This is a genomic window from Pseudoxanthomonas winnipegensis, from assembly GCF_030322905.1.
GTDB classification, from domain to species: Bacteria; Pseudomonadota; Gammaproteobacteria; order Xanthomonadales; family Xanthomonadaceae; genus Pseudoxanthomonas_A; species Pseudoxanthomonas_A winnipegensis.
The window spans coordinates 3,428,694-3,484,429 of sequence record NZ_CP095475.1 but is presented as its reverse complement, the minus strand read 5'-3'; the positions used below and the strand labels follow the sequence as shown (position 1 = coordinate 3,484,429).

Below are 55,736 nucleotides of genomic sequence, written 5' to 3'. Positions count from 1 at the left end.
GACCAGGCCCGCAAGCGTGCGGGTCCCCCATAACCTTTCCAGTTGCAGTGCGACGGCGTCGCCGAATTCGCCGAAGCTGGCGACATCGCCGACATCCAGTGGCAGGGCGCAGGCGCGCCCGCCCTGCGTGGTGATCTGTTCCACCACCGCCTCGGCGGCGGCGGGATTGCGGTTATAGGTCAGGATGACGCCCAGCCCGCGCCGCGCGCATTCCCTGGCCGTGGCGGCGCCGATGCCGCGGCTGCCTCCGGTGATGACGATGACACCCATGTGCTGCTCCGGTCTCGATGAGGAGCATCACGGTAGGGGCCATGCGTCGGGATGACCTGCCCATTCTTGGCGCAAACCTGCCCGATCCTGCTTTCCGCCTTGCGCGCGCGTGGCGGCTCCTGTCTGATCGTCGGCATGACATCGCAGCTCGACGAACTCCGCAGGCTGGCCGCCGGCGCGCAGAACAGGCAGACGCAGACCGGCATCCCACGGGTCGCGATGGTGCAGGGCCGGATCCCCGAGCACGCGCTCAGCGCGGTCTACGAGCCGATGATCAACCTGATCCTGCGCGGCGGGAAGTCGATGACGGTCGGCGGCAGCACCCTGCATTACGACCCGGCGACCTACTTCGTCATGACGGTGGAGCTGCCCGCGGTCGGTCAGGTCCACGCCGCGGCGGACGGAAGCCCCTACCTGGCCGTCGCCTTGAACCTGGATGCGGGCGTCATCGGACGCCTGCTGGACGACATGCAGGGCGCCGACGCCTGCCGCGGCGCCGCATCCCGCCCCGTGGCGGCCTTCTCCGTCGCCACCGTCACGCCCGAGCTGATGGACGCCTGGGTGCGCATGCTGAGTCTGATGGAGCGTCCGCGCGACATCCCGGCCCTGGCGCCGGTCTACGAGCGGGAGATCCTCTATCGCGTGCTCCAGGGCCCGCATGGGCAGCTGCTGCGCGACATCGCCACGCCGGAGACGGCGCTGGGGCGGGTGCGCAAGGCGATCCAGTGGATCCGGCAGCACTACGCGGCGCCCTTGCGGATCGGCACGCTCGCCCAACTGGCGGCGATGAGCGAGTCGGCCTTCCACCGCCACTTCAAGGCGGCCACCGCGCTCAGTCCGCTGCAGTACCAGAAGCAGCTGCGTCTGCTGCAGGCGCGCCAGCTGCTGACGGCACAGGGCGCCAGCGTGACCGCCGCGGCAATGGAAGTCGGCTATGAGAGCGCCACACAGTTCAGCCGTGAGTACGCCAGGGCCTTCGGCCTGCCGCCGTCGCAGGACGCGGCCCGCATCCTGGCGGCGTTTCGCGCCAACGCTTCCTGAAAGGAGGGCGGCGGTCGCGCGAGGGGAGTACGCGCGTTTGCGGCGCAACACGTCGCTGGTCTTCGCTCGAGTGTTTCAGCAAGAAAGCGACTCTGGTGTTGGCGGTGCGCCGGAAACATCGGTGGCCGACCTGCATGAATACATGGCCCCATGCGGGTGAGGCGCGGACCTGTCCATGCATCGCTCACCGTGCATCGTCCCGCTACAAACCCTTTCTTCTGAACGAAGGCGGGGGCGGCTGCTCGGGCGGCGGGCGTCCAGCAGACTCGTGCATGGTCGTCTGGTAGGGAATGAGCCCGGGATGCGGAGCAAGCTGTTCGTGCCGGGGGGGCGCCCGGAGCTGTTCGCCAAGGCGATGGCGGGCCAGGCCGATGCGGTCTCCTTCGATCTGGAGGATGCCGTGCCGGTGGAGGGCAAGGACCGGGCGCGGGAGGGCCTGGTGGCGTATCTGCGCGGGCTGGCGCCGACGCAGGCGGCGGGCAAGTGCATCATCGTGCGGATCAATGCCTACGATTCGCCGTACTTCTCCCAGGACCTGCAGGCGCTGGCGATCGCCGGCGTCGCGATGATCAACGTGCCCAAGCTCGAGCATGCCCAGACCGTCAGCGCCGTCGCCGAGCGCCTGGCCGCGGCCGAACAGGCCAACGGCGTCGCAGCGCCGATCGGCCTGCTGGTCAACATCGAGACGCCGGCCGGGCTGGCCAATGCCGCGGCGCTGGCCGCGGCGCATCCGCGGGTGGCCGGGTTGCAGCTGGGGCTGGGCGATCTGTTCGCGCCGTTCGCCATCGCCAGGACGGCGGCCAATGTCCATGCGGCGATGTTCGTCGTGCGCATGGCCGCGGCGCGGGCCGGCATCGCCGCGTACGACGGGGCCTGGCCCGATGTCGCCGATGAGGCGGGCTTCCTGGCCGAGGCCACGCTGGCCCGCGCGCTGGGCTTCAGCGGCAAGAGCTGCATCCATCCGCGCCAGGTCGCCCTGGCGCACCAGGTCTTCTCGGTGGACCAGGACGCGCTGGCGCATGCGCAGCGCGTGGTCGAGGCCGCGGCCGCGGCGCAGGCGCGCGGGCACGGCGCCTTCCTCGTCGATGGACGCATGGTGGACGCGCCTTACCTGGCCAGGGCACGGGCGCTGGTGGCCGCGGCCCGCAGTGAAGCGGAGGCTTCCGGATGAGCCGTTTTCAATCGCGTATTGGCATGCGCGGCATCCGATCTGTCGCGCTGGTCCTGCTCTGGCTGCTGTGCGTGTCGCTTCCGGCCGCCGCGTCCAATCTGGTCGGCCTGTCCGCCGCGCATCTCCCGCCGCTGCCCGCAGCGAAGGAGACCCGGCTGGAGGCGGTCGGCGATTCGCTGCTGGCGCTCCAGGCCGACCAGGCGTGGCGACTCGAGGCAGGCGCCAATGGGTGGCGCCCGCTGCGCTGGTCCCTGCCGATCGATCCCGCGCGGGTCCAGGCCATCGCCAGCGAGGGGAGCCGGGTGTGGCTGCTCTCGAACGCGGCGAACGGCGACCTGACGCTGACCGCGGCGCGACTGACCAGCGACGCGCTCGTGGAAACCGCACGTCTTCCGCGCCCGCCCGTCGCGCTGCGCAGCGCACGCGTGGCCTTCGACAACGGGCAGCTGACCCTGGCCGGGCTCGACGCCTCCGGCCAGCCACACGTGCTCCAGGAGGACGACGGCGGCTGGCATCGCCTGCCCGCATGGCCCGGCGGCGGACCCGTGCAGGGGCTGATGGCGCGCGGCTCCAGGCTGTATCTGGCCGCGGGCCAGCCGACGGCGCCGACGCTGTTCTCCTGGTCCTCCGACGCCGGCTGGCAGTCGCTGGGCGCCTTGCCCGGCGCCCTCGTGCCGGGCTCGGCGCAGCCGCTGGGTCAGGCGCATCTGATGTTCCTGGTGCAGGGCCAGCCCGATCTGCGCACCTTCCACACCATCACCCATGCCTGGAACCGGATGCCCCTGCCGGGCGCGGACCGCCCGGTCCAGGCCGCCAGGCTGGGCAACGGCCTGGCCTGGGTCGATGCCTCCGGCCGCATCGACGCCGCCGCGATCGAGTCTGGCAAGTACCTGCTCAAGTGGCAGGACTGGGCGGTGATCGTGTTCTACCTGGCCCTGGTCATCGGCATCGGCGGCTACTTCTATCTGCGCGAGCGGCGGCAGTCGACCTCGGATTTCTTCGTCGGCGGCCGCTCGATCCCGTTTTGGGCCGCGGGCATCAGCCTGTACGCGACCAACACCAGTTCGATCAGCTTCATCGCCATCCCGGCCAAGGCGTTCGAGACCAACTGGCAGTACATGACCAACAACCTGATCGCGGTGGTCGGGCTGATGTTCGTGGCGGTGTGGATCGTGCCGCTGCTGCGGCGGCTCAACCTGATGTCGGTGTTCTCCTATCTGGAGACGCGCTTCCACCCGGCGATCCGCATGCTGGCCAGCGCGCTGTGCATCGCCATGCAGGTCGGCGCGCGGATGAGCGTGATCCTGTTCCTGCCGGCGCTGGCCATCGCCACCATCACCGGCATCAGCGTGGCCCTGAGTGTGGTGCTGATGGGGGTGTTCACCATCATCTACACCGCCATGGGCGGCATGAAGGCGGTGATCTGGACCGACGTGGTCCAGGTCATCGTCAAGATGGGCGGGGCGATCTTCGCCATCGGCTTCATCATCTGGCACATCCCGGGCGGGGCGCCGGAGTTCTGGGATGTGGCCACCGCCAACCAGAAGATGAAGACCTTCGATTTCAGCTTCGACCTGACCAAGGCGACGGTGTGGGGCTTCATCTTCCTGGTGCTGTTCGACGTGGTGCTGACCTTCCCGAAGGACCAGGTGCTGATGCAGCGCACGCTGTCCACGCCCTCGGACAAGGAGGCGGGGCGTTCGATCTGGGCCTTCGCCGCGATCATGATCCCCGGCGGGCTGGTGTTCTATTCCATCGGCACCGCGCTGTTCGTCTATTACAAGGCGCATCCGGAGCGGCTCAACCCGACGCTGCCGATCGACGCCACCTTCCCCTTGTTCATCGCCGCCGAACTGCCGACCGGGGTGACCGGGCTGATCGTGGCCGGCATCTTCGCCGCCGCCATGGCCACGCTGTCCTCGATCATGAACTCGGTCGCCACCCTGGTCTCGGTGGACTTCTACGAGCGGCTGGTCAAGGCGCCCGATCAGCGCCGCAGCGTATTGTTCGCCGAGATCACCACGGTGGTGGTGGGCCTGGTGGGCATCGGCTTGGCGCTGCTGATGTCGCGTTACGACATCCACTCCTTGTTCGATGTGTCCATCGAGCTGGCCGGGCTGCTGGGCGGCGGCTTCGCCGGCTCGTACACGCTGGGCATGTTCACGCGCCGGGCCAACTCGCCGGGCGTGGCGATCGGCATCGGCTGCAGCATCGTGCTCACCTTCGTGGCGTGGTGGCTCGACCTGGTCCATCCGTACTTCTACCTGGCCATCTCGATCCTGCTGAGCATCGTGATCGGCTACCTGGCCAGCCTGTGCTTCCCGGCGCCGCAGCGCTCGCTCAAGGGGCTGACGATCTACCGCGATGCAGAATGAGCCTGGCCGCGCCGCTGTGTAATCTCATGCCCCGGGCTGGGGGCTGATGTGGACACGCAATTCCTGAAGACGTTCGTCACGGTCGCCGACCGTGGCTCCATGGCGGCGGCCGCGCGCGATCTGGACATCAGCCCGGCCGCGGTGGCCCAGCAGCTGCGCACGCTGGAACGCGAACTCGGCACCGGCCTGCTGGCGCGGGCCGGGCGCACCGTGACCCTGACCGAGGCCGGCGCGCGCATCCTGGAACGCGCCCGCGACCTGCTGCGCAACGTCTCGGACCTGCGCTCGGTGGCGCACGAGGGCGACATCAGCGGCGAGCTGCGGCTGGGCGCCTGCCCGACCGCGCTGGCGGGCATGCTGCCGGACGTGCTGACGTCCATGGTCTCGGCCTTCCCGCAGATCAACGTCTTCATCAAGCCGGGCTATTCGGCCGACCTGTATCGCGCGGTCGAGTCGGGCGAGCTGGACGCCGCCATGGTGCTGGAGGCGCCGTTCGAGCTGCCCAAGACCTGCGACTGGCTGCTGGTGCGCGAGGAGCCGCTGATCGTGCTGGCGCCGGCGCAGCTGGCCGACCAGGATCCGCATGCGCTGCTGGCCACCCAGCCGCTGATCCGCTACGACCGCCACCAGTGGGGCGGGCGCCAGGCCGACGACTACCTGCGCCGGCACGGCATCGTGCCCAAGGAGCGCTTCGAGCTCAACGCGCTCAACGCGATCGCGGTGATGGTCGATCGCGGCCTGGGCGTGTCGCTGGTGCCGGACTGGGCGCGCCCCTGGCCCGAAGGCCTGCGCCTGGCGCGCATCCCGCTGCCCGATGCCGACGTCTCGCGCCGCATCGGCGTGGTGTGGTCGCGCTCGTCGGTGCGCCTGCGCCTGGTCAACGCCCTCCTGCGCGAGTGCCGGTCCAGGGCGCAGGCGGCGCAGCCCGCCGAATGACAGGCGGCACGGCGGCGTTGCACGCGTAAGCAACAAAAGCTGCGGTTTGAACAAAGTCCGCTGCGCTTCCTTCCCCTCGAGGGCCCTTCTACGCTGATTGCATGGTCCGGCAGGCGCGTCTGGGAGGAACGCGCCACACGGGCAGCCTCGTCGCTGCCCAGCAAGCATCCGTTGCGGCCACCTGCGCGTGCGCCCGCTTTCGCCAAAGTCCATGAGATCGACACATGAAGAAGATGCCCGTGACACTCGGGGTGTTTGTGCTGGCCGCCGCCGTGAGCGCCAGCGTGCGCGCGCAGCAGGCCCAGGCCGCCGCCGCGCAAGGTGCAACCGAACAGAACCCGCAGGATGCGCGCGCGACCAAGGCCAAGGATCTGGACAGGATGATCGTGACCGGCACGCGGGCGCCCAAGGCGGTCGACAAGATCCCGGGTGCGATCTCGGTGATTTCCCCGCAGGAGGTCGCCCAGACGCTGGCGGTGACCGAGGATGCGACCGCGGTCCTGGCGCGGACCGTGCCAGGCTATTCCGAGTCCTCGCAGGCGATGAGCAATACCGGCGAGACGCTGCGCGGGCGCATTCCGCTGCGCCTGTTCGACGGCATCCCGCAGGGCTCGCCGCTGCGCGAGGGCACGCGCAACGGCACCTTCACCGACATGGGGATCGTGGGCCGGATCGAGGTGATCAACGGTCCGTCCGCCTCCGAGGGCATCGGCGCCACCGGGGGCGTGATCAACTACATCTCCAAGGTGCCCGACAAGATCGGCAGCGAGACCACCTTCACCGCGCGCTATCTGACCCAGGGGCATTCGGACAGCGATGGCTACAAGCTGGGGCTGACCTACGGCCTGAAGCAGGACAGCTACGACTTCATCGGCGCGGTGTCGTATCTGGATCGCGGCATCGCCTACGACGGCAAGGGCCGCACCGTGGGCATGAACACCAGCGGATCGCTGGCCGATTCGGAGTCGCGCAATGTTTACCTCAAGGGCGGCTACAACTTCGGCGAGGACGGCGAGCAGCGCCTGCAGGCCACCTACAGCCGCTTCAAGATCGAGGGCAAGGGCGAGTGGATCCAGGTGCTGGGCTGCCGCGGCCCCACCGATTCGCCACCGTGCGCCACGCCGTATCCCAACACCTCGGTGAAGGGGCAGATCTTCGGCTCCAAGGACGCCTTCAACGACTTCGAGCAGTACAGCCTGCAGTACACCCACCAGGACTTCTTTGGCGGCCGGCTGGATCTGGTGGGCTACAAGGCCGACCAGGCCATGCGCTATCTGCCGGAGAACGGCGACGACAAGCAGCTGGTCAAGGTCGGCCCGGGCTTCGACGAGTCCAAGCGCATCTACGACCAGTCCGAGATCGTGTCGAACAAGAAGGGCCTGCGCACCTCGTGGACGCGCTCTGCGCTGTTCGACGTCTCCGGGCTCGAGCTGCACACCGGCGTGGACCTGGTCGAGGACCGGGCCCAGCAGCGCCTGGCGCTGACCAATCGCGTGTGGGTGCCGCCGATGGACTACAAGAGCACCGCGCCCTACGCGCAGCTGTCCTGGGACATCGGCCCGCTGACCCTGAGCGGCGGCTATCGGCGCGAGGACGGCACGCTGAAGATCGACAGCTACACCACCACCGCCTATCGCAACAGCGTGTTCGTGCAGGGCGGCAAGCTGGACTACACCGCCAGCCTGCCCAACTTCGGCGCGATCTGGCGCGTCAACGACCAGTGGTCGATCTTCAGCGCCTACAGCAAGGGCTTCACCCTGCCCAACGTCGGCATCCCGCTGCGCAACGTCAACTACCCGGGCCAGTCGGTCCAGGGCATCCTCGACCTGCAGGCGGTCATCGTCAGCAACGTCGATGTGGGCTTCAACTGGCGCGGGGAGCGCGGGGCGCTCAACGGCACCTGGTACCACTCCAAGTCCGACCTGGGCGTGTCGCTGCAGATCGATCCGAACACCAGCGATTTCATCATGAGTCGCGTGCCCACCGACATCAAGGGCATCGAGCTCAGCGGCGAATGGAACTTCACCGATACCTTCAAGCTGACCGGGCTGTATTCGCGCATCCGCGGCAAGACCGCGTTCTGGGGCTCCGACGCGCTGGGCCGCTACGGCGCCGGTCCGTTGACCAAGCCGATGGGCATCCTCGACCTCAGTCCCGACAAGATCGGCGCCTCGGCCGTGTGGAAGTTCCTGCCCAATGCCGATGCCACCCTGGGCGCGACCAAGCTGCTGGATCGGCACATCAGCGGCGAGGACACCCGGCCCTTCGACGGGCGCAGGTTCACCTACGACGAGCGCACCACCGGCTACACCCTGTGGGACCTGGGCGTGAACTACGACGCCGGCCGGATCGGCAAGTTCACCCTGGGCGTGGAGAACCTGTTCAACAAGTACTACATCCTGAGCTGGTCGCAGCTGGCCGGTTACCAGAACTACTGGGCAGGCCGCGGACGCGTGGTCTCGCTGACCTACAACTACACCTTCTAAGCGGATGCGGGAACGTCGTTTCGTTCAGGGAGCAAGGGCCATGGCCGGCCAGGCCGATGCGGTGCGACGTGCGCGACCCGCCGGTGTGCGGCGGCGGTGCGAACGGGCGCAACGTGCGCAGGATCGGGCTCGATCCTGGGCGCGATCGGTCCTGGCGGCCTGGCTGTGTCTGGTGCCGCTGGTGCTCCAGGCCGAGGATCGCTGGCAGCGGCTGGATGCGTTCCTGACGCAGTCCACGTCCGCTGCCGGCTATCCCGGCGCGGTGGCGGTGGTCGAGGTCGATGGCGAGCCGGTGTTCCAGGGCGCGTACGGCCATCGCGATCTGGCGCGCACCCGGCCGATGCGGGCCGATGCGATCTTCCGCATCTATTCCATGACCAAGCCCGTGGCCACGGTGGCGGTGCTGACCCTGATGGAGCAGGGCAAGCTGGCGCTGGACGATCCCGTGAGCCGCTATCTGCCCGCCTTCGCCCAGACGCAGGTGGTGGTCGGCGGCGACCTCGCTCAGCCGCGCCTGGTGCCGGCGCTCCGCGCGATCACGCTGCGCCATCTGCTGACCCATACCAGCGGCCTTGCGGCCGATGCCACCCGTTATCCGGTGGCCACGGGCCTGCTCGAGCAGGCCGGAGTGGAGCAGGCGCGCGACCTGGCCGATGTCGCGGGCAGGCTGGCCAGGGTCCCGCTGGCGACACAGCCGGGCACCGAGTTCAACTACGAAGGCGCCAACACCGAGCTGCTGGCGCGTGTGGTGGAAGTGGTCAGCGGCGAGACGTTCTCGCACTATCTCCAGGCGCAGGTGCTGGCGCCGCTGGGCATGCGGGACACCGGGTTCGAGGTGCCTGCGGCGCAGCGCGGCCGGGTCGTGGATCTGCCGACGCTGGACGACCATGGCGCGCTGCGCATCGCCGACACGCCGAGCGCGCGCCAGCCCGGTGCGAGGCTGCGCGCCTACGACAGCGCGGCCGGTGGCCTGTATTCGACGGCGGGCGATTACCTGCGATTCGCACGGATGCTGCTCAACGACGGCGCATCCGGCGGCGTGCGCGTGCTCTCGCGCAAGACGGTCGAGCTGATGATGCGCGATCAGCTGGGCGGCTTCGATCCACCGGTGAAGGGCCTGGTCCCCGGTGAAGGCTTCGGGTTGGGCGGCTATGTGGTCACCGACCCGGCCGCGCGCGGGCGGCTGGGCAGCGTCGGCCAGTTCGGCTGGTCCGGCGCGGCCTCGACCTATTTCACGGTGGATCGCAAGGCGCATCTGGTCGCGGTGCTGCTGCTGCAATACCTGCCCGCCGATCGTCCGGGCGATCTGCCCAAGCTGGCGACGCCGTTCTACAACTTCGTCTATCAGGCGTTGCCATGAGACCCGTGGTGCTGGTGGCCGGCTCGGCCAATCTCGACTTCGTGGTGCAGGCCGATCACGTGCCCGCGCCCGGCGAGACCGTGCTCGGCCAGGACCTGCAGACCTTCCCCGGCGGCAAGGGCGCCAACCAGGCCGTCGCCTGCGCGCGCGCCGGTGGCGTGCGGACGCGGATGCTGCTGGCGCTGGGCGAGGACGGCTTCGCCGTGCCGGTGCGGGCCGCGCTGGAGCAGGCCGGCGTCGCCCTGCACGTGGTGCCGGCGCGCGATCGCGCCACCGGTACGGCGCTGGTGTGCCTGGCCGGCGATGGCGAGAACGCGATCATCGTTGCGCCTGGGGCCAATCACGCGTTGACCGGAGACGACTTGCCGCCGCTGGCGGACGTGGCCTTCCTGCTCATGCAGCTGGAAGTACCTTTGGCGGCCGTGTGCGGCTGGGCCGAGGCGGCGCACGCCGCCCGCGTCAGGGTCGTGCTCAATGCCGCGCCGGCGTGCGCCTTGCCCGACGACCTGCTGCGCAGGCTGGACGTGCTGGTGGTCAACGAGGGCGAGCTCGACCTGCTGGCCGGGCACGCAGGCGTTCGCGCCGATGCGCCCACGGCCGACAAGCTCGCGGCGCTGCCGGTGGCCTGCGTGGTGGTGACGCTGGGCGCACGCGGCTGCTATGCCTGGTCCGGCGGACGGGTCGCGTTGCAGCCGGCCTTCGCCGTGCAGGCGGTGGACACGACCGGCGCGGGCGATGCGTTCTGCGGCGCGCTGACCGCCGGCCTGGCCGGCGGCGCGACGCTCACCGCCGCGCTGCGCCGCGCCTGCGCGGTCTCGGCCCTGGCCTGCACGCGCGTGGGCGCCCAGTCCGGCGTCCCCACCTGCGCCGAGGTCGAGGCCTTCCTGCGCGATGCGCCAACGGCCGCCGCCGCCGTCGTCTCCGCGCTGGCCGACTATGCTGGCCTGGCGCACTGTCCTCTTCTCGAACCGACCTGCTGATGTCCGACCAAGACGCCCCCCAGCGCGAGCCCGTGCGCACCGAGTTCAAGTTCTCCCACGTCACCACCGGGCGCTATCTGCCCTCGCCGGGCAAGGCGCCGGGCTGGCCCTTCGCCGATATCGGCCAGTGGAAGATCCAGACCGCGCCGGCCTGGCGTGACTGGCTGACCGAGCTGCGCGACTGGCGGCGCGAGCATCTGGTGCGCATCGGCTTCGACGATGCCAACTACCGCAGGCCGGAGCTGCAATGGGCGCAGCGCAACTTCGTCCATGCGCAGATGATGGTCGAGGATCGCTACTTCTACGATCCGCAGCGCGGGTGCTACACGGTCGATCGCTACCTGGACGATCTGGAGGCGCGTTTCGGCGGCATCGACAGCGTCCTGGTCTGGTACATCTACCCCAACATCGGCATCGACGACCGCAACCAGTTCGACATGGCGGCCGATCTGCCGGGCGGGCTCGACGGGCTGCGCGCGGTGGTGGAGGCCTTCCACCGGCGCGGGGTGCGGGTCTTCCTGCCCACCATGCCCTGGGACCACGGCACCCGCGCGCCGGAGGGGCCGCACTGGGAGGCCCTCGCGCGCATCGTCGATGCGGTCGGCGCCGACGGCATCAACGGCGATACCTACAACGGGGTGCCGCGCGCCTTCTTCGACGCCTGCCTGGCGCGGGGTCGTCCGGTGGTGCTGCAGCCCGAGTCCACCATCAGCGCCGAGGAGCAGCTGGTCTGGAACGTGCAGAGCTGGGGCAAGAAGGCGCCGAACGAGTTCGTGCCGCCGCTGGCCAAGTTCAAGTGGCTCGAGCCGCGCCACATGATCAACTACGAGAACCGCTGGGGCCGCGATCGCCGCCACGACCTGCAGTACATCTTCTTCAACGGCATCGGCTACAACGCCTGGGAGAACGTGTGGGGCGTCTGGAACGGACTGACCGAGCGCGACGCGCAGACGCTGCGCCGCATCGCCGCGATCCAGCGCCAGTTCGCGCCGCTGTTCGTGTCCATGGACTGGGAGCCGTATTGGCCCACGCTGCTGCGCGGCCTGTTCGCCAGCCGCTTCCCTGGCCAGGGGCGCGCGCTGTGGACGCTGGTCAACCGACTGGAGTCGCCGCTGCGCGGTGAGCTGCTGCGCATCGAGCATGCGCCGGGCACGCGCTACTTCGACCTGTGGAATGGCAGTGAGCTGACGCCGCTGCTGCGCGAGGACGACGCCTATCTCACCCTGGAGCTGGAGGCGCTGGGCTTCGGCGCGGTCCTGGCGCTGGATGAGGGGATGGACGAGCCGGCGCTGGAAGACTTCCTCGCCCGGATGCGCCAGCACGCCGCCACGCCGCTGGGTCAGTGCTCGGCGCAGTGGCGCGCCCTGCCGCAGCAGTGCGTGGACGTTCCCGCGACGGCGCCCGCGGCGCAGCCGCCGGCAGGCATGGTGACCATCCCCGCGGGCGAGTTCGTGTTCGCCGTGGGCGGCATCGAGGTCGAAGGCGGAGTATGGGACGGTGTGGACGTGCAGTATCCGTGGGAGGACAGCGCACGCCGCTTCCACCGCGAACGTCTGCGGATGCGCGCCTTCCATATCGATCGCACGCCGGTGACCAATGCGCAGTTCAAGGCGTTCATCGACGCCAGCGGCTATGCGCCGGCCGATGCGCATCGCTTCCTGCATCACTGGCATGAAGGCGCGCCGGTGGCCGGCAGCGAGCAGCAGCCGGTGGTGTGGATCTCGCTCGAGGACGCACGCGCGTACGCGGCCTGGGCGGGCAAGCGCCTGCCGCGCGAGTGGGAATGGCAGTACGCCGCGCAGGGCAACGATGGCCGCGCCTACCCCTGGGGCGAAACCTGGGACGCCTCGGCCGTGCCGGCGCCGCAGTACGGGCCGCAGGCCGGCGCGCCGGCCGACGTGACCGCGCACCCCGCCGGCGCCAGCCCGTTCGGCGTGCTCGACCTGGTCGGCAACGTCTGGCAGTGGACCGACGAATACGTGGATGCGCACACGCGGGCGGCGGTGCTGCGCGGCGGAAGCCGCTACCGGCCGCAGACCTCGCACTGGTACTTCCCGCAGGCGCTGCGCCTGGACGAGCACGGCAAGTATCTGCTGATGGCGCCGTGCCGGGATCGCTCGGCCTATATCGGCTTCCGCTGCGTGGTGGATGCCGCATGAGCGCCATGCTGCGCTTTCCTTCGCCCGGGCGGGTGCGGCTGGGCGGTGTGCTCGGCGAGGCCATCGAGGCCAGCCGCAAGGGGCGGCTGTCGCACTTCATCGTGGATGCGCACAGCCCGGCGATTGCGCTGTTCGATCCGGCCCGCGCCGAGGGCAACCACGAAGGCGACTGGTACGGCGAGCACGCCGGCAAATGGCTGATCGCCGCGGCCCGCGCGGCCGCCCACCAGGGCGACGACGTGCTGCGCGCGCGGGTGCTGGAGGTGGCCGATCATCTCGCCGCCATCCAGCGCGCCGATGGTTATCTGGGCACCTACGCGCCCGAGCGGCGCTTCACCTTGCCGCAGCCGCCGCGCCCCTGGAGCTGGGACGGCGCGCCGGCGCTGCGCACCTGGGACGTGTGGACGCATGCCTATCTGGTGCTGGGCCTGATCGAAGCATGGCGGCTGGGCGGCAAGCCCGCGCATCTGGACGCCGCACGCGCCATCGGCCGGCTCTGCCATGCCGCCTTCGTCGAGCGCGGGCTGGACATCACCACCTGCGGCAATCACTTCGGCATGTCGGCCACGGTGCTGCTGGATGGCGCAGTGGAGCTGTTCCTGGTCACCGACGACCCGCAGTTTCTCGAGCTGGCCCGGCGCATCGTCGAACAGGCCGACCACAACCCACCGCTGGCCCTGGTCCAGCGCCTGCTGGCGGGCGTTGACGCGTCCGAGATCGGCACGGGCAAGGCTTACCAGCTGCTGTGGAACGCCGCGGCGCTGGCCAAGCTGGCGCGCGCCACCGGCGATGCGACGCTGCTGCCTGCGCTGGAGCGGCTGTGGGCCAACGTGCACGACCATCACCTGAGCCTGGGCGGCGGGCCGTGGGGCGGGGCAGGGCTGCGCTCGCGCGAGTGCTTCAACCCGCCGTTCGTGTTCGATCCGCAGGGGTATGTCGAGACCTGTTCCACCCTGGCCTGGCTGCAGTTCACCCGCGAACTGCTGGCCTGGACCGGCCATGCCCGCTACGTCGATGCGATCGAGCGCACCGCGTTCAACGACCTGCTCGGCGCGATGGCGGCCGACGGGCAGGACTGGTGCTACTACAGCTTCGGCAACGGCCGCCGGACGCATACCACCTACTGGCGCTGCTGCAAGTCCAGCGGGGCGATGGCGATGGAAGAGCTGCCGATGCTGGCGTACGCGACCAGTGCGCGGGACGTGCGCGTCAATCTCTTCGTCCCGGGCGAGGTCTTCTTCGACGACGGGCCCGCGCCCGGCCTGCGCATCGTCCAGCAAGGGCAGGGCGAGGTGCCGATGCAGGTCGAGCTGACGCTGCAGCCGGCCCACTCCGCGACCTTCGTGCTCGCCTTGCGGCAGCCCGCGTGGAGTGCACCCATGCAGGTCCGCATCGATGGCGAACTCCAGGACGCGCGCGCCGACGACGATGGCTACGTGCGGGTGCAACGCCAGTGGCAGATCGGCACGCGCATCGAGATCGCTTTCAGCGCACGTCCGCAGCTGCAGCGGCGCAGCAACCGCAACGTGCAGGAATCGCGTGCCCCCGACGGATCGCCCGTGGCGCAGGAAGTGCTGCGCCACGATTACGTGGCCGTGTCGTGGGGACCGTTGGCCTATGCCACGGCCCTGGCCGAAGGCGACAGTCCTGCGCCCGAGCTGCCGCTGTCCGACTGCTTGCTGGAGGCGCATCTGGGTCCGACTGAATCGCCAGGTGCGGAGATCGCGCTGGCGCTGCCTGGCGGCATCAGACGGCTCTCGCCGTTCTGGCGCGTCGGCGATCGCCGCGACGGCAGTTGGCATGCCACCTGGTTCCGCCTGCCGCTGACCGCGGAGGATGGGACGACTTCGCCAACAAATTGTCGGTCCAGAACCTAGGCTGGCGGCCTGTATCGCGTTGCCCTGGCGCCACACACTTCCCCCATGGGATCCATGCAAGCGCATTCATCGATGGCCACGAGCTCGCTGTTCGACCAGATCCATCGCGATGGTCCGCCAGGACCGCTGACGGGCGTCAGGGTGCTCGATCTCAGCGCCTACATCGCCGGCCCCTACGGCTGCACCCTGCTCGCCGACCAGGGCGCGACCGTGCTCAAGGTCGAACCGCCGGCCGGCGACAACCTGCGGCACTATCCCTCGACCCTGTCCAGCGAGAGCCGCGCCTTCCTCGGCGTCAATCGCAGCAAGCGCGGCATCGTGCTGGACCTCAAGGACCAGGCGCAGCACGCGCAACTGCTGCGCCTGGTGCGCGAGGCCGACGTGCTGGTCCACAACTTCCGCCCCAGCGTTCCGGCGCGCCTGGGCATCGATTTCGAACGGCTGTCGGCCTTCAACCCGCGGCTGGTGTACTGCGCGGTCTCCGGCTATGGCGAGCGCGGGCCGATGCGCGAGAAGGCCGGCTACGACCAGGTGCTGCAGGCCATGACCGGCATGTGCGCCCTGCAGGGCAAGCGCAGCGGCCCGCCGGAGATCATCTACGGCTCGGTGGTGGACTACTACGCCGCGGCCCTGGTCGCCTCGGGCGTGACCGCCGCCTTGTACGAACGCGAGCGCAGCGGCGTGGGCCAGTTCGTCGGCGTCTCGCTGCTGCGCGCCGCGCTGACCATGCAGTCGGCCAGGCTGGTCTGGGTCGAGGGCGAGGCGCTGGATATCGGCCGCGACATGCGCTCGGGTGGCGTGACCGGCATCCATCCGGCCAAGGAGGGATACCTCTACCTCTCGGCCAATACCGCGCGCTTCTGGCAGGCCCTGTGCCGACTCACCGGCCTGGACGCCCTGGCCGACGATCCGCGCTACGCCAGCGTCAAGCTGCGCGCCCAGCACGCCGGCGAGATCCTGCCGCGCCTGCACGAAGCCCTGCAGGCCCATACCGCCATGCAGTGGGAGGAGATCTTCGGCGACGCCGTGCCGTGCGCGGCCGCCCGCAAGATCGAGGACATGTTCCAGCACCCGCAGGTGCATGCCGAACAGATGATCGGCGAGGTCGCCCATCCCGTGGTTGGCAAGTACCAGAACGTCACCCGCCCCATCGTCTACGGCCGCACCCCCGGGCCCGAACCCTTCGCCGCGCCGACGCTGGGGCAAGACAATGCGTTGCTCTGATTTGGAGCGGGCGGTGCAAAGCGGGATCGATTGCCTTGCGACCCGCTCGCCTGTCATCTGATGGGCTGTTGCAGCAGCTGTTTCCCAAGCTGAGACAGCAAGCGGCTTCGATCAGAAAGAGCCAAAGAGCCACGTTTCGCGTGCGTCTAGGATCAGCCCTTCAGAAAACCGATAAACGCCCTCAGCGCGGCGGATTGATGGCGGCGACTCGGGAAGTAGATATAGAGTGCCTCCATGGGCGATGACCAGGCGGACAGCACGTGTGTCAGGCGTCCTTCCTCGATGAGGGCGGTCACCATCGCGCTTGGCGCGTTGACAATCCCGAGTCCACGGACGGCGAGGTCGATCTGCGAAGCGAGATCGTGGACGATGGTCGCTTCAGGCAGGGAGATCTGGATCCTGTCGTCGGCCGATACCAGCGTCCAGGGAATGATCGATCCGGTGAGCTGGCTGCGGCAGACGATCGCGCGATGCGTGAGCAGGTCGCTCGGGCTGCCGGGCTGTGGACGGTTCGCCAGATAGGACGGCGCTGCCACCAGAATCGCAGCTGACGGAGGCGCAACCCGGACGGCGACCATGTCCTTTTCGAGATGGTTGCCGAAGCGCAGACCGGCGTCGTAGCCCTGCTTGACGATATCCACCAGGCGCGCTTCGACCGCGATCTCCAGTTCCACCTCGGGAAACGCGTCCTTGAAGGCGACCAGCGTGCTGGCGATGAGCTGATCGAAGGGGGCCCGCGGCATCGTCAGGCGCAAGGGACCGGCCGGGCGACCGCTTCGGCCCGTTGCATCCTCGGCAGCCTGTCTGAGTTGCTCCACCGCCGGTGCGGCCGCTAGCAGGTAGTCGCTGCCGACGTCCGTCAGGCGCACGCTGCGCGTGGAGCGGCGAAACAGCGGCGTGCCGAGGCGCTCCTCAAGGCTTCGGATCGCCTGGCTGACCGCGGAGGGCGACACGCCCAGGCGCCGGGCCGCTTCCGAGAAGCTGCCCGCTTCCGCCACCGCCACGAACATGGCGACGCCATCAAGCGTGTCTCTGTATCGCACCCATCTGCCTTGAAGTTCTGCTTAAAGCCTCATGCCGGGGCGCCCCGCTTATCGCGGGCGCGCTTTCGACCTACTTATAAGGCATGCGCCAGAACGACAAGATGAGCAGTACGCCACCCCACACGCCCGGCATCGACGGTGAGCCTGCCCTCACGCGACGGGCCATCCTCATGGCGCTGGGCGCGGCAGCGACCCTGCCGATGGGCGCCTGGGCCGCAGCCCCCGCCGCGCTTGCCTCGCGCACGTTCGCAACGCCCCGGCATACCACCCATTACCTCGAATGCGGCCCGGCCGATGGGCCGTTGATGATGTTTCTGCATGGTTGGCCGGAACTCGGCCTCATCTGGCGCGCGCAGATGCAGGCCTTCGCGGCGGTGGGCTGGCGTTGCATCGCGCCGGACATGCGGGGCTATGGCGGCTCTTCGGCGCCGGCCGCGATCGACGCCTACACCAACGAGCAGGTCGTCAGGGACATGGCGGACCTGCATGACCATCTCGGCGGACGGCCGGCCATCTGGATCGGCCATGACTGGGGAAGCGTCATTGCCGCCTCGCTGGTCGCCCATGCGCCCGCCCGCGGGCGCGGCCTTGTCCTGATCTCCGTTCCCTATTTTCCGGATGCGAACGCGTTGCCGACGCTCGTTCCCCTGGTCGACCGCAGGATCTACCCGGCCGATGCGTATCCGGATGGGCAGTGGGACTACTACCGCTACTACACGACGCACTTCGAGGCCGCCGTCGCCGACCTGGACGCGGACAAGGCGGCCTCGCTGGCCTCGATCTACCGCTCCGGCGACCCCGCCAGCGTCGGCAAGCCCTCGCCCAATGCGGGTGTCACCCGCAAGGGCGGTCGCTTCGGTGAGGCCCATCGCGCGCCGCCGACCAGGCCGGATCCGGCGCTCTGGCCGGCGGCGGACTTCGCCGCACTGGTCGCGTCCTTCAATGCCCACGGCTTTCGCCCGCCATGCGCGTGGTATCTCAACGACGCGGCCAATATCGCCTATGCCCGCCGCGCGCCGGACGGCGGCCGGATCCCGCTGCCGGTGCTGTTCGTGAACGGCCAGTACGACCAGATCAACACCATCAACGGCAATCGCTACAGCGAGCCGATGCGCGCGGCCTGCGCGGACCTGACGACGGTCGACCTGCTCGGCGCGCACTGGCTGCCGCTCGAGCGCAAGTCCGAACTCGTCGGCGGCATCCAGGCGTGGCTGCAGGCCAAGCATCTGTCCGCCACACGAGCGTAAGGATTCAGGCGTGGATTCGAGGGAGCACCGGATCGGCGGTCTGCGCGCAAGCGCCGGCTGGGCGCAAAGCCGCGTGCTCGTCCTGCTGGCCCTCGCAGCAAGGTCGAACACCTGACCAGAAACGCCGTTCTGCGTCTGCAAAGCGCGAGGTCCGGATTCGCGTCTGCTCGACCGGCATGCCGTAAGCGACTGCGCTGGCAGTGACCTCGCTGGCGGCGCAGAAGTCAGTCTTGCTCCTCAGGTTGCCGCGCCGGGACAGCGTTCTCCGCCTGCCGGACAACCCATGATTGGGAGCTCGTGGGACTTCCGAACGGTGATGCATGGCATCGCGCGCTCACCCGTCTGTGCACTCCCTCTTTCCTGGGCTCAGGGAGTTCTTCAGCCACCGCAGCCGGTAGGCAGGTGTCTCCGGAGCGGTCTTACACACCAGCCCTTCATGCACGAGGCTGAAAGATGCACCACAGTGGGCGGGCAGATGAGTCGGTTTGCCGGCCGCATGATGGCGATGTCCAATGAGGACGTTGGCCACGCCCATCCGCAGGCGCCTGGAAGATGGCGGCCAATGCCGCGCGGGCCCGCGACAGGCTGGGCGCTGCCGAAGGCGAAGCAACGCTGGCCCAGGGCGTGACCTGGCTCGCGCTGGCTCCTCGCTCGATGGCGCACAGGCGCCAAGCCCGGCCCTTGACCGACTCGGCTCGTAATCGGCCCATCGCTCCCTCATGCACCACAGGATCAGGACATGCCAGGCTCTTCTCGCGTTGAACCCCCTCGCAGGACAGCCGCCAGCGGCTTCGTCCAGGTGCGCGGTGCCCGCGAGAACAACCTCAAGGATGTGGATGTGTCCATCCCGCGCAACGCGCTGGTGGTGTTCTCGGGGGTCTCCGGCTCCGGGAAGTCTTCGCTTGCCTTCGGCACCCTTTATGCCGAGGCCCAGCGACGCTACTTCGAGTCCGTGGCGCCCTATGCGCGGCGGCTGATCGATCAGGCGGGCGTGCCGGACGTCGATGCGATCGAAGGCCTGCCGCCCGCGGTGGCGCTGCAGCAGCAGCGAGGCGCCAGCAACGCGCGTTCCTCGGTGGGCAGCGTGACCACCCTGTCCAGTCTGGTGCGGATGATGTACTCGCGCGCAGGCGCCTATCCGGCCGGACAGCCGATGCTGTATGCCGAGGACTTCTCGCCCAACACGCCGCAGGGGGCGTGCCCCACCTGCCACGGCCTGGGCTACGTGTACGAAGTGACCGAGGCGATCATGGTCCCCGATCCTTCGTTGTCCATCCGCGAGCGTGCGATCGCTTCGTGGCCACCGGCCTGGCAGGGCCAGAACCTGCGCGACATCCTGGTCAGCATGGGCTACGACGTCGACCGGCCGTGGAAGGACCTGCCGAAGAAGGACCGCGACTGGATCCTGTTCACAGAGGAAACGCCGACGGTGCCGGTGTATGCGGGCTTCACGCCTGCCGAGACCCGCGCCGCGCTCAAGCGCAAGCTGGAGCCGAGCTACATGGGCACCTTCACCGGTGCCCGGCGGTATGTGCTGCACACCTTCGCCAACACCCAGAGCGCGCTGATGCGAAAGCGCGTGTCCCGTTTCATGGAGGGCAAGCTGTGCCCCGGCTGCCACGGGAAGCGGCTCAAGCCCGAAGCGCTGTCGGTCACCTTTGCCGGCGTGGACATCGGCGCCTTCCTGCAGATGCCGCTGGACCAGCTGGCGGCCCTGCTCGAACCGATTGCCCAAGGCGACTTCGGCGCCCATGCGGCGGGGGCGGGGACGGACAGGGAGGCGACCCCGCGCGACCGTGCCAGGCGCGCGGCGTCCAGCCGTGCGACGCATGCGGTATCGCCCGACGTGCGGCGCACCTCCGCACTGTCGGAAGAAAAGCGCCTTGCCGCACAGCGCCTGGCCGGCAGCGTGGTGGCACGCCTGCGCCAACTGCGCGGGCTGGGCCTGGGATACCTGACGCTTGACCGCGCCACGCCGACGCTCTCGGCCGGCGAGTTGCAGCGATTGCGGCTGGCGACACAGCTGAGTTCGCTGCTGTTCGGCGTCGTGTACGTGCTCGACGAGCCCTCTGCCGGGCTGCACCCCTCCGACAGCCAGGCCTTGTACGACGCGCTCGATCGGCTGCGTGACGCCGGCAACTCGGTGTTCGTGGTGGAGCACGACCTGGACCTGATGCGCCGTGCGCAATGGCTGGTGGATGTCGGGCCGGATGCCGGGGAGCAGGGCGGCCACGTGCTCTACAGCGGACAGCCGGCTGGCCTGCGCAAGATCGCCCAGTCGCGCACCGCGCGCTACCTGTTCGGTGAAATTCCCACGCCGGCAAGCCGGGCACGCGAAGCGACCGGCTGGCTGGAGATGCAGGGCATCCACCGCCATAACCTGCGTGGCGTGGATGCGCGTATTCCGCTGGGCGTGCTGACCGCCGTCACCGGGATCTCCGGCTCCGGCAAGTCCAGCCTCGTCGCGCAGGCCCTGCCGGAGCTGCTACTGCTGCACCTGGGCCACGAGCCGGAAGACGACGCCGACAGCGCCACCAGCGAAGGGCCTGCGGTGATCGAAGCGACCGGCGGCCATCTGGCGGGCGACGTGGACGCCCTACAACGGTTGGTGCAGGTCGACCAGAAGCCGATCGGGCGCACGCCGCGCTCGAATCTGGCCACCTACACCGGCCTGTTCGACCATGTGCGCAAGCTGTTCGCCGCCACGCCCGATGCGCGGCGCCGCCGCTACGACGCCGGCCGGTTCTCGTTCAACGTCGCCAAGGGACGCTGCGAGACCTGCGAGGGCGAAGGCTTCGTCAGCGTGGAACTGCTGTTCATGCCCAGCGTGTACGCGCCGTGCCCGACGTGCCACGGCGCACGCTACAACGAGGCGACGCTGAAGGTGCGATGGAACGGGCGCAACATCGCCGAGGTCCTGCAGATGACCGTGGACGAAGCCGGCGCGTTCTTTGCCGGGGAAGACGCCGTGGCGCGGCCCCTGCAACTGCTGCGCGACATCGGGCTGGGCTATCTGCGCCTGGGGCAGCCGGCGACCGAGCTGTCCGGGGGCGAGGCGCAGCGCATCAAGCTGGCGACCGAGCTTCAGCGCAGCCAGCGCGGACGCAGCCTGTATGTGCTCGACGAGCCGACCACCGGGCTGCATGCGTCGGATGTCGACCGCTTGCTGGTGCAGCTGCAACGCCTGGTCGACGCCGGCAATACCGTGGTGATGATCGAGCACGACATGCGCGCGGTGGCCCAGGCCGACTGGGTGATCGACGTGGGGCCGGGCGCGGGCGCTGCCGGCGGCCGCATCGTGGTCGCAGGCTCCCCCCGCACAGTGGCTGCAACGCCTGGCAGCCTGACCGCTCCGTTTCTTGCGCAGGCGTTGGTCGCCGGATCCGACGGTGAGCGTTGAAAGGGCGCACATGATCGCCTGACCCACATTCTTTCTTGCCGCGCAGAGCGAGCCCTCTGCGCGGTGTAGCTTTTTTTGCGGGCCGGACCGCAATCGTGCATTGCGACGTTGTCAGTTAAAGCCACATCACGGCAAAAATTTGACACGGACATGTGACAAACATGTCGATGGATGGCTCTGGAGTGGGGCCGACAAAAGGACTTGAAGAAGATGCTGTTTGCTTTGTTTGCCAAAGGTGCACGCGACGCCTTGGCTTCTGTGCTCTCTCGGAAATATGCCGCCATCTGCGCTCTTGGCCTGACCGCCGCGATCGTCAATTGCAATGCATCGGCGCAGGACGTGGACGAGTACAACGCAAAGGTCAAGAACTTTAGAGACGTCAAGCCACTTGGCCAGAATGTTTTCGGTGAGCGCGTAGAGCTCTATAAGGGGGGCCTGTCCTTCTTCCAGAAGGATTTGGCCATGCCAGGCAGGGGGCCGGACATATCCATTGGGCGCCTCTACACCCCGTCGGAGTCGCACAATGGCTATGGTGTGCCGGGATTCCAAGATTGGCAGCTCTCAGTTCCCCACCTCATCGCTAAAAGCACCAGCAAGGCTTGGAACGTTCTTGGATCCGCGGGCAGTAATAATCCGCTCGCACGCTGCTCACAGTTTTCATCCGGCGCCCCCTATCACATTGATGTCGATCTCTGGTTTAACGGCTACCAGCTAGTGACTGGAGAGGGGAGTCAGGAGGAGTTGCTGCTGAGGGCCTCGCAGAATGCCAACGCACCTGGTGGTCAGACTACTCAGTATCCCGTTGTCACTTCGTCCGGCTGGCAGTTTGCATGTCTGACGCAAACCGCCAATGGCCAGCCAGGCGAGGCGTTCCTCGCAACCGCTCCCAATGGGGAAAAGTATTGGTTCGACTGGTTGATTCTTTCGAGAACTTACAAGAAGACGTTCGAGCGGACGGCGGCGCCCCAGCCCCTTTCGGATAACATCTACGACGCCATGCTGATGGTGACGAAGGTCGAGGACAGATTCGGCAACTACGTGACGTATCAGTACGATGGCGATCAACTCAAGTCCATCCAAGGGAGCGATGGGCGATTGGTGACCATCAGCTGGACGTCGGATGGCTCGGCGATCACCAATGTGTCCTCGTCGGGGAGGACTTGGACCTACGCTTACGGCAGCGGCACCACCGGTAATGGAAATGCCTACACGTTTCTTCAGAGCGTGACCACGCCCGAGAGCAGGCAATGGATCTTCGCTCTTGACGCGTTCTACAAGTCTCGCATCTCGACAGGCAATGCCGGTTGCAGTATCCCTACCCGGCCTGCCTTGAACTCGATCGTGGGCACTATGACGGCGCCCTCAGGCGTCCAAGGCACTTTCACCATCGCCAACGTGCTGCACGGGCGATCCAACGTTCCCTATGCGTGTCTGAGCGCGGGGGGGAGTTCACAGTTCGCCAAGGCGCCGGCGCACTTCGACGCTCTTGCCATTATCGGCCGGACTTACTCAGGACCCGGCATCAACCGGTCCTGGAGCTATGCCTACGGCCCTATGAATGCGAGCTGGGACACGACATGTGCTTCCGGTTGCGAAAAGACGACAACGGTGGACGAGACCGCGCCAGACGGGGTGGTGACTCGTTACACCTATAGCAATGAATGGGGCGAGCGTGAGGGCAAGCAGATCTCGGTGGATTTAAACCTCAATGCGACCGCTGGCAGGAGGACCACGAGTTACACCTACGCGCCCAGCGCCGGGATGCCGTATCCAACGTCGATCGGCGGGACGTCGACGTACAACAGTGGTTCGCGCAATGACCTGCCTCTGACGACCTACACGCCGACCCAGGTCACGACTGTGGCGCAAGACGGCGACACGTTTACTACCACGGTGAACAGCTTCGATGCGTTCGCCAAGCCGCTGTCGGTAACACGTTCGAATTCGCTGGGCGCGAGCACGACGGATGCGTACGATTACGAGAACAACACCACCAAGTGGGTGCTGGCGCAGGTGCGCAAGGTGACCAACGCCGGCACCGGGCTGGTATCCAGCGAGGTGACCTACAACAGCGATGCACTCCCCGTCGCGCGCTATGCGTTTGGTCGTCTGCTGCACAGCTATGCCTACAATACCGATGGGACGTTGGCTTCCTTCTCCGATGGCGCCGGTCATGCGACCCAGACCTCGGACTGGTATCGTGGCATCCCGCGAACGATGACCTTCGCCGACAATACGACTCAGCATGCCGAGGTCAGTGACTGGGGGTGGATCACCTCCATTACCGACGCCCTAGGTAACAAGACCTGCTATGCCTACGATGCGATGGGCCGTGTCTCGCAGGTGACCTATCCTTCCGAGTCGACCACGGGCGTGTGCGATGCCAGCGCCTGGACGCCGACCACGCTCGTATTCGAGCCCGTGGGCGGCAGCGAGTACGGGCTGCCCGCTGGGCATTGGCGCCAGACCGTCTCGACCGGCGCGGGAAGCCGGATCACCTACTTCGACGCGATGTGGCAACCGTTGTTGGTGCGTGAGTTCGACGGCGGAGATGTGGCGGGAACCCAGCGTTTCACTCGCTTCACCTACGACGCCAACGGCCGGCAGACCTTCGCTTCCTATCCGAGCACCAGCAGTTCGCCAACAACAGGCAACTGGACCAGCTATGACGCGCTGGGGCGGACAACTTCGTCCTCCGTGGATAGCGACTCGGGCACGCTGACAACGCTGACCAGCTATCTGTCCGGGCATCGGACCCAGCTCACCGATCCGCGCAACCTGCAGACAACGACTTCCTATCAGGTCTACGATCAGCCGGCGTACGACAGTCCCACGTTGATCCTGGCGCCGGAGGACTCGCGGACCGTCATCAACCGCGATGTCTTCGGCAAGCCATTGTCGATCACCCGAAGCAATGGCTCCGGCTCGGTCTCGGTGACGCGCAGCTACGTCTACCAGGCCGATCAGCAACTGTGCAAATCGATCGAGCCGGAGGCCGGGGCGACGGTCTACGGCTATGACGCAGCGGGCAACATCGTGAAGTCCGCGACCGGGCTGAACGTCTCTTCGTATGTCAGCACCTCCTCGTGCGATCAAGACCAAGCCTGGGCCAGTGGCCGGATGGTGAGCCGCACGTACGACGCGCGCGATCGCCTGGCGACGTTGTCCTTCCCCGATGGTCGCGGCAACCAGAACTGGAGTTATACCGCTGATGGCCTGCCCAGTCAGGTCACGACCTACAACAGCAACAACGGCGATGTGGTGTCCAACACCTACAGCTACAACCACCGCCGGCTGCTGGTGGGGGAGGATATGGCCCAGCTTGGCACCGACACGGTCTCGATGGACTATGGCTACGACGCCAACGGCAACTTGGCGATGCACGTGTATCCCTCGACGCTGGCCGTGTCCTATGCGCCGAACGCACTTGGGCAGCCGACAAAGGCGGGGAGCTATGCCACCGGCGTGAGTTATTACCCCAACGGTGCGATCAAGCAGTTCACTTATGGCAACGGCATCGTCCACACCATGACCCAGAACGCTCGCCAGCTGCCGGCGCGCAGCACCGACGGTGCGGTGATGGACATGGGCTATAGCTTCGATGCCGACGGCAACGTCGCCTCGACCACCGACTACGTGGATGGCAGGCAGACCCGCTCAATGACCTATGACGGACTGAACCGGTTGGCGACCACCAGCTCGGTGATGTTCGGCGGGAACAACCAGGCGGCGTTCACATACGACGCGTTGGACAACCTGCAGACCTTCAAGGTGGGCGACAAGGTCGACTATCAGTACAACTACGACGGTCAGCAACGCCTGATCCTGGCGTCCAACGCGATTGGCCCGAGCGTGGGGGTCGGTTACGACGCCCAAGGCAATGTGGAGAACCGCAACGGCAGGCACTTCGACTTTGATTACGGCAATCGATTGCGTTGTAACGCAACGGCAGCGGGTTGCGCCGGTTCGGTGATCGAGCGTTATCGCTATGATGCCAATGGTCGCCGCGTGCTGAACGACAGCCCGACACTGGGCAAGATATTCTCGTTGTACGGGCAGGATGGCGTGCTGCGCCGCCAGCAGGACCAACGTACCGGCAAGACCTCCGAGTATGTGTACCTGGGCGGTAGCCTAGTAGCGCGGGTAGTCAACGTGCAGGCGCTGCCGGTGCCGACAACTTCGGTACCGGCCAGCAGCTCCAGCGGCCTGTACACCGTGAGCTGGACCGCTACCGCCAACACCACCAGCTACGAGGTGCAGGAGAAGGCGGGTAGTACGGGCGCCTGGACGGGCGTCTACAGCGGTACCGGTAACAGCCTGGCGTTCAGCGGCAAGGGCAATGGGGCGTACAGCTACCGCGCCCGCTCGTGCCTGTATGCAAACTGCGGGGCTTGGAGCAATGAGGCCACCGTGGCCGTTGAGCTGGTGCCGACCTCGGCGCCGAGCATCACCTCGCCAGCGACAGCGGTGAACGGCAACTTCAGCGTCAGCTGGGGTGCAGTGAGCAACACCACGGCCTACAAACTGGAACAGCAGGTCGGCTCGGGTAGTTGGAGCGAGATCTACAGTGGTCTGGCGCAGAGCAAGGACTTCACTGGTCTGGCTGCTGGAACCTATGGCTACCGTGTGCGCGCCTGCAGCGGTAGCGGCTGTGGTGGCTACTCGACCACCACCCAGACCACGGCCGTATACGCGCCCGGCACTCCGGCAACCCCAAGCGCACCAGGTGGCGTGGCGACCGGCAGCTATACGGTGAGCTGGAGCGCCGTGGGCGGTGCGAGCCAGTACCGGCTTGAGGAAAGCGCGAACGGGGGCGCCTGGTCCGAGGTGCTGGCCAGTGCGGCGACCAGCTACGGTGCCAGTGGCAAGGGCTCCGGCAGCTATGGCTATCGCTTGCGGGCATGCAACGCGGCAGGATGCAGTGGCTACTCGGGCACAGCCTCGGTGACGGTCACGTTGGCGCCGACGGACGCGCCAGGGATGAGCGTTCCGGCGGCAAGCACGACAGGCAGCTACGCCATCAGTTGGAGTGCGGTGGCCGGAGCGTCCAGCTACCAGGTACAGGAGAACGGTGGCCTGATCTACAACGGCAGTGGCACCTCGACCAGCATTGGCGGCAAGGGCAACGGCAGTTACCAGTACAACGCACGTGCCTGCAACGCGGGTGGGTGTGGACCATGGAGTTCCACGGCTACCACGACTGTCAGCATTCCGCCGCCCATCCCTTCCGCGCCAACGGGCTTGACGGTGCGTGGTCAAGCGGTGTCTCCACCCGGTACAAGGCCAGTCCTGTCGGAGTGGGACATCAGCTGGTCTGCCGTTGCGGGGGCGACCAGTTACCAGGTCGGCTACAACACCACGTCGGGACCAAGCGTGTTTTACACCGGAAGTGCCACCAAAACGGACTACACCCACACAGGAAGCTATAAATTCTCTGTAAGGGCCTGCAATGACTCCGGCTGCTCTGCATGGACGGTACAGAACTGATGAATACCAAATCCTGGTTCGTAAGCCTGTTGCTGGCGTGCTTAGCGAGCGCTTCGGCAGGAAATGCCTCTTCGCAGACGGTCGAATATATACATACGGATTCGCTCGGCACTCCTGTCGTTGTCACTGATGCGGCGAAGAGCGTCATCGAGCGTAGCGAGTATTCGCCTTACGGTGATTTGCTCAATCGCAATGACGAGGATTCTATCGGTTATGCGGGGCAGCCCCAAGATGCTGCGACCGGCTTAGCTTACATGCAGCAGCGCTACTACGACCCCAATCTTGGCGTTTTCCTTAGTGTTGATCCAGAAGGGGTGAGTAGGGAAACTGCGCGCAATTCAAATAGATATAATTACACTTCGAACAATCCTTACACTTTTATAGATCCAAACGGACGCCAAGTTGCAGGAAGTCCCAACGACTTAGATCATCCAGTTACTTCCGAACAATCAGAACAGATAATTACTTGGACATCTAACGTCATTCAGGCGATCGATCAGATAGTTCAGGCATATCCGCAGGGGGTCTATGAAGCGCCAGTCGCCGAAGGGCTGATAGGTGGACTGGATGCGATGGCAGCTGAGCTGCGCGCTTCGTCTGGCGCAGGCACCGCGCTAGCGGCTTCAACAGGCGTCAGTGAAGACGCGGTTTTTGCGCAAAGAACTTTCAGTTCGGCATTTGGTTCTGAAGGTCCTCTCGCAGGAAGAACCGTAGAGGGCGTGTCTAGTGCGCTGCAAAGTGGAGAGATGGTAGTTGCGGATGTCCCTGTGAATTATATTGTGCGTAATGGAACGACGATAATTCTTAATACCCGGTCGTCTCAAGCGCTTGAAATGGCTGGGATCCCGAGGAGCCAGTGGCTAGGTATCGATAGGACTGGTCAAGGGCTTTATGAAAAGCTACTCGACGGACAGCTTGCGAAAAATCCCAATGGCCCCTTTTCATCCGTGCGTCCCTCTGGAGGATTCTCCCCTTGATCAAGAAGAACATTTTTTCCCTTCCGTTGGCTTCTAGCGAATTAGTTCAACAGCCGCGCATTCGTATCGAGGGTGGGGACCTACAAATTTATCTCTTCACTACATTGGGAGCTATGGAGGAGGCGCATGGTTATGTTTTGCGTTTTGTCTCCCAACGAGCAGTTAGGAAGCGTTCCGAGATGTTTTGCACTGAATGGCACGTCGAACAAAATTATGACGCTTTGTGCGAAGTCATTGGCTCAGATTGGTTGAGCGAATTGCGGAGCATTTCGAGTCAGTCGGGTCTTTCGTCTGAAGGCTATCGTCACTTCATGACCTACATTGAAGATATCGGATGCGTCGAGGTTATAGCACTCGATGTGGAGCTGCAAAAAATTGAGTAGAATTTTGATCTCGAATTGGGTTGACTTAACCCGTGGGGTGGATCTTTTTTTTCGCCTCGCGCTGGATTAATTGGGATAAATTCATCTGCTCGAAGCTCTGGTGTGCGATTTCGCAATTGCGGCGTTGGTGACGATGCTCAAGCATCCACTGCTACTGGACCCGCTGTCATAGCGGATAGCGGCTGAGGGCGGGAGATGGCGAAACCCCGGCCAATGGCGGTTACGGGCGCTTGCGCACGAAATGCTGCTCCAACACCTCCCGCCCCCATTGGCTTCCCGGCCGCGCCTCCACGCAGGTAAAGCCGTGCGTTTCGTACAGGCGTCGCGCGGCCTGCAGGCCATCGAAGGTCCACAGATGCGTTTCGGCGAAGGCCGGCCGGGCGTCCACGAACGCGAGCGCCTCTGTCAGCAGGCGCCGGCCGATACCGCCGCCGCGCACCCCGTCATCCACGATGAACCAGCGCAGGTGGGCGACGGTTGGCCCGAGATCTTCGCCGTCGATGGCCACCGCACCCACGATCCGTTCGTCTACTTCGGCCGTCCACACGGCGTTGGGCGACGGCGCCTGGGCGCCCAGGCGCCCGCAGAACTCCGCCAGACCGCCCGCCACCATGGATTCGAACCGCTGGCCGAAGCCTGGCTCGCGCGCATAGAAGCGCGCGTGCATTTCGGTGATGCGTGCGATCAGTCCGGGGCGGTAGCCGCAGTGCACGGTCACCTCGGGCCCCGGGCGCGGCGGTTGCGGGGCACCCGGAGGTGCGCCGTGGCCCGCGCGTGCCAGCGCAGCGGCATAGAGGCGCATGCCCTCGAGCACCGCGCGATCCTCGCCCGGCCCGAGGTGCTCCAGAGCGCCGGTCACCTGGGCCCGCGCGAACGCGTGGATGCCCGCCACCCGCCGCCGGCCGCACGCGGTCAGGGCCAGCCGCTTCACGCGCCCGTCTTCCGCGCCGGTCGTTTCGCGCACGTCGCCCGAAGCCACCAGCTTGCGCAGCATGCGGCTCACGCTGGACTTCTCCAAGCGCAGATGCTCGCCCAGGTCGCGCGCCGTCAGCGTTCCGCCGTGCTGCTCGATCTCGATCAGGGCATGCACCGCGGAGGGGGACAGATCGGTCCCGGCGAAGTCGCCGCCCATGAAACCCAGCGTGCGGACCATGGCGCGGGACACGGCCCGCAGTTCTTCGACAAAGGGGTGAGGGGTGGGCATGGGCATCTCCAGTCAGTTGTAGCGTACAACCAAATTGGAGGGGCCGCCTACAGGCGCTTAATGCCGTCCCGGCCTAGTCGAAAGGACGAGGCCCTTTTTGGACAGCGCCTCGGCCATCTCCGGGTCACCGCCCGCGTGCGCTTCGGTCAGCCTGTCTCAGGGATTCGCCGAATGGGGGGGAGAACACGCTGTTCAGCGCCTGCACGCGCAGCGCGGGAGCTATGCAGATTTTCCGGATGGTATAGCCGGCGCTGTTGATGGTCCGCTTGAGCGTGGCATCGTCGAGCGACCCTTCTCGGAGTCCGACCTCGTGCACCAAGTGCGGCTTGCCGCCCAGCGACTGCGCAAGTGCGCTGGACAGCGCAAATCATTCACCCGAAGCGTAGTGCCAAGGTCCGGAGGTGTGGCCGTCGTAGCGGTCATCGATCCGTTTAAACCACCGCTTCAGATCGCGCAGGAAGCGCTTGTAATCGAAATCCTTGAATGTCCGGCCGCTCAACTGCCCGGACAACTGTTCAAGGATCTCGCGGGACACATAGCGCATCTTGTCCTTCATCGAGAGCGGGATGATGACCGACAGATCCAGCATGATGTCGGTGTAGAACTCGGCGTCCTTACGCCGGAAACGCACCCTTCGCTTGAGGTCCGCCGAATCGCCGTTGCACATCAGGAGCAGGGCGACGCCGGTGACTTCGGTGCCGTACGAATGGCGCGCGGACCTGGCGATCGCGTATTCATAGTGGTGCGTGATCCTCTCCAGCCGTGCCCGCCAGTCGGAAACCGACGTGATACTCAGCCTCATGGCGGCTTTCCCTCTGAGCTTGCTTTCTTGCCCCCCGGTTGGTGGCTGGATTTGCTTCGGACAAATGGGATCGCCTCCGCGGCACACATTTGCTCGAGCGCTTGCTCAAGCCGTCCACGCTGCTCCCGCGTCGCCAGCAGGACCTCGATACCCTCCGTGATGCCGAGCCTGCCTCGCGTCTCGGCAGAAAGCGAAAGCGCAAGGACGTCGCCAAGCAGGGACACCTGCTCCAAGCCCCCGTAGCAGGATTCGGATCCTCCGCCAATTTCCAGGTGGACATGATCCATCTGCAGATGCCTGTCCTGTTCGTCGTAGGCCTTTGCGTTCTGCAGGATCAGGTGACGCGAGGGCGCAGCGGCGTCATCGGCCAGCCCAACCACCACGCAGTCGTCGTCTTCCTCGACCGACACGACTTCCGCCGTGAACTTGTAGATCATTCGAACTCCCTCCGCCGGTCCGGCCCATCAACGTCGATCGGTCTGCTTTTCAGGCCCCAGGCGTGAGGGGCGGAAAAGGAGAAGTCACCCACGCCGGGTGGTAGCGCTCCTTGTACTCGTCTTGGACGACGCCTCGATTTACGTAGCGGTCGTGGCGGGCGCCAAGCGCGTCCCTCGCGAACGCCATGGCGCGCTCGATGGAGTCGAATGTCCATTCGTCTCCGAACGGAAGATCCGGGTCGGTCGCCTCGAACTCATAGAGATCGATGAAATCTGGGGTGCCGTTGTCGAACACCTCGCAGAGGCGGACCCTCCAGCAACCCGGGCCAGGGCGTTCGATGGAGATATAGCGAATCACGCATTGATCCCGCTCATGGCGCTCAGGCAGCAACTGCTCGACCTCGCGGCCAGCGGCAAGATTGGTTCTGACGTCCAGGTCGGTGAGATGGCGCATCGATCCTCCAGGAAGGGCTTCCAGTCTCTATTTTTCCACGCTGCCGGAGTGCCACTGGGCTCTGGCCTGATGAAGGCTCAACTCGTTGGCACCGCCGGCGAGGTTGGGATACTCCGACTGAACCGGGTCGTCCTCCCAATTGCACACATCACAAATCTCATATCCGCCCGACTCGCCAATCGTCCGATGTCCACAGCAGGGACACGGAAAGGAATCGTTGATCTCGTCTGTGTTCATGGCCTGCCCTGGTCGTCCTTGCCGCCCGGAATCCTGCGCGCCTGGCTGCGTCGACTGAGGGCATGGTGATCGCGCTCGATAGGGAATGGATCCGAATCCATCATTGGGCTCCGCGCTATACGTCCCTGACGATCATTTTGCTCTCGGTCGCGTTCGCAATGGAGATGCGCCTCCCCTTCACCGTGACACGCGAGACATGGTAGTGGACCTGGAAGGGGTCGGGCATCAATTCCATGAGGATGAACTCGGATGGAGCGCGGCCCTCTTGTTCATCGTTCTCCCTTGCAACGAGCTGGTACTGATCCTTGGTGTACCGGTGGAACAGCCTCAGCCTGCTCTTTTTCACTGCCTGTCCGTGGACGGGGCGTTCATAGGCCAAATGCTGTGAGAAACGCATTTTCAGCGTCTCGGCAAGCGGCGCCGCCAGCGACAGGTTGAAGTGCTTGTCGATGCGATCGAAGCCTTCCAGGTACTTCCCGACGAAGTAACTGTGGGTCTCAGCGGTGGAGTTCTGCCCCTCTTGGGCTAACGGCGATCCTGGCGCCTTCGCAGTCTCGGAGATGTTCACCGCGAACGCACGGTCGCCCACGACCCGCATGTCGATCCGGGAACCCTCCACAAACACGAATCTGTCGAACCGCCCCAGATTCAGCTCACGCTCCTGCAACCAGTCGGAAATGAAAAGAGAAAGGTAGTTGGAGGCCAGCTGGTAGCGGGCCCTGGTCGCCGTGGGGTGGCTATATTGCTCGAGATCGATGTAGACCGCGGTGACATTCACGATGACCTCTGGCGGTAGGAACGCGTGCGGATGCTGGAGGCGTCATGTTCCGGCTTGTTCGCTCGATCCGTAGTCCTCTGCCCGGCGCTTGACCCAGCGTGAGTCTCTGCAGTGCATGTCAGCTTCGGGTCCGCCCGTCGCGCCAGGACACGCGGAGGATCGTCGAGAAAGGGCCTGCGTGATAAGCACTGACGGATTATGTCCTTACGACAGCGTCGGTCTGGGCATTTTGTCGCCTTGTCGGGCATTCCCATAATGACGTTGATGACAGCATCATCGCTTCGAGCTGCGCGGTTACACCCTGGCGTAGAACTCGCTCGTTCTCAGCGATCCTGGCCTCGTGCAGCCATTCGTCAGTGGATGAATGGCGCGGTCCGGCGTAATGCTGGCGCGGCTTCATGCTGGCGCTTTGCGAACCAGCTTCACGGGGTTCCTTTGCCCAGCCGGGAACCAAAGCCATTATCTGGGTGGTCCCGGCACCAGACAGGATTGCCAGTGACTTGAACGTGGTGGGCCCACCAGGATTCGAACCTGGAACCAAAGGATTATGAGTCCTCTGCTCTAACCGTTGAGCTATAGGCCCTGCAAGGGTTTCAGGCGGTTCGGCGGGATCGCCGTTGTAATTTTGGTGTAGTCCGGCGACTGGTCAGCCGGCCCTCCAGCGCATCCATGGCATCCCGCATCGACGCGGCGTGAGTGTACCGTTCCGCCATAGCGCGCGTCCTCCATCCGCCCATCGCCTGGATCGTTGCGGCGTCGAGCCCGGCGTGCGCGGCATTGGTCGCCGCGGTGTGGCGCATGGTGTGCGGCGTGACGTGCTTGGTGATGCCAGCGCGCTGCACGCAGCGCTCGAACACCGAGTTCATCTGATAGGCACGGCCCGACTTCGCGCGCTTCGACGCGAAGATCCACGCGTCAGGATCCAGGCCCTCGGTCAGCTCGCCAAGGTAGTCGGCCAGCACCTGCGGCATCGGCTGTTCGCGCCTGCCGGCCTTGTCGCGGCCGATCCACAGAACCCGCCGCTCGACGTCGACATCCCGCGCGCGCAGGTTCAGCGCCGCTTCGTGCCTGAGGCCGGTGTAGAGCGTGACCATGACGAACGGATGCGCCAGCTGGGACTGGTCGTTGGCCGCGGCCCTGAGCAAGCGCTGCGACTCTGCCGGGGTGAGGTAGATGATCTTGCCGTCCGCTTCCCTCAGCCGCTCAAGGTCGGGCACAGCGGCGAGCAGCTTCCGCTTGCGCATCGTGTTGAGCATGTGCAGCAGGGCGGACCGTTCGCGGTTGATCGTCGAATCGCTCGCGCGCTCGCCCCGGCGCTTGGCGATGTAGGCCATCCAGTCGTCCGAGGTGAAGCGAGCAACCCCGATGCTCCCCAGATGGGGAACGAGGTGCTCTCGGAAGCGCATGCCCTTCGCGGTGATGTCCCTACCGCTGTGCACGCGCAGATAGGCGAGGTAGTCGTCCGCGGCTTGCCTGACGGTCATCGAGGCCGGCCGGCGGCTGCCGGTAACCCCGTGGGCGTCGGCGCGCTTGGCAGCCTTGAGCGTGGCCACCACATCCTCAGCCTGGGTCCGCGTGTAGCCCTCTGATTCGAGGCCCACAACCTGGTGGTGCCGGCGTCGGTTGACCATGACGTTCACGGTCCAGCGGCCGTCGCCGCCGGCCAGGCGCGTATAGGTGATGCCGTGCTCGCTCAGCGACTGGCCAGGCTGCAGGCCGCGCATGCCGCCGCGGGTGAGCTTGGCGAAGGCGGTCATTTGCCCTTCTGGCCGATGCCCAATCGCTTGGCCTGCTCGAGGACCTTTTCGAATTTGGCCCCCTCTTTCTGCAGCTCGGCAAGCTGTTGGTTCAGAGCGTCTCGCTTCGAGTCGAGCACGCTGAAGAGCGCATGCATCTCCTCGTTGTGCTGCCCCATCCGGAACGACATCTCCAGTCGCCAGATGATGTCTGCGGTCATGGAGCGACCATGGGCCGAGGCTGATTGCTCGATCTTCGCCTTGAGCTCAGGGGGAAGGCGGATCTTGAAATGTGGGGACTCTGGAGGCATGCGGAAAATAATGGCCCATACCGGGCCTTGACGGCAATGGCCCGTTGTGGAACATTGTTTGCCGATGGCCCGTTGTGGGTCATTACGGACAACCCAACGAGGAGCGCAATGATCGATATCCACAAGAACCTGGCAGCCGAGCGCCTGAAAGGGCCTGACGCGGCGAAGTACCTGGGCTGCAGTCACAGCACGCTCGAAAAGATGCGCCATGAGGGCCGCGGCCCCCGCTACGTGAAGCTGGGCGGTCGTGTCTTCTACCGCAAGTCCGACCTGGACGCCTACGTCGAGGCGGCGGTCGTCGAGACCACCGAGAGCCGTGCAAAGGCCGGCTGAAACAAGAACGGCCCGTCCTGGGGGCAACCAGAACGAGCCGCGAGTCACCCCGAACCCTGACAGGAACGAACTGACCATGACCAGCATACCGCGCGCCGACGCCGGCGCAACACGTGCACCCGAATCCACCTCGAACAAACAGGTCTTCTCGAAGGAGCAGATCGAGCAGATGGCCCGAGAGGTCGCCGCCGAGGAGGAGGCCAAGGAGCAGAGGTACCAGCGGATCCGTCTGGTGGACCAAGCCGACGAGCTGATTTTCAAGGCCCGGGCCGTGCTGTCGGCTCTCCAGTACGGCCGTCGAGAGATCGATGACGACGGCGAGACGATCGACGGCGTGACCTGGGTGGTCCGCGATCACCTTTCTCGGCTGAAGGAGATCGTCAATCAGATGGTGGACCTGAAGCCGAAGGAATCTCAGGAGGTGACCCCATGAACCTACCCAACGGCCAGCCGCTGCTGCTGCAGATGGCCCCGTCCTGGTCCTACCAGCGGCAGCTGGTGGAGATCGCCGAACGCACCGCGGCGCAGCTGATCGAGCTGCACCGGTGCCCGACGCCGGAGCGCTGCGACATCATGGCCGCGGCGCTGGAGGGCACCAAGCTGCACGTCCTGCAGCTGCGCACAGCCTTGGTCCAGGAAGGCACAGGAAATGGGGCGTGACCGCATCCCAGAGCGGAAGCGCCCCAGGTTCACGGGGAGGGGGAAGGGGCATCCCTTCTCCAGCTTCCCGAACTACATGCTCCAGTCCGAGGAATACGGCGCCCTCTCTGGGAACGCCGCCAAGCTGCTGACCCAGATCGCCAGCACCTACAACGGCAAGAACAACGGCGACCTCTCGATCGGCTGGAAGGACTACAGCACCAGGTTCAAGTGGGTGAGCAAGGCCACGCTGGAGAAGGCGCGCAAGGAGCTCGACGAGGCGGGCTTCATTCTGCTCACCAAGCACGGATTCCAGCGCCGGCCGCACCTCTACGCGCTGACCTGGCACGGCATCGACAGCTGCCCGGGCAAGGACCTGGAGGTGCCCCCGGGACCGCCCCGGAACTGCTGGAGGAAAACAGTTCCTGCGCCCCAGAATCTGAACTCACACGCCCCATTTTCTGGGGCGCAAGATGCAGCTTGACGGCTCTTGCGCCCCAGAATCTGGGGCTTATTCGTGCGTTTTGGTCGCTGCAGCGCCCCAGAATCTGGGGTCCCTTCTATATATCTACCAAGCGGAAGCGCACCGGGCGCTGGTGCGCGCTTCTGATTCACCGCTTCAAGGGCTTCTGCACCACGGCGGCCATTCGACGATCGATCGGCGAGCGCTCAGTGAGTCCTCAGTGAGCGCGCATGCTGCCGGCTCTGCTACTGGCATGAAAAACGCTGCTACTAGCAGGCGCGTGCATCGCGCCAGAGCGGCTTCCCCGGTTTCAAACCGGGAAACCTTACCCGAACCGTTCCCGACCACGCTGGCCGATGGGTTTTTCGGCGCACGCCGAGAAAGGGTCGGGAGCGCTCAATTTTCAGTAGTGCTTAGAGATCAATGGCATGCACGCCGAAACAGGGTTGCATCTGAAATACGACCCTTCAGCGCAACACCCAATTTCCGCAGGCTTCGCGCACGCGCGCGACGGCTACAGTAGAGGGAAGTAGCAATGGCTGACCTGGCACAGCCCCTGGTGTTCAACCTGGCCCGGCGCGCCGACCGCGAGCGCTTCGCCCGGCTCTACCACAACACCGACGCCGGCCTCTCGCAGGTCTACTGGCGCCTGTTCGAGGAGGTGGCCAGCACCTGGAAGCTTGAGGCTGACGTGCTCGATTGGTACCGGCGCCGGCTGCAGGTGGTGGTCGACCGCCTGGACGCGTGCTGTTTGGCGCTAGGAGGGCCGCACAACGCGATGCGCCACATGGGTACCAACCTGCACATGCAAGCGGCGCAGGGAATCGTAGAGAGCGCCAGGAACGCGTATGCCGTCCAGGTTGGGCAAGCCATCATCCGTGGCCGCGCTGCCGGAGGGCGCGCCAAGGAGCGGCCGGAGTGGTGGGACCCCATGGTGAAGCACGCCAAGCTGCTGCTGACCATGGGCCATAGCCCGCGCGATGTCGTCGGAATCTGTGCTCGAGGCGCCCCGCAGTCCGAAACGGCGATCCGGCGCATGCTGCAGCGCGAAGGTGTGCTGAGGAGATCCCAACCGGGCGCCAAGTAAGCAGACGCCCGTTTCGCCGGGTGCAATGCGCACCATGAGCGACGCATCGGACCGGAAGAACGGATCATCTACGGAGGCACGCGACAGCCGCGGCCGCTTCCGGTCGGGCAACCCTGGCCGCGCCAGAGGCACGCGGAACAAGGCGACCATCGCGGCCATGACCTTGCTGGAGAAGGGTTCCCAGCAGCTCATGCAGAAGGCGGTCGAACTGGCGATGGCCGGCGATGGCACCGCCCTGCGGCTCTGCATCGAGCGAATCGCGCCCCCCTCCCGTGAGCGCGCGCTCGCGATCGACCTGCCGGTGCCGGAGACCGCGGCGGACGTGCCGGCCACCCTGCGCGCCATCCTGCAGGCCGCCGCCCAGGGCGAGATCACCTCAGGTGAGGCTGAGCGCCTGTCGCGCACCGTGGAGACGTTCGCCCGCGCCCACGAGCTGGCCGACTTCGATGCGCGCCTGAAGGCGCTGGAGGCCGCCGGTGCGCGCTAACAATCGCCGCCGCCTGGCCGCGCTGGAGAACCGGCCTCTGCCGGCTCCTCTGTCCGCCGAGGACGAAGCATTCCAGGGGTACCTGGCTGCCTTCTACGACGCCCACGCCGGCACTGTGGATCAGGCCATCGTCGACGCTCTGAACGACGAGGCAAACCACACCACCCAGACGCGCTCGGCCGTCGTGTGGGTGGACTTCATCGAAGCCGTGGGCGCGATCAATCCAGACGCAGCGGAAGAGATCTACCGGAAGGTGGACCAACTGCTGGGCGAGTCCGTCCGTCAACGCCGCTGAGCGGCATCAGGAGGAAAGCGAGATGCAAGTCGAAACCCCCACCACCATCCTGCTGAGCGGCTCGCTGGCGCGCCAGTTCGGCCGCCGGCACAGCCTGGTCGTGGGGAGCGCCGCAGAGGCGGTGCGCGCGCTCTGCGCGATGCTGCCGGGGTTCAAGCGCTACATGGTCAATGCCAAGGACTGCGGCCTGGAGTTCGCTGTCTTCGCCGGCAAGCGCAACCTGGGGCTGGAGCAGCTCCACGACCCATGCTCGAAGCAGGTGATCCGGCTGATCCCCGTCCTGCGCGGCGCCAAGAACAGCGGCTGGCTGCAGACGGTGATCGGCGTGGCCATCATCGTGGTGGCTGGCGTCGCGTCCGGCGGCACGGCCTTCAGTGCACTGGGTGCGGGCGCCGCGGGCACCGCTGCGGGATACGCGGCCAGCCTGGGTCTTGCGGTTGCCCTCGGTGGCGTATCCCAGATCATCGCCGGCACGCCTAAGGGCCTGAGCACGCGCGAGGAATCCAGCAACCAGCCCAGCTACTCCTTCAGCGGCGTGGTGAACACGCTGGCCCAAGGCGGCTGCGTGCCGGTCGGCTACGGCGAAATGATCGTAGGCAGCGCCGTGATCTCGGCGGGCATCTACGCGGAGGACCAGCAGTGATGGAAGCAGGGGCGACCGTCCCTGAGCTCGGCGAACAGCTGCCGTCGCGAACGGAGCGCCTGACCTGGCTGCTGGGATGGTTCATCGAGCGGTACGGCGCCGGCGTCGACTGGGACTTGGCGCAGCGCTTCCAGGACATACCGACGATTCTCCCGGTACCCGAGCAGGACGTCATGGCCGCTGCAGCGATCAGCGAATACGTCAATGCCGCCGACCGCGCCACACCCGGAGCGCGCGCCGTCTTCTGGGAGTGCTTCGACACGATCCAGCCGGACAGGGAATGGCGGATCTGATGGACCGCGCAGCCGAACTTTCCGGCAGGCCTGGATCACCTGCCATCACCGCCGCGCAACGCGGCACAGCAAGGAGTGAACAGTGTTCGCCAGGCAACCCAAGACCGACCCCGTGACCGTCGTCGTCGACGGCCGGGAGATCCAGACCGACCAGGCCGGCGCCGAATGCATCAAGCAGCTGCAGCAGCAGCTCAGCGACGCCGGCCAGGCCCACGCCGATCAGCTCGGAGAGCTGCAGCGAAAGCTCGCTGACGCCGCCGCGGTGCCGCGGCAGCCAGCCGCCCCGGCACCGGCCTACCGCCCCACCGCGGCCGTCCTGAGCGATGCCGCGATCGAGAGCAGGGCCCAGGCCCGCGCCGACTTGCTGCTCGACGCCCAGGAAATCTACAAGATGGACTACCGCGGCAAGACCGACGACGAAGTTCGCAGGCTGGCCATCGGCTGCCTGCGGGGACACGAGCTGGTGCGCGACGCAACGCCGGAGGAGGTGAGGGGCATCTTCCGCATGGTCCTGGCCGATGTGCGCAAGGCGGAGGTGTCCAAGGATGCGGTGGTAGTCGCGCTGGCCGCCGCGCGCGGCCGCCAGACCCAGGTGACCGACAACGGCTATGCCGAGTCCGTGGCCGCCATCGACTTCCGCACCCGCCAGCAGCAGGAGGCCTGACATGTTCACCCTCATGACCGATCGGGCGAGCGTCACGGGCGCGCGGCGCACCGCGGATGGCTATCTCGTCGGCGACGCCAAGGTGGCGCGCGTCGGTGTGCAGCAGTACCTGGGCCGCGAGCTGGGCCGCCCCGACCTCTCGGTCGTCCGGGTCTACCGGCCGGCGGAGGAGGTGTTCCGCGACGCCACCATGCGCAGCTTCGCGCACCGGCCGGTGACGCTGGATCACCCGGGCGAGATGGTTGATTCCTCCAACTGGCGCAAGGTGGCCGCCGGCCAGGTCGGTGACCAGGTGGTTCGCGATGGCGAGTTCGTCCGCGTGCCGCTGGTGCTCATGGATGCCGACGCGATCCGCGCCTGGGAATCCGGCAAGCGCGAGCTGTCCATGGGCTACACCGCCGAGATCGTCTTTGGCGATGGCGTGACGCCTGACGGGGAGCACTACGATGCCAAGCAGGTCAACATCATGGCGAACCACCTGGCCATCGTGGACGTGGCGCGCGGCGGCCCGCAGCTGCGCCTCGATGCGGCCCCGGCCCAGATCCAGGCGTTCGACAGCGATGCCTTCCGCGCGCGGATGCTGGACCAGTTCAAGGACGCCAAGCACCTCACGCACGAGCAGGTGCAGGGCTTCGTCGATCAGCTGACCGCGAACGCCGCCGCCGGGCAAAGGCTGGTTGCCGCCGCCGCGGCGCAGAAGGCGGCGAGCCCCGCCTTCGCGGATCAGTACCGCCAGCATCGGGAGGTCTGCGACACCGCCTACGCGGACATGTGCGCTCGCCTCCAGGCCGGCCCGCAGAGGCGCTGAGGAGACCACCATGACGGACATCTTCAGCATCGTGCCGGCGGAGCGCGCCATCCAGATCCTGCACCCTGGGACCGGCGCTCCGGTCGGACTGAGCATCACCCTTCGCCCCGACAGCCACCCCAAGGTGCAGGCGGCCCTTCGTCAATCGGTTAACGCAAGGCTGGTAGCGCGGAACAAGCGCCCGGGCGCCACGGACGACCACGATCGCATCGAGCTGCTGGTCTCCGCCATCGCCGGGTGGGAGTGGCAGGGCGATCTCACCTTTCACGGGGACAAGCAATGCGGAGTCCACCAGGCGACTGGGCCTCGGCTATCTGGACGGTCTCAACGGGCTCAGAGGCTACGCAGGAGGGGGCTACGTCACGCCTTCCCCCGCTCCGATGATGCTCGCGCCTCCGACCAGCTCGGGCCAGCCCGCCAGCGGCGTAACCGTGAACGTGCAGATCAACAGCGACGGGAGCTCCAGCGTTAACAGCAGCCAGCCGGACCTGGAGCAGTTCGGTCGCCAGATCGGCCAATTCGTCGAGCAGAAATATCGCGACCTCCAGGTTCGCGACCTGAGTCCGAACGGCGTCATCGGACGCGCGATTCGGGGAAGGGTGTGATCATGACCAATGAGGAGAAACCCATGGAAATTCAGCATGTCCTAAGCCAGGCCTTTGCCCAAGGCGCGCCGCTCAGCTCCAAGGAGATCGACCAGCTGTTGCCGCTGGTGAACAAGGAGATCGAGCGGCAGGATGCGCGCTTCCGGCAGATCAATTCGACCGGCAAGGGACAGACGGGCCCGCTCTACAGCGATCTTCTGCTGAAGGGCACCGCGGACGAGGTCGCCGAGATGAAGGCCGAGTGCGAGCGGCTGGTGATCGAGCGTCAGCAGCTGCAGGCGAAGCGAGCCAAGCTCTACGAGCTCAAGCGAGGGGCTCTGATCTCCGAGGCCGCGGCGGATCTCCCCAACCTGCAGCAAGCCCTGATCGACAAGATCGAATCGGCCGAGCGCGCGAAGGCTGCGATGGACGAGGCGTTCCAGCAGATCGACCTGGCCTACAGCGCGGTGACGAGGGCGAGAGGGCAATGCAACGCCGGCGGGCTGACGCCGACTGCAAGCGCCACTATGAAAACGGTGCGGCGCTTGGAAGCTCTCGCCCGTTATGCGACGGCGGGGCGAGGTGATGGCGCCTGGTCTTCTCTCCGGGGCGGGCATGCGGGCAACATCGGCCTCGATGGTGAGGATGGTGAGCGCGGCGTTGCGCACGGCGGCGCTCAGGCGGACTGGCTGCGCCCGTGAGCGACATCGACCCCAAAGTTAAGGAGCAGCTTGACCGATGGGTCTTCGCCAAGACTGGGGACAGAAAATTCGCCCGGCAGGTGAACGCGTGGGTCAAGAAGACGAAGCTGCGCCAGTTGGTGGTGTTCCGTGAGTCGTCCCAGCAGCTTCTGCTGCAAGCCAACGTCTCCGCTGGCAACGGCGGCCGGATGCCTGTCGACACGGGCTTCCTGTGGAACTCGATCGCCGCGTCCAAGGAAGGCATTCCCAGGGGGCAGGGGCGGCCGCGGAAAGGCGCCAAGTACTCAGCGCCGGTGAATGGGGATCCGAGCCTGGTCTTCGCCACCCTGCAGATCGGCGACAAGGTGTGGGCCGGTTGGACCGCCGTCTACGCCGCACGCGTCGAGCATGGGTTCATCGGCGAGGACAGCGCCGGACGGACCTACGCGCAGTCGGGGCGGGGCTTCTTCCGCGCTGCCGCACAACGATGGGACCAGATCGTCGACGAGGCAATCATTAAGGCAAAGAGGGACATTCCATGAAGGACAACACCGAAGAGCCGACTGCGGCGCAGCTGCTCGACGAGCAGTGCCGGCGCCAGCTGCTGCTGGACGCGCACCGCATGGCGCCGCATCTCTTCTTCTCGGACAGCGACACCGAGGAGGACATCCGCAGGCAACTGGTCATGGCCTACATGGGACCCCAGGCTGACATGGATTGGAGCGATGACCGAACGGTCTACGGCGCCTTCAGGTCGATGAAGAAGCTGGACGTGTGGATCGGTCCTGGGGAGCGTGAGGAGCGCAAGATCGGGCGCCGCATCCATCTCGTGAACTAGAGCCACGCGCGGTCCTGGTCTTGGGCCGCGCCGGACCAGCCGGAGGTGTCCGCGACAACGCCGGCAGTCGCTGAGCCTTCGCCAAATCGTGGGGGCACCTCGAGGCTTGAGGCGACCAGAGCCCCGCTACGGCGGGGCTTCTGCTTTCAGTCGGTCAGCATCGACGCGGGGTGCGTCTTGCGCATGTCGCCCTTCTCGGTCGTCACGGTGATGGTGTCCCCGTCTCGGCGCCAGCACATTAGGTTCGTCATGGCATCGCTGCCGTCTGGCCGCTCCATGGAAACCGTGTTCCAGCCCGCGCATGCGCCGCCAAGGGACGTGGGCTGATCGCGCAGGACGAACATGGTGCCTGAGTCGACGCGGAGCCGGCCGGTGTACGGCTTCGCCTGCGGGGCGGCCCGGCGGTCGCTGGCCTCCATGATCCCGGCGACCACCGCCGAGCCCACGAACAGCACGACCGGGACGCCGATGACCGCGGCCAGAGTCCAGAGAACGATCTTCCCGGTGCTGCGCTTCGGTGGTTCTGACTGCATGGCCCGCCTCCCTGTGTAATTCCTGTGCAACCCTGCAGGAAACGGGCGGAAAATCGCGCGTATTCCTGACCGCTCTCGATGATCCAGATAGCACAAAAAAGGCCGAAAAAGAGGGTAATTTCCGATCCAAGGAAACGCCGTGGCATCCTTCGAAACCGGATTATGAGTCCTCTGCTCTAACCGTTGAGCTATAGGCCCGCTGCGGGGCGGGCATTGTAGCGTCCGGGGCGCCGGCGTCGATGCGGTTGTGGGCAGTGGGGTAGCCCGCGTCTGGGCGAGCCGCGTTGGGGCGCAGGTCGCGATCGAGCGTTGTGTGGAGCGCGAGTGTCGGCATGCGGGACCGGTCCTTTCCATGGAAGACGTCTCCGCGTCCGGTGTTCAAGTGCATCAGATGCTTTGGGAAAAGCGAAGACGCCGGGGGTTCGGCGTCCCAAGCGCCGCCCCGCTTCTTTGTCATCTCTGACATATCCAGTCGATGTCCGGCACTTGCGCTGCGGCAGGCCGGGCCGGAGCGCTTTGCCCCTCGTCATTGCTGCTGCGCAGCACGTGCGAATGCGGGTTTGCAGCTTGCAATCAGCACCGCGGCTGTTATCGTGCAATCGATTGCATGGGGAGGCTCATGCGGCGTCATGTCCGGTTGGGAGGCCGAGGCGATGGCACGAAGCGACAGTGCGCGGGGCTTGGGTTGGATCTACGCGGAGGGTGAACCTTCTCCGTGGCAGGGGCGCTTTTTTTCTCGTTCCAGTGTCCAGCGCGCTGTGGCAGCACGCGGGCTGAGGCCTGTGGCCGTTGCCCTGTCGCTGCGGCGTGGCCGGCGCTCGCCCCAGGAGCGCGCCATGACCCAGGAGCGCCCCGCATGAACACCGGTCCCACCCGCCGAGATCTGCTGCGCATGGGCGTGCTGGGCGGCGTCGGCCTCGCCTCCTCGGCGTTGCTTCCTGCGTGGGCCGCAGTCCCCGCGGCGGCGCCGGCCGCGCCCAAGGGGCGGCTGAAGCAGTCGGTAGCGCGGTGGCTGTTCCAGCAGCCCATCGAGCAGCTGTGCGTGACGGTCAAGCAGGTCGGCCTGTCGGCCATCGATCTGGTCGGGCCGGAGGAGTGGCCGGTGCTGAAGGCGCACGGCATCGACAGCCCGATGTGCAATGGGGCGGAGATCAGCCTGAAGCAGGGCTTCGCCGGCACCGAGTTCCATGACGAGCTGGTCGCGCGCTATACGCGTCATATCGACCTGGTCGCCGACGCGGGCTACCGCAACCTGATCTGTTTCTCCGGCAACCGCAACGGCATGGACCCGCTGCAGGGCATGCGCAATGCCGAGGTCGGGCTCAAGCGGGTGCTGGGCCATGCCGAGAAGCGCGGGGTGGTGCTGGTGATGGAGTTGCTGAACTCGCGCGTGGACCACGCCGACTATCTGTGCGACCACTCGGCCTGGGGCGTTGAGCTGTGCAAGCGCATCGGCTCGCCCAATTTCGGCCTGCTGTTCGACATCTATCACATGCAGATCATGGAAGGCGACATCATCGCGAGCATCCGTCGCAACCATGAATACTTCGTCCACTACCATACCGCCGGCGTGCCCGGACGGCATGAGCTGGACGACACCCAGGAGCTCAACTACGCCGCCATCTGCCGCGCGATCCGCGACACCGGCTTTGGCGGCTACGTGGCGCACGAATTCAGCGCCGCCCATACCGACCCGATCGACGCGCTGCGCCAGGCCATCGCCCTGTGCGACGTGTGAGAGACCCACTATCCACCGAGGGAAGCAGTCACCCATGGCAGACAACCACTACGACGCGATCGTCGTTGGCTCCGGCATCAGCGGCGGCTGGGCCGCCAAGGAGCTGACCGAGCGCGGCCTGAAGGTCCTGATGCTCGAGCGCGGCCGCAACATCGAGCACATCAAGGACTACGTCAACGCGGGCAAGGAGGCCTGGGACTATCCGCATCACGACACGCCGACCCAGCAGATGAAGGCCGATCATCCGGTCCTCAAGCGCGACTATCCGCTCTCGGAAAGCACCTACGGCATGTGGGCCGACGAGAAGGACTGCCCCTACACCGAGACCAAGCGCTTCGACTGGTTCCGCGGCTACCACGTGGGCGGACGCTCGCTGATGTGGGGACGGCAGAGCTATCGCCTGTCCGATATCGACTTCGGCGCCAACGCGAAGGAGGGCATCGCGGTGGACTGGCCGATCCGCTACGCCGATATCGCGCCGTGGTACGACCATGTCGAGCGCTTCGCCGGCATCGCCGGCACGACCGAGGGGCTGGACGTGCTGCCCGACGGGCAGTTCCTGCCGCCGATCCCGCTGAACATCGTCGAGCAGGACGTGGCCGCGCGTCTGAAGAAGGCCTTCGGCGGCACGCGCCACATGATCCACTCGCGCACGGCCAACATCACCCAGCCCAAGCCCGAGCAGGGCCGGGTCAACTGCCAGTACCGCAACAAGTGCATCCTGGGCTGTCCGTTCGGCGCGTATTTCTCCACGCAGTCGGCCACGCTGCCGGCGGCGATGGCCACCGGCAACCTGACGCTGCGGCCGTTCTCCATCGTCAAGGAAGTGCTGTACGACAAGGACCGCAAGCGCGCCAAGGGCGTGGAGATCATCGACGCGGAAACCGGGCAGACCTACGTCTACACGGCCAAGGTGGTGTTCCTCAACGCCTCGGCGTTCAACTCGACCTGGCTGCTGATGAACTCGGCCACCGATGTGTGGGAAGGCGGGCTGGGCTCGTCCTCGGGCGAGCTGGGCCACAACGTCATGGACCATCACTTCCGCGTCGGCGCCTCGGGCCGGGTGGATGGCTATGAGGACAAGTACTACTACGGGCGCCGGCCGTGCGGCTTCTACATCCCGCGCTTCCGCAATCTGGGAGACGAGCGGCGCGACTACGTGCGCGGCTTCGGCTACCAGGGTGGCGCCAGCCGCACCGGCTGGTCGCGCGACATCGCCGAGCTCAACATCGGCGCCGACCTCAAGCAGGCGCTGACCGTGCCGGGCGAATGGCGCATCGGCATGACCGCCTTCGGCGAGATCCTGCCCTACCACGACAACACCATCAGCCTGAACCGCAACGTCAAGGACAAGTGGGGCCTGCCGGTGCTGGCGATGGACGTGTCCCTGCGCGAGAACGAGCACGCCATGCGCAAGGACATGGGCGCTGACGCGGCCGAGATGCTCGAGGCCGCCGGCGTCAAGGACGTGGAGGTCTACGAGAGCGACTACGCGCCGGGCATGGGCATCCACGAGATGGGCACCGCGCGCATGGGCCGCGACCGCAAGACCTCGGTGCTGAACATGCACAACCAGGTCTGGGATGCGCCCAACGTGTTCGTGACCGACGGGGCGTGCATGACCTCGGCGGCCTGCGTGAATCCATCGCTGACCTACATGGCGCTGACCGCGCGCGCGGCCGACCATGCCGTGCGCGAACTCAAGGCGGGGAACCTGTAATGCAACGACGCGAACTGCTCAAGATGATCACCGCCGCCACCGGCATGGCCATGATCGGCCTGCCCTCGGTGGTGTTCGGCCAGGCCCAGCTGCCGGTGCCGCCGGCCAACAACGCCTTCTCCAAGACGCAGGTGGCGCTGCTGGACGAGATCGCCGAGACCATCCTGCCGCGCACCGACACGCCCGGCGCCAAGGATGCGGGCGTGGGGTTGTTCATGGCCCGCTTCGTGACCGATTGCTACGACCCGCAGCAGCAGGCGGTGTTCCGCGCTGGCCTGGCCGATCTGGACAAGCGCGCCAAGGGCGGCTTCCTGGCGCTCAAGCCGGCCCAGCGCACCGAGCTGCTGGACAAACTGGCCGCCGAGGCCCGGGCCGCCAGCCCCGATCCGAAGAAGGCCGACGACGAGGGCGCCGACAGCGCGGCGATTCCGCCGCATTACTTCACCATGATCAAGCAGCTGGTGCTGTTCGGCTTCTTCACCTCCGAGGTGGGCGCGACCAAGGTGCTGCGCTACGTGCCGGTGCCGGGCCGCTTCGACGGCGATCTGCCCTACGAGCCGGGCACCCCGGCCTGGGCGACCTGAAGGCCAACAACGCGCGATGCCAGGGCATCGCCCAAGGGAGAACGAGATGAGCAAGCAAGCGATCGCGATGCTGGCCTGTGCGCTGGCCGCCATGCCGGCGTGCGCGCAGCAGACGCAGGGCGACCCGGCCAAGACCGAGGTGTGGAAGCCGGTGCCGGCGGCCGTGGCCACGCCGGTGGGCGCGGCGCCGTCCGATGCGGTGGTGTTGTTCGACGGCAAGGACCTGTCGGCCTGGGAGGGCGAGGACGGCGGCAAGCCGGGCTGGAGCGTGGCCGATGGCGCGGTCACCGTGGTGCCGGGCAGCAAGGGCATCCGCAGCAAGAAGAGTTTCTGCGATGTGCAGCTGCACGTGGAATGGCGCACGCCGACCGAGACCAAGGGCCTGGAAGGGCAGAACCGCGGCAACAGCGGCATCTTCCTGCAGGACCGCTATGAGCTGCAGGTGCTGGACAGCTACCAGAGCGCGACGTATTCCAACGGCCAGGCCGGTTCGATCTACAAACAGGCCATTCCGCTGGTCAACGCCTCGCGCGCGCCGGGCCAGTGGCAGACCTACGATGTGATCTGGACCGCGCCGCGCTTCTCGCAGGGCGGCGGCCTGACCGCGCCGGCGCGCATCACCGTGCTGCACAACGGCGTGCTGGTGCAGAACGACACGGTGATCGCGGGCAAGACCGAATACATCGGCGCCCCGTCCTACGCACCGCATGGCTGCGCGCCGATCTTCCTGCAGGACCACAACGCCAAGGTGAGCTACCGCAACATCTGGGTGCGGGAGCTGTAGCCGGTTCGATCCGCCAGCGGCGGCATTGCACCCTCCGTAGAGCGGAGCTTGCTCCGCTGGGGCTTTCCCGACGATCCGGGCGAAGAGCAGCGGAGCGAGCTCCGCTCTACAGGGAGGGAGCGACTCGATCTGAGACAGTTGCTCGAATAGAGGCATCGCTTCAGAAGCCGATCGCCGCAATGCCAGCCAGGACGACGACCGCGCCGGTAACGCGGCGCATGAGATGGTCTTCGCCGAACAGCCAGCAGGCGAGCAGGGCGCCGATGACGATGGACGACTCGCGCAGCGGCGCGACCAGCGCCACCGGTGCGCGCTGCATGGCGGTGAGCACCAGCAGGTAGGCCAGCGGCGAGAACAGCGCCACCACCAGGATCGGCCTGGCGTCGCTGCGCAGGGTCGCCGCCAGCCGCTGCCTGCGGCGCAGCGCCAGCGGCGTCATGATCAGGCCCTGCAGCAGCAGGGTGCCGGCGTAGTAGCTCGCCGGCGCCAGGCGCCAGGTGGTGACCGCGTAGCTGTCCCAGAGCGTGTAGGCCGCGATCGCGGCCCCTGTCGCGCCGCCCCAGAGCATCCCCGGCAGCGCATGCCGGCTCCCTGTGCGGAAGGGATTGCCGATGACGACGAGGATGCCGGCGACGATGAGCAGCGCGCCCAGTACCGCCACCGGTGTCAGGCGTTCGCCCAGCACCAGCACCGCGAAGCCCATCGTCAGCATGGGCCCGGTCGCGCGCGCCACCGGATACACCACGCCTAGCGCGGCGCGGTCGTAGCCGGCCTGCAGCGTCAGCGAATATGCCGTGTGCAGGCCTGCCGAGAGGACCGATGCCACGACCAGCCGCGCATCGAACGGCTGCTGCTCGCGGATCGCCATCGCAATGCCGAACGGGACGAACAGTAACGTGGATGCCCAGGTATAGGCCCACACGAACAGGAAGGCGTCGCCGCGCTTGGACTTCGAGGCGAGGTTCCATACCGCGTGCGCCCCGGCCGCGCCGAGGACCATCGCGACCGTGCCGGGCGACATCAGGACAGGTCGGGCAGATCGATGCCCGCCCGCTCCGCGCGGCGCGTGCGCGCCGGATCGCGCAGCGCGAGCGCGGCGACCAGCGCATCGATGACGACCAGCTGGGCCAGCCGGCTGCCCGCCGCGGCCATCTGCGCAGGCAGCGGTGGCCCGCCGACGACCAGCGCGATATCGGCCAGCTTCGCCAGCGGCGTGCCGTACTGGTTGCTGATGGCGATGAGCGAGGCGCCGGCGGAGGCGGCCGCATCGGCGATGGCGAGCGTGGTGGCGGTGCGCCCCGTCGAGCTCACGGCGATCACGGCATCGCCTCGGCCGAGCAGGCGCACCGCGATCATGGCCGACAGATGATCAGCGATGCCGACGGTGGTGACGCCGACTGCGCGCAGGCGGAAGACCGCATCGGCGGCCACCGTCGCCGAAGGCCCGGCGCCGAAGACGATGACCTGGCGCGCGGCGTGCAGGACGCCGACCGCCTTGCCCAGCGCCGCCGGTTCCACCGCGCCACCGAGCGCGGTCAGCGCATCGGTGCCCGCGCGGATGGAGGCCTCCAGCACGGCGGCCAGCGGCGCATCGGCGGCGAGCGCGGCGGGAGGCGCGAAGAAGCCGGCGGTGCCGCGGGCGCGCGCGATCTCGAGCTTGAGTTCGGTGAAGCCGGCGAAGCCGATCGCCCGCGCGGCGCGCACCACGCTCGGCGGCGACACGCCGGCGCGTGCGGCGACCTCCGCGGTGGTGCTGGCGCCTACGAACAGCGGATCGGCCAGCAGCAGCGCGGCGACCTTGGCCTCGCTCGCGGCGAGGCCGCCGCAGCGCGCCTGGATGCTGCCGAGCCACTGGCCGAGCCGTCCTTCCGCCTGCGTAACGGAGTTACCTTTCTTCTTGCTCATATGGAATATGTTACATATCCGGCTCGGCCCGCGCGATTGGCGCGTAGGGCAAGCCCTTCCCACCAAGCAACAGGTGCGCGATGCACACGCAGTCCAATCCTTCCGACATTACCGTCGCGGTCGTCGGTCCCGGCGCCATCGGCACCACGGTCGCGGCGATGCTGCACGAGGTCGGTCGCACGCCCCTGCTGTGCGGCCGCACGGCCCGCGATCAGCTATGGCTGCAGGACGGCGATCGCTGCATCGGCGTCCCTGGGCCGGTGCTGACCGACCCCGCGCAGTGCGATCGCACGGTCGACCTGATCCTCCTGGCGGTGAAGGCGACGCAGAACGCGGCAGCGGCGCCGTGGCTCGCGGCGCTGGGCGGCCCGCGCACGGTGGTGTGCGCGCTGCAGAACGGTGTCGAGCAGGTCGACTCGCTCGCGCCGCACTGCTCGCAGGGACGGATCGTGCCCGCGGTCGTGTGGTTCCCCGCACAGGCGCAGGCCGATGGCAGCGTCCGCCTGCGTGCGCCGGCGCGCCTCACCCTGCCGGACACGCCCGATGCAGGCGTCGTCGCCGAGGCGCTGCGCGGCACCCGCTGCGCCATCGAGCTGGTCGCCGACTTCCGTACCGTGGCCTGGCGCAAGCTGCTGCAGAACGCGGTGGCCGGCCTCATGGCGCTGACGCAGCGCCGCTCCGGCATGTTCGCGCGCCCGGACATCGCCGGACTCGCCCTGGCGCATCTGCGCGAAGGCCTCGCCGTGGCGCGGGCCGAGGGCGCCGCGCTTGGCGACGAGGTGCCGCAGGCGATCCTGGACCAGTTCCAGTCCTCGCCGCCCGATCTGGGCACCTCCATCCTCGGCGACCGCCAGGCCGGCAGGCCGCTGGAATGGGACATCCGCAACGGCGTCATCGCCCGCCGCGGCCGCGTCCACGGCCTCCCGACCCCCGTCAGCGACATCGTGGTGCCGCTCCTGGCCGCGGCCAGTGACGGCCCAGGCTGATCTGTTCGGCGGCCGCTCCCACCTGTAGAGCGGAGCTTGCTCCGCTGGGGCTTTCCCGATGATGGCCGAAGCGCAGCGGAGCAAGCTCCGCTCTACAGAAATGGCGCGACGTGAAAGGCATCAGAGGCCGTGATGACAACGACCTGCAAAGAACGACGGCGCCCGAGGGCGCCGTCGTTCCGGTCCTGTGCCTGCGTGCCGCGCCTCAGCGCTTCACATCGGACGGCAGATGCTCGACCAGATAGGCCGCGCCGGCCTTATCCCGACGCCAATCAGCGACATCGTGGTGCCGCTCCTGGCCGCGGCCAGTGACGGCCCAGGTTGATCTGCTCGGCGGCCTGCTCCCACCTGTAGAGCGGAGCTTGCTCCGCTGGGGCTTTTCCGATGATGGCCGGAGCGCAGCGGAGCAAGCTCCGCTCTACAAAAATGGCGCGACGTGGAAGGCATCAAAGGCCGTGATGACCACGACCTGCAAAGAACGACGGCGCCCGAAGACGCCGTCGTTCCGGTCCTGTGCCTGCGTGCCGCGCCTCAGCGCTTCACATCGGCCGGCAGATGCTCGACCAGATAGGCCGCGCCGGCCTTGACCACGGCGGCCGGGTCGCGCGGGTTGTCGTGCTCGATGATGTACCACTTGACCCCGGCGCGATCGGCGGCGGGCAGGATCGCCTTCCAGTTCAGCACTCCGTTGCCGACCGCGGCGAAGCCGCTCTCATCGGCGGCCTGGCCTTCCGGCGCGTTGTCCTTGGCGTGCACTGCGTACAGACGGCCCTTGAGCTTGCCCAGGTACACCACCGGATCGTTGCCAGAACGCGCCACCCAGGCCAGGTCCAGCTCGGACTTCAGCGCCGGGCCGGCGCCCTCGAGCAGCAGCTCCAGGCCGGTCTTGTCGCCGAAGCGGACGAATTCGAAGTTGTGGTTGTGATAGGCCAGGGTCATGCCCTGTGCCTTGAGCGTGGTCGCCAGCTGGCCCAGCGACTTGCCCAGCGCGGTCCAGCCCGCGGCGTCCTTGGGCCGGTCGGCATCGTCCAGATAGGGCACCACCAGCACGCGGTTGCCGATGGCCTTGTTGAAGGCGACCACGCCGGGCAGATCCTTGCGCAGCTCGGCCAGCGGCACGTGCGAGGAGGTGACGATGATCCCGTACTTGTCCAGCAGCGCCTTGAGCTGCGGCGCGGTGGTGTCCTGCGTGCCCACGGTCTCCACCGCGGTGATGCCGGCGTCGTGGACCAGCTTGAGGCGGTCCTCCAGCGAGGGGATGTTGCGCAGCGAGTACATCTGCACGGCGATGGGCAGCTGCGCGGCGGTGCGTTCCTTGGCCAGCGCGGGAAGCGCTGCGCAGAGCAGCAGGGCGGTGGCGGCAAGGCGGCGGGGCAGGGTGAGCGTCATAGGTCCTCCCGGAGATTCGACGATCGAGGATGGCGGCGCGTGGTCACGCGTCGATGGATGTCCAGGCGCGCGTGCGTGCCGAGGCGATCACGCCCTCGACGATGCGCGCCGAGCGCAGGCCGTCGGCGAAGGTCGGCAGGCCCTCGGGCGTCTGCCCGGCGATGGCGCGGTAGGTGTCGGCGACGAAGGCCTCGAAACACTGCGCATAGCCCTGCGCATGGCCGGGCGGCAGCGAGGAGAGCCGGCGCTGCTCGGCGCTGCCGGCGCCCGGGCCGCGCACGAAGATCTCCTCGCGCTGGTCGGGCCGGCCGATCCACAGGCGCTCGCAGTCCTCCTGGTCGAAGGCCACGGCGGCCTTGGCGCCGTCGATCTCGAACCACAGCCGGTTATGGCGGCCGGCCGAGACCTGGCTCACCGTCAGCGTGGCCAGCGTGCCGCGCGTGGTCTTGAACAGGGCCGCGGCCACGTCCTCGCTGGACACCGCCTGCAGCGCACCGCCGGCGGCCGGTGTGGCGAAGCTCTCGCCGGTGCTCGCGCCGCGCTCGGCGATCACGGTCTCGAAGGCCGCGCTCACCTCGGCGAAGCGCTCGCCGCCGACCCATTCCACCAGGTCGCACCAGTGCGAGCCGATGTCGGCGAAGGCGCGCGATGCGCCGCCCAGCCTGGGGTCCACGCGCCAGTTGTTGCTGGCCGGATCCAGCAGCCAGTCCTGCAGATAGCTGCCGTGGATCAGGCGCAGCGGGCCCAGCTCGCCGCCGGCGATGCGGGCGCGCGCCTCGCGCACCACCGGGTGGTAGCGATAGACGAAGGGCACGGTGGCCACCAGGCCGGTGGCGGCGGCCAGATCGGCCAGCGCCTGGGCGTCGTCCAGCGTGGTGGCCAGCGGCTTTTCGCAGATCACGTGGCGGCCGGATTCCAGTGCGGCCTGCGCCATCGGCCGGTGCAGGTGGTTGGGCGTACAGACGTGCACCACCTGCACCTGCGGATCGGCCAGGGCCTCGTCCAGGTCGCGGTAGGCGCGCGGCAGGTTCCAGGCGCGTGCGGCCTCCTCGCCGCGGGCGGGCGAGGAGCCGACCACGCCGCGGACCTGCGCGCCGGCCAGCAGCGCGGCGCGGCGATGCACCGCGCCGATCATGCCGGTGCCGACGATGACGATGCCAAGCGGGCTCATGCGGTGGCGCTCCTCAATGCGTGGCCGAGGCGACGGCGGCCTTGGCCGGCCGATCGCGGAACAGCAGCAGGAAGGCGATCAGCACCACCAGCGCCACGCCGGCCGGGAACAGCCAGATGCTCTGCCAGTCGCGCCCCGCGGCGGTGGTGTAGTGCTCGACCACCGCGCCGGACAGGAAGGTGCCGATCAGCATGCCCACACCATAGGTGGCCAGGGTGATGAAGCCCTGCGCGCTGCTGCGGAAGGCCGGACCGGCATGGGCGTCGGTGTAGATCTGGCCGGTGACGAAGAAGAAGTCGTAGCAGATGCCGTGCAGCACGATGCCGATCACCAGCAGCGCGAAGCCGCCGCCGGCATCGCCGTAGGCGAACAGCGCGTAGCGCGCCACCCAGGCGGCCATGCCCAGCGCCAGCATGGTCTTGACCCCCAGCCGCGCGAACAGGAACGGCATGGCAAGCATCAGCAGCACTTCGGACACCTGGCCCAGCGACTGCAGCCCGGCCGCGCCGCGCACGCCCAGGTCGTTGAGATAGGGGTTGGTGAAGTTGTAGTAGAACGACAGCGGGATGCAGATGGCGATCGAGGCCAGGAAGAACACCAGGTACGAGCGCGACTTCAGCAGCCCCAGCGCATCCAGGCCGATCATCTTGCCCAGGCTGGCGTTGCGCTGCTGCTCCAGCGGCGGGGTGTGGGGCAGGGTGAAGGCGTACAGGCCCAGCAGCGCCGAGGCCAGCGCGGCCATGCGGAAGGTCAGCTCCAGGCGATGGGCCTGTTCCCAGCCCAGCCAGCCGATCAACACGCCGGCCACGATCCAGCCGACGCTGCCGGCCACGCGCACCGGCGGGAACTGCTTCTCCGGCACCTGCATGTGGCGCATGGCGATGCTGTTGGCCAGCGCCAGGGTGGGCATGAACAGCAGCATGTAGCCCATCACGCAGGCGGCGAAGGTGTCGAACGTGGTCGCCACCGAGGCCCCCCACATCAGCGCCGCGCCGGCCAGGTGCAGCACCGCCAGGATGCGCTGGGCGGCGAAGTAGCGGTCGGCGATCAGCCCCACCAGGAAGGGTGCCACGATCGCGCCGATGGACTGGCTCAGGAAGGCCGTGGCGACCTGGCCCGCGCTGGCCTGCAGCGGGCCCTGCACCAGATAGGTGCCCAGGGTCACGAACCACGCGCCCCAGATGAAGAACTGCAGGAACATCATCGCGCCGAGGCGCGACAGGATGGACGTCATGACTTCCCCTCCCAGGTCAGTGGTGTCTTAGAGCCCCAGCAAACCGCGCAGCGCTTCCGGGCTGGCGCCGCTGCCGGCGAAATCGTCGAAGGCGTGCTCGGTCACGCGGATGATGTGGTCGCGGATGAAAGGCGCGCCTTCGCGCGCGCCGTCCTCGGGGTGCTTGAGGCAGCACTCCCATTCCAGCACCGCCCATCCGGGGAAATCGTACTGGGCGAACTTGGAGAAGATCGCCTTGAAGTCGATCTGCCCATCGCCCAGCGAGCGGAACCGCCCGGGCCGGTCGATCCAGTCCTGGTAGCCGGCGTACACGCCGCTGCGCGCGCTGGGGCGGAACTCGGCGTCCTTGACGTGGAAGATGCCGATGCGCGCGTGGTAGCGGTCGATGAAGCCCAGGTAGTCCATCTGCTGCAGCAGCAGGTGGCTGGGGTCGTAGAGGATCTTGGCGCGCGGATGATGGTCGACCACCTCCAGGAAGCGCTCGAAGGTGGCGCCGTCGTGCAGGTCCTCGCCCGGGTGGATCTCGAAGCACAGGTCCACATCGCAGGCGTCGAACGCATCCAGGATCGGCCGCCAGCGGCGACCGAGTTCGGCGAAGGCCTCATCGACCAGGCCGGCCGGACGCTGCGGCCAGGGGTAGAAGTACGGCCAGGCCAGGGCGCCGGAGAAGCTGGCGTGCGCCTTCAGGCCCAGGCGCTGGCTGGCCTTGGCCGCCAGCTTGAGTTGTTCGACCGCCCAGGCCTGGCGCGCGGGCGGGTTGCCGCGCAGCGATTCCGGCGCGAAGCCGTCGAACAGCGTGTCGTAGGCCGGATGCACCGCGACCAGCTGGCCCTGCAGATGGGTCGACAGCTCGGTGATCTGCACGCCGTGGCCGGCCAGCATGCCGGCCAGATCGTCGCAGTAGTCCTGGCTCTCGGCGGCCTTGGCCAGGTCGAAGATGTGCGGTGCGCTGGTCGGCACCTGCACCCCGCGATAGCCCAGGCCTGCGGCCCATTGCGCCAGCGTGTCCAACCGGTTGAATGGCGCGGTGTCGCCAATGAACTGCGCCAGGAACAGCGCCGGGCCCTTGAGCGTTCGCATGCTTCGCGTTCTTGATGCAATCGATTGCACGATCCTAGCATGGCGTCGTGGCTGCGCACGTTGTGCATTGCACCGCAAGGCCGCGCCTGCCTGGGCGCCGCCGCCCGCGGCATAGCCATGGCCACCAAGGACGTGACACGCTTGCCCCATGCCGACCATCTACGACATTGCCAAGCACGCGGGCGTTTCGGCCGGCACGGTCTCGCGCGCGCTGTCGCGGCCGGAGAAGGTGCTGCCGGAAACGCGTGCGCGCATCGAGCGCGCCGTGGCCACGCTGGGCTATGTGCCCAACGCGGCCGCGCGCACGCTCAAGACCCAGCGCACCGGCAAGATCCTGGTCACCGTGCCGGACATCGCCAACCCGTTCTTCGCCCAGATCCTGCAGGGCGCCGAGGACGCCGCGCAGGCGGCCGGCTATGCGGT

At 67.0% G+C, this 55,736-nt stretch carries 54 protein-coding genes, 1 tRNA gene and 1 pseudogene (2 of these 56 cut by a window edge); 37 read left to right on the top strand and 19 right to left on the bottom strand.

Features of this window, described 5'->3' with window-relative positions; genetic code table 11:
* Positions 1–270: the 5' portion of an SDR family NAD(P)-dependent oxidoreductase gene (locus tag MWN52_RS15290; protein ID WP_286575334.1), read on the bottom strand. The gene continues 474 nt to the left of window position 1, outside the view; only the first 270 of its 744 coding nucleotides appear in the window; its start codon is at positions 268–270; its stop codon lies off the left edge, out of view.
* Between the two features lie 219 nt (positions 271–489).
* Here MWN52_RS15290 and MWN52_RS15285 point away from each other — a divergent pair, with 219 nt between their 5' ends.
* The 10 genes from MWN52_RS15285 to MWN52_RS15240 all read left to right on the top strand — a co-directional run bounded on the left by MWN52_RS15285 (position 490) and on the right by MWN52_RS15240 (position 15,879).
* Positions 490–1,311 (top strand): AraC family transcriptional regulator, encoded by an 822-nt coding sequence (locus MWN52_RS15285; RefSeq protein ID WP_425608133.1) that lies wholly within the window; start codon positions 490–492, stop codon positions 1,309–1,311.
* 301 nt (positions 1,312–1,612) lie between these two features.
* Positions 1,613–2,482, top strand: coding sequence for an HpcH/HpaI aldolase/citrate lyase family protein (locus MWN52_RS15280; RefSeq protein ID WP_286575332.1), 870 nt, complete (start codon positions 1,613–1,615; stop codon positions 2,480–2,482).
* Entirely contained in the window at positions 2,479–4,857 is a 2,379-nt protein-coding gene (locus MWN52_RS15275; protein WP_286575330.1) for a sodium:solute symporter family protein, read from the top strand. The genes MWN52_RS15280 and MWN52_RS15275 overlap by 4 nt, the downstream gene beginning before the upstream one ends.
* A 48-nt stretch (positions 4,858–4,905) precedes the next feature.
* The gene (locus MWN52_RS15270) at positions 4,906–5,793 is read left to right on the top strand and encodes a LysR family transcriptional regulator (protein ID WP_286575327.1); all 888 of its coding nucleotides are present in this window, start codon (positions 4,906–4,908) and stop codon (positions 5,791–5,793) included.
* A gap of 224 nt (positions 5,794–6,017) precedes the next feature.
* Positions 6,018–8,279, top strand: coding sequence for a TonB-dependent receptor (locus tag MWN52_RS15265; RefSeq protein WP_130528329.1), 2,262 nt, complete (start codon positions 6,018–6,020; stop codon positions 8,277–8,279).
* 172 nt (positions 8,280–8,451) lie between these two features.
* On the top strand, positions 8,452–9,639 hold the full coding sequence (locus tag MWN52_RS15260) for a serine hydrolase domain-containing protein (RefSeq protein ID WP_286575323.1): 1,188 nt from the start codon (positions 8,452–8,454) through the stop codon (positions 9,637–9,639).
* Complete coding sequence (locus tag MWN52_RS15255) at positions 9,636–10,619, top strand: ribokinase (RefSeq protein ID WP_286575321.1); 984 nt, start codon at positions 9,636–9,638, stop codon at positions 10,617–10,619. The genes MWN52_RS15260 and MWN52_RS15255 overlap by 4 nt, the downstream gene beginning before the upstream one ends.
* On the top strand, positions 10,619–12,778 hold the full coding sequence (locus MWN52_RS15250) for an SUMF1/EgtB/PvdO family nonheme iron enzyme (protein WP_286575320.1): 2,160 nt from the start codon (positions 10,619–10,621) through the stop codon (positions 12,776–12,778). The genes MWN52_RS15255 and MWN52_RS15250 overlap by 1 nt, the downstream gene beginning before the upstream one ends.
* Complete coding sequence (locus MWN52_RS15245) at positions 12,775–14,655, top strand: beta-L-arabinofuranosidase domain-containing protein (protein ID WP_286575319.1); 1,881 nt, start codon at positions 12,775–12,777, stop codon at positions 14,653–14,655. Before MWN52_RS15250 ends, MWN52_RS15245 begins: the two co-directional genes overlap by 4 nt.
* Before the next feature lie 72 nt (positions 14,656–14,727).
* Entirely contained in the window at positions 14,728–15,879 is a 1,152-nt protein-coding gene (locus MWN52_RS15240; protein ID WP_286575318.1) for a CoA transferase, read from the top strand.
* 152 nt (positions 15,880–16,031) lie between these two features.
* Here MWN52_RS15240 and MWN52_RS15235 read toward each other — a convergent pair whose 3' ends face one another.
* The gene (locus MWN52_RS15235) at positions 16,032–16,889 is read right to left on the bottom strand and encodes a LysR family transcriptional regulator (RefSeq protein WP_286575317.1); all 858 of its coding nucleotides are present in this window, start codon (positions 16,887–16,889) and stop codon (positions 16,032–16,034) included.
* A gap of 116 nt (positions 16,890–17,005) precedes the next feature.
* Here MWN52_RS15235 and MWN52_RS15230 point away from each other — a divergent pair, with 116 nt between their 5' ends.
* The 6 genes from MWN52_RS15230 to MWN52_RS15210 all read left to right on the top strand — a co-directional run bounded on the left by MWN52_RS15230 (position 17,006) and on the right by MWN52_RS15210 (position 28,416).
* The gene (locus tag MWN52_RS15230; protein ID WP_286575316.1) at positions 17,006–18,169 is read left to right on the top strand and encodes an alpha/beta hydrolase; all 1,164 of its coding nucleotides are present in this window, start codon (positions 17,006–17,008) and stop codon (positions 18,167–18,169) included.
* A gap of 552 nt (positions 18,170–18,721) precedes the next feature.
* Entirely contained in the window at positions 18,722–18,931 is a 210-nt protein-coding gene (locus tag MWN52_RS19680) for a hypothetical protein (RefSeq protein ID WP_425608045.1), read from the top strand.
* Positions 18,909–21,569 (top strand): excinuclease ABC subunit UvrA, encoded by a 2,661-nt coding sequence (locus MWN52_RS15225; protein WP_286575315.1) that lies wholly within the window; start codon positions 18,909–18,911, stop codon positions 21,567–21,569. Before MWN52_RS19680 ends, MWN52_RS15225 begins: the two co-directional genes overlap by 23 nt.
* A 210-nt stretch (positions 21,570–21,779) precedes the next feature.
* Positions 21,780–27,056 carry an RHS repeat protein gene (locus MWN52_RS15220; protein ID WP_286577760.1) on the top strand — a complete coding sequence of 1,759 codons (5,277 nt, stop codon included), beginning with the start codon at positions 21,780–21,782 and terminating at the stop codon, positions 27,054–27,056.
* Complete coding sequence (locus MWN52_RS15215) at positions 27,056–28,033, top strand: RHS repeat-associated core domain-containing protein (protein WP_286575314.1); 978 nt, start codon at positions 27,056–27,058, stop codon at positions 28,031–28,033. The genes MWN52_RS15220 and MWN52_RS15215 overlap by 1 nt, the downstream gene beginning before the upstream one ends.
* Entirely contained in the window at positions 28,030–28,416 is a 387-nt protein-coding gene (locus MWN52_RS15210; protein WP_286575313.1) for a hypothetical protein, read from the top strand. Before MWN52_RS15215 ends, MWN52_RS15210 begins: the two co-directional genes overlap by 4 nt.
* A gap of 220 nt (positions 28,417–28,636) precedes the next feature.
* Here MWN52_RS15210 and MWN52_RS15205 read toward each other — a convergent pair whose 3' ends face one another.
* The 10 genes and pseudogenes from MWN52_RS15205 to MWN52_RS19670 all read right to left on the bottom strand — a co-directional run.
* Entirely contained in the window at positions 28,637–29,620 is a 984-nt protein-coding gene (locus MWN52_RS15205; protein WP_286575312.1) for a MarR family winged helix-turn-helix transcriptional regulator, read from the bottom strand.
* 367 nt (positions 29,621–29,987) lie between these two features.
* A complete protein-coding gene (locus MWN52_RS15200; RefSeq protein WP_286575311.1) occupies positions 29,988–30,422 on the bottom strand; it encodes a hypothetical protein in 435 nt (144 codons plus the stop codon).
* Complete coding sequence (locus MWN52_RS15195; protein WP_286575310.1) at positions 30,419–30,859, bottom strand: Imm10 family immunity protein; 441 nt, start codon at positions 30,857–30,859, stop codon at positions 30,419–30,421. Before MWN52_RS15195 ends, MWN52_RS15200 begins: the two co-directional genes overlap by 4 nt.
* Before the next feature lie 49 nt (positions 30,860–30,908).
* Entirely contained in the window at positions 30,909–31,313 is a 405-nt protein-coding gene (locus MWN52_RS15190; RefSeq protein ID WP_286575309.1) for a hypothetical protein, read from the bottom strand.
* Positions 31,314–31,340: 27 nt separating this feature from the next.
* A complete protein-coding gene (locus tag MWN52_RS19675) occupies positions 31,341–31,550 on the bottom strand; it encodes a CPCC family cysteine-rich protein (RefSeq protein ID WP_425608043.1) in 210 nt (69 codons plus the stop codon).
* A gap of 115 nt (positions 31,551–31,665) precedes the next feature.
* Complete coding sequence (locus MWN52_RS15185; RefSeq protein ID WP_286575308.1) at positions 31,666–32,328, bottom strand: hypothetical protein; 663 nt, start codon at positions 32,326–32,328, stop codon at positions 31,666–31,668.
* A gap of 507 nt (positions 32,329–32,835) precedes the next feature.
* A tRNA-Ile gene (locus tag MWN52_RS15180) sits at positions 32,836–32,911 on the bottom strand.
* 10 nt (positions 32,912–32,921) lie between these two features.
* The gene (locus MWN52_RS15175) at positions 32,922–34,085 is read right to left on the bottom strand and encodes a tyrosine-type recombinase/integrase (RefSeq protein WP_286575307.1); all 1,164 of its coding nucleotides are present in this window, start codon (positions 34,083–34,085) and stop codon (positions 32,922–32,924) included.
* Complete coding sequence (locus MWN52_RS15170; RefSeq protein ID WP_425608144.1) at positions 34,082–34,285, bottom strand: hypothetical protein; 204 nt, start codon at positions 34,283–34,285, stop codon at positions 34,082–34,084. Before MWN52_RS15170 ends, MWN52_RS15175 begins: the two co-directional genes overlap by 4 nt.
* 15 nt (positions 34,286–34,300) lie before the next feature.
* Positions 34,301–34,375, bottom strand: a pseudogene (locus tag MWN52_RS19670) (hypothetical protein); the annotation flags it as partial.
* Positions 34,376–34,483: 108 nt separating this feature from the next.
* Between MWN52_RS19670 and MWN52_RS15165 the strand changes: the two are divergent.
* The 15 genes from MWN52_RS15165 (at position 34,484) to MWN52_RS15095 (ending at position 42,189) form a co-directional block, all read left to right on the top strand.
* Positions 34,484–34,708 carry a helix-turn-helix transcriptional regulator gene (locus tag MWN52_RS15165; RefSeq protein WP_286575305.1) on the top strand — a complete coding sequence of 75 codons (225 nt, stop codon included), beginning with the start codon at positions 34,484–34,486 and terminating at the stop codon, positions 34,706–34,708.
* 76 nt (positions 34,709–34,784) lie between these two features.
* Positions 34,785–35,141, top strand: a complete 357-nt coding sequence (locus MWN52_RS15160) for a hypothetical protein (protein ID WP_286575304.1) — start codon at positions 34,785–34,787, stop codon at positions 35,139–35,141.
* Positions 35,138–35,368, top strand: a complete 231-nt coding sequence (locus MWN52_RS15155) for a hypothetical protein (protein ID WP_286575303.1) — start codon at positions 35,138–35,140, stop codon at positions 35,366–35,368. Before MWN52_RS15160 ends, MWN52_RS15155 begins: the two co-directional genes overlap by 4 nt.
* A 76-nt stretch (positions 35,369–35,444) precedes the next feature.
* Positions 35,445–35,831: a hypothetical protein gene (locus tag MWN52_RS15150; protein WP_130524350.1), complete on the top strand. Its 387-nt coding sequence runs from the start codon at positions 35,445–35,447 to the stop codon at positions 35,829–35,831.
* A 514-nt stretch (positions 35,832–36,345) separates the two neighbouring features.
* Positions 36,346–36,897: a hypothetical protein gene (locus MWN52_RS15145; RefSeq protein ID WP_286575302.1), complete on the top strand. Its 552-nt coding sequence runs from the start codon at positions 36,346–36,348 to the stop codon at positions 36,895–36,897.
* A gap of 34 nt (positions 36,898–36,931) precedes the next feature.
* Positions 36,932–37,384, top strand: a complete 453-nt coding sequence (locus tag MWN52_RS15140; protein WP_286575301.1) for a DUF5681 domain-containing protein — start codon at positions 36,932–36,934, stop codon at positions 37,382–37,384.
* Positions 37,374–37,679: a hypothetical protein gene (locus MWN52_RS15135; protein WP_286575299.1), complete on the top strand. Its 306-nt coding sequence runs from the start codon at positions 37,374–37,376 to the stop codon at positions 37,677–37,679. Before MWN52_RS15140 ends, MWN52_RS15135 begins: the two co-directional genes overlap by 11 nt.
* Before the next feature lie 22 nt (positions 37,680–37,701).
* Entirely contained in the window at positions 37,702–38,322 is a 621-nt protein-coding gene (locus MWN52_RS15130; RefSeq protein ID WP_286575298.1) for a tail assembly protein, read from the top strand.
* Positions 38,322–38,615, top strand: a complete 294-nt coding sequence (locus MWN52_RS15125; RefSeq protein ID WP_286575297.1) for a hypothetical protein — start codon at positions 38,322–38,324, stop codon at positions 38,613–38,615. Before MWN52_RS15130 ends, MWN52_RS15125 begins: the two co-directional genes overlap by 1 nt.
* Positions 38,616–38,727: 112 nt before the next feature.
* The gene (locus tag MWN52_RS15120; protein ID WP_286575296.1) at positions 38,728–39,279 is read left to right on the top strand and encodes a hypothetical protein; all 552 of its coding nucleotides are present in this window, start codon (positions 38,728–38,730) and stop codon (positions 39,277–39,279) included.
* 1 nt (position 39,280) lies between these two features.
* On the top strand, positions 39,281–40,087 hold the full coding sequence (locus MWN52_RS15115) for a DUF2213 domain-containing protein (RefSeq protein WP_286575295.1): 807 nt from the start codon (positions 39,281–39,283) through the stop codon (positions 40,085–40,087).
* A 431-nt stretch (positions 40,088–40,518) separates the two neighbouring features.
* Positions 40,519–40,692, top strand: a complete 174-nt coding sequence (locus MWN52_RS15110; protein ID WP_286575293.1) for a hypothetical protein — start codon at positions 40,519–40,521, stop codon at positions 40,690–40,692.
* A gap of 2 nt (positions 40,693–40,694) precedes the next feature.
* Entirely contained in the window at positions 40,695–41,372 is a 678-nt protein-coding gene (locus MWN52_RS15105) for a hypothetical protein (protein WP_286575292.1), read from the top strand.
* Positions 41,369–41,893: a hypothetical protein gene (locus MWN52_RS15100; RefSeq protein WP_286575291.1), complete on the top strand. Its 525-nt coding sequence runs from the start codon at positions 41,369–41,371 to the stop codon at positions 41,891–41,893. Before MWN52_RS15105 ends, MWN52_RS15100 begins: the two co-directional genes overlap by 4 nt.
* On the top strand, positions 41,890–42,189 hold the full coding sequence (locus MWN52_RS15095) for a hypothetical protein (RefSeq protein WP_286575290.1): 300 nt from the start codon (positions 41,890–41,892) through the stop codon (positions 42,187–42,189). Before MWN52_RS15100 ends, MWN52_RS15095 begins: the two co-directional genes overlap by 4 nt.
* Before the next feature lie 146 nt (positions 42,190–42,335).
* On the opposite strand, the gene MWN52_RS15090 is transcribed toward MWN52_RS15095, so the two are convergent.
* On the bottom strand, positions 42,336–42,722 hold the full coding sequence (locus tag MWN52_RS15090; protein WP_286575289.1) for a hypothetical protein: 387 nt from the start codon (positions 42,720–42,722) through the stop codon (positions 42,336–42,338).
* Positions 42,723–43,614: 892 nt separating this feature from the next.
* Here MWN52_RS15090 and MWN52_RS15085 point away from each other — a divergent pair.
* From MWN52_RS15085 to MWN52_RS15070, 4 genes are read left to right on the top strand one after another with little or no spacing between them, the layout of a single operon-like run.
* Positions 43,615–44,460 carry a hydroxypyruvate isomerase family protein gene (locus MWN52_RS15085; RefSeq protein ID WP_286577759.1) on the top strand — a complete coding sequence of 282 codons (846 nt, stop codon included), beginning with the start codon at positions 43,615–43,617 and terminating at the stop codon, positions 44,458–44,460.
* Positions 44,461–44,494: 34 nt separating this feature from the next.
* Positions 44,495–46,180: a GMC oxidoreductase gene (locus MWN52_RS15080; protein WP_130516901.1), complete on the top strand. Its 1,686-nt coding sequence runs from the start codon at positions 44,495–44,497 to the stop codon at positions 46,178–46,180.
* Positions 46,180–46,764 (top strand): gluconate 2-dehydrogenase subunit 3 family protein, encoded by a 585-nt coding sequence (locus MWN52_RS15075; RefSeq protein ID WP_286575288.1) that lies wholly within the window; start codon positions 46,180–46,182, stop codon positions 46,762–46,764. Before MWN52_RS15080 ends, MWN52_RS15075 begins: the two co-directional genes overlap by 1 nt.
* A 46-nt stretch (positions 46,765–46,810) precedes the next feature.
* Entirely contained in the window at positions 46,811–47,548 is a 738-nt protein-coding gene (locus tag MWN52_RS15070) for a 3-keto-disaccharide hydrolase (protein WP_425608042.1), read from the top strand.
* 160 nt (positions 47,549–47,708) lie between these two features.
* Here the strand turns inward: MWN52_RS15070 and MWN52_RS15065 are convergent, their stop codons facing one another.
* Together MWN52_RS15065 and MWN52_RS15060 are read right to left on the bottom strand one after the other, a co-directional pair.
* The gene (locus MWN52_RS15065) at positions 47,709–48,569 is read right to left on the bottom strand and encodes a DMT family transporter (RefSeq protein WP_286575287.1); all 861 of its coding nucleotides are present in this window, start codon (positions 48,567–48,569) and stop codon (positions 47,709–47,711) included.
* Entirely contained in the window at positions 48,569–49,453 is an 885-nt protein-coding gene (locus tag MWN52_RS15060; RefSeq protein WP_286575285.1) for a MurR/RpiR family transcriptional regulator, read from the bottom strand. The genes MWN52_RS15065 and MWN52_RS15060 overlap by 1 nt, the downstream gene beginning before the upstream one ends.
* Positions 49,454–49,533: 80 nt before the next feature.
* Between MWN52_RS15060 and MWN52_RS15055 the strand changes: the two genes are divergently transcribed.
* A complete protein-coding gene (locus tag MWN52_RS15055; RefSeq protein ID WP_286575284.1) occupies positions 49,534–50,439 on the top strand; it encodes an oxidoreductase in 906 nt (301 codons plus the stop codon).
* Between the two features lie 531 nt (positions 50,440–50,970).
* On the opposite strand, the gene MWN52_RS15050 is transcribed toward MWN52_RS15055, so the two are convergent.
* Genes MWN52_RS15050 through MWN52_RS15035 form a run of 4 tightly spaced genes read right to left on the bottom strand, consistent with a single transcriptional unit; the run spans position 50,971 to position 55,313 of the window.
* A complete protein-coding gene (locus MWN52_RS15050) occupies positions 50,971–51,828 on the bottom strand; it encodes a sugar phosphate isomerase/epimerase family protein (RefSeq protein WP_286575283.1) in 858 nt (285 codons plus the stop codon).
* Positions 51,829–51,871: 43 nt separating this feature from the next.
* Complete coding sequence (locus tag MWN52_RS15045) at positions 51,872–52,999, bottom strand: Gfo/Idh/MocA family protein (RefSeq protein WP_286575282.1); 1,128 nt, start codon at positions 52,997–52,999, stop codon at positions 51,872–51,874.
* 13 nt (positions 53,000–53,012) lie between these two features.
* Positions 53,013–54,233 carry a nucleoside permease gene (locus MWN52_RS15040; protein ID WP_130516913.1) on the bottom strand — a complete coding sequence of 407 codons (1,221 nt, stop codon included), beginning with the start codon at positions 54,231–54,233 and terminating at the stop codon, positions 53,013–53,015.
* Between the two features lie 27 nt (positions 54,234–54,260).
* On the bottom strand, positions 54,261–55,313 hold the full coding sequence (locus MWN52_RS15035) for a sugar phosphate isomerase/epimerase family protein (protein WP_130535640.1): 1,053 nt from the start codon (positions 55,311–55,313) through the stop codon (positions 54,261–54,263).
* A 148-nt stretch (positions 55,314–55,461) separates the two neighbouring features.
* On the opposite strand from MWN52_RS15035, the gene MWN52_RS15030 reads away from it, so the two are divergent.
* On the top strand, positions 55,462–55,736 hold the 5' end (the start) of the coding sequence (locus MWN52_RS15030; protein WP_131659033.1) for a LacI family DNA-binding transcriptional regulator. Its footprint extends 730 nt past the window's final position; 275 of the gene's 1,005 nt are visible here — the first part of the coding sequence; its start codon is at positions 55,462–55,464; its stop codon lies beyond the right edge, outside the window.

Bases quoted from the DNA above. Each gene is read 5' to 3' on its own strand.
- MWN52_RS15275 (WP_286575330.1), top strand. From the start codon at position 2,479: ATGAGCCGTTTTCAATCGCGTATTGGCATGCGCGGCATCCGATCTGTC.
- MWN52_RS19680 (WP_425608045.1), top strand. From the start codon at position 18,722: ATGGCGGCCAATGCCGCGCGGGCCCGCGACAGGCTGGGCGCTGCCGAA.
- MWN52_RS15155 (WP_286575303.1), top strand. From the start codon at position 35,138: ATGAACCTACCCAACGGCCAGCCGCTGCTGCTGCAGATGGCCCCGTCC.
- MWN52_RS15130 (WP_286575298.1), top strand. From the start codon at position 37,702: ATGCAAGTCGAAACCCCCACCACCATCCTGCTGAGCGGCTCGCTGGCG.
- MWN52_RS15085 (WP_286577759.1), top strand. From the start codon at position 43,615: ATGGGCGTGCTGGGCGGCGTCGGCCTCGCCTCCTCGGCGTTGCTTCCT.
- MWN52_RS15090 (WP_286575289.1), bottom strand. From the start codon at position 42,722: ATGCAGTCAGAACCACCGAAGCGCAGCACCGGGAAGATCGTTCTCTGG.
- MWN52_RS15200 (WP_286575311.1), bottom strand. From the start codon at position 30,422: ATGAGGCTGAGTATCACGTCGGTTTCCGACTGGCGGGCACGGCTGGAG.
- MWN52_RS15240 (WP_286575318.1), top strand. From the start codon at position 14,728: ATGGCCACGAGCTCGCTGTTCGACCAGATCCATCGCGATGGTCCGCCA.
- MWN52_RS15050 (WP_286575283.1), bottom strand. From the start codon at position 51,828: ATGACGCTCACCCTGCCCCGCCGCCTTGCCGCCACCGCCCTGCTGCTC.
- MWN52_RS15245 (WP_286575319.1), top strand. From the start codon at position 12,775: ATGAGCGCCATGCTGCGCTTTCCTTCGCCCGGGCGGGTGCGGCTGGGC.
- MWN52_RS15095 (WP_286575290.1), top strand. From the start codon at position 41,890: ATGAAGGACAACACCGAAGAGCCGACTGCGGCGCAGCTGCTCGACGAG.
- MWN52_RS15125 (WP_286575297.1), top strand. From the start codon at position 38,322: ATGGAAGCAGGGGCGACCGTCCCTGAGCTCGGCGAACAGCTGCCGTCG.
- MWN52_RS15060 (WP_286575285.1), bottom strand. From the start codon at position 49,453: ATGAGCAAGAAGAAAGGTAACTCCGTTACGCAGGCGGAAGGACGGCTC.
- MWN52_RS15220 (WP_286577760.1), top strand. From the start codon at position 21,780: ATGCTGTTTGCTTTGTTTGCCAAAGGTGCACGCGACGCCTTGGCTTCT.
- MWN52_RS15115 (WP_286575295.1), top strand. From the start codon at position 39,281: ATGTTCACCCTCATGACCGATCGGGCGAGCGTCACGGGCGCGCGGCGC.
- MWN52_RS15055 (WP_286575284.1), top strand. From the start codon at position 49,534: ATGCACACGCAGTCCAATCCTTCCGACATTACCGTCGCGGTCGTCGGT.
- MWN52_RS15150 (WP_130524350.1), top strand. From the start codon at position 35,445: ATGCTCCAGTCCGAGGAATACGGCGCCCTCTCTGGGAACGCCGCCAAG.
- MWN52_RS19675 (WP_425608043.1), bottom strand. From the start codon at position 31,550: ATGAACACAGACGAGATCAACGATTCCTTTCCGTGTCCCTGCTGTGGA.
- MWN52_RS15170 (WP_425608144.1), bottom strand. From the start codon at position 34,285: ATGACCGCAGACATCATCTGGCGACTGGAGATGTCGTTCCGGATGGGG.
- MWN52_RS15075 (WP_286575288.1), top strand. From the start codon at position 46,180: ATGCAACGACGCGAACTGCTCAAGATGATCACCGCCGCCACCGGCATG.
- MWN52_RS15190 (WP_286575309.1), bottom strand. From the start codon at position 31,313: ATGCGCCATCTCACCGACCTGGACGTCAGAACCAATCTTGCCGCTGGC.
- MWN52_RS15165 (WP_286575305.1), top strand. From the start codon at position 34,484: ATGATCGATATCCACAAGAACCTGGCAGCCGAGCGCCTGAAAGGGCCT.
- MWN52_RS15070 (WP_425608042.1), top strand. From the start codon at position 46,811: ATGAGCAAGCAAGCGATCGCGATGCTGGCCTGTGCGCTGGCCGCCATG.
- MWN52_RS15230 (WP_286575316.1), top strand. From the start codon at position 17,006: ATGCGCCAGAACGACAAGATGAGCAGTACGCCACCCCACACGCCCGGC.
- MWN52_RS15045 (WP_286575282.1), bottom strand. From the start codon at position 52,999: ATGAGCCCGCTTGGCATCGTCATCGTCGGCACCGGCATGATCGGCGCG.
- MWN52_RS15225 (WP_286575315.1), top strand. From the start codon at position 18,909: ATGCCAGGCTCTTCTCGCGTTGAACCCCCTCGCAGGACAGCCGCCAGC.
- MWN52_RS15250 (WP_286575320.1), top strand. From the start codon at position 10,619: ATGTCCGACCAAGACGCCCCCCAGCGCGAGCCCGTGCGCACCGAGTTC.
- MWN52_RS15195 (WP_286575310.1), bottom strand. From the start codon at position 30,859: ATGATCTACAAGTTCACGGCGGAAGTCGTGTCGGTCGAGGAAGACGAC.
- MWN52_RS15265 (WP_130528329.1), top strand. From the start codon at position 6,018: ATGAAGAAGATGCCCGTGACACTCGGGGTGTTTGTGCTGGCCGCCGCC.
- MWN52_RS15080 (WP_130516901.1), top strand. From the start codon at position 44,495: ATGGCAGACAACCACTACGACGCGATCGTCGTTGGCTCCGGCATCAGC.
- MWN52_RS15140 (WP_286575301.1), top strand. From the start codon at position 36,932: ATGAGCGACGCATCGGACCGGAAGAACGGATCATCTACGGAGGCACGC.
- MWN52_RS15175 (WP_286575307.1), bottom strand. From the start codon at position 34,085: ATGACCGCCTTCGCCAAGCTCACCCGCGGCGGCATGCGCGGCCTGCAG.
- MWN52_RS15160 (WP_286575304.1), top strand. From the start codon at position 34,785: ATGACCAGCATACCGCGCGCCGACGCCGGCGCAACACGTGCACCCGAA.
- MWN52_RS15145 (WP_286575302.1), top strand. From the start codon at position 36,346: ATGGCTGACCTGGCACAGCCCCTGGTGTTCAACCTGGCCCGGCGCGCC.
- MWN52_RS15215 (WP_286575314.1), top strand. From the start codon at position 27,056: ATGAATACCAAATCCTGGTTCGTAAGCCTGTTGCTGGCGTGCTTAGCG.
- MWN52_RS15040 (WP_130516913.1), bottom strand. From the start codon at position 54,233: ATGACGTCCATCCTGTCGCGCCTCGGCGCGATGATGTTCCTGCAGTTC.
- MWN52_RS15235 (WP_286575317.1), bottom strand. From the start codon at position 16,889: ATGTTCGTGGCGGTGGCGGAAGCGGGCAGCTTCTCGGAAGCGGCCCGG.
- MWN52_RS15105 (WP_286575292.1), top strand. From the start codon at position 40,695: ATGACCAATGAGGAGAAACCCATGGAAATTCAGCATGTCCTAAGCCAG.
- MWN52_RS15280 (WP_286575332.1), top strand. From the start codon at position 1,613: ATGCGGAGCAAGCTGTTCGTGCCGGGGGGGCGCCCGGAGCTGTTCGCC.
- MWN52_RS15285 (WP_425608133.1), top strand. From the start codon at position 490: ATGGTGCAGGGCCGGATCCCCGAGCACGCGCTCAGCGCGGTCTACGAG.
- MWN52_RS15205 (WP_286575312.1), bottom strand. From the start codon at position 29,620: ATGCCCACCCCTCACCCCTTTGTCGAAGAACTGCGGGCCGTGTCCCGC.
- MWN52_RS15255 (WP_286575321.1), top strand. From the start codon at position 9,636: ATGAGACCCGTGGTGCTGGTGGCCGGCTCGGCCAATCTCGACTTCGTG.
- MWN52_RS15035 (WP_130535640.1), bottom strand. From the start codon at position 55,313: ATGCGAACGCTCAAGGGCCCGGCGCTGTTCCTGGCGCAGTTCATTGGC.
- MWN52_RS15065 (WP_286575287.1), bottom strand. From the start codon at position 48,569: ATGTCGCCCGGCACGGTCGCGATGGTCCTCGGCGCGGCCGGGGCGCAC.